Source organism: uncultured Veillonella sp., assembly GCF_963524655.1.
Taxonomy (GTDB): Bacteria; Bacillota; Negativicutes; order Veillonellales; family Veillonellaceae; genus Veillonella.
The window spans coordinates 57,672-98,693 of sequence record NZ_CAURHA010000002.1 but is presented as its reverse complement, the minus strand read 5'-3'; the positions used below and the strand labels follow the sequence as shown (position 1 = coordinate 98,693).

Annotated in this window: 43 protein-coding genes, 2 tRNA genes and 1 riboswitch (1 of these 46 cut by a window edge); of the genes, 43 read left to right on the top strand and 2 right to left on the bottom strand. The window is 37.5% G+C overall.

Annotated elements, in window-relative coordinates:
- Window positions 1-64: 64 nt before the first annotated feature.
- The 3 genes from RYM16_RS01190 to RYM16_RS01180 all read left to right on the top strand — a co-directional run bounded on the left by RYM16_RS01190 (window position 65) and on the right by RYM16_RS01180 (window position 756).
- A tRNA-Cys gene (locus RYM16_RS01190) sits at window positions 65-139 on the top strand.
- A 14-nt stretch (window positions 140-153) separates the two neighbouring features.
- A tRNA-Leu gene (locus RYM16_RS01185) sits at window positions 154-242 on the top strand.
- A 58-nt stretch (window positions 243-300) separates the two neighbouring features.
- The gene (locus RYM16_RS01180) at window positions 301-756 is read left to right on the top strand and encodes a DUF523 domain-containing protein (protein WP_314981842.1); all 456 of its coding nucleotides are present in this window, start codon (window positions 301-303) and stop codon (window positions 754-756) included.
- Between the two features lie 105 nt (window positions 757-861).
- Here RYM16_RS01180 and RYM16_RS01175 read toward each other — a convergent pair whose 3' ends face one another.
- Window positions 862-2,694, bottom strand: a complete 1,833-nt coding sequence (locus RYM16_RS01175) for a phosphoethanolamine transferase (RefSeq protein ID WP_009351468.1) — start codon at window positions 2,692-2,694, stop codon at window positions 862-864.
- Window positions 2,695-2,861: 167 nt separating this feature from the next.
- Between RYM16_RS01175 and RYM16_RS01170 the strand changes: the two genes are divergently transcribed.
- From RYM16_RS01170 to RYM16_RS01110, 13 genes are all read left to right on the top strand, one after another.
- Window positions 2,862-3,587, top strand: a complete 726-nt coding sequence (locus RYM16_RS01170; RefSeq protein ID WP_009351451.1) for a ScpA family protein — start codon at window positions 2,862-2,864, stop codon at window positions 3,585-3,587.
- A 12-nt stretch (window positions 3,588-3,599) separates the two neighbouring features.
- On the top strand, window positions 3,600-4,109 hold the full coding sequence (gene scpB / locus RYM16_RS01165; protein ID WP_009351503.1) for an SMC-Scp complex subunit ScpB: 510 nt from the start codon (window positions 3,600-3,602) through the stop codon (window positions 4,107-4,109).
- 1 nt (window position 4,110) lies between these two features.
- Window positions 4,111-4,839 carry a pseudouridine synthase gene (locus RYM16_RS01160; protein WP_009351499.1) on the top strand — a complete coding sequence of 243 codons (729 nt, stop codon included), beginning with the start codon at window positions 4,111-4,113 and terminating at the stop codon, window positions 4,837-4,839.
- The gene (locus RYM16_RS01155) at window positions 4,836-6,083 is read left to right on the top strand and encodes an NAD(P)/FAD-dependent oxidoreductase (protein WP_009351447.1); all 1,248 of its coding nucleotides are present in this window, start codon (window positions 4,836-4,838) and stop codon (window positions 6,081-6,083) included. The genes RYM16_RS01160 and RYM16_RS01155 overlap by 4 nt, the downstream gene beginning before the upstream one ends.
- Before the next feature lie 8 nt (window positions 6,084-6,091).
- Entirely contained in the window at window positions 6,092-6,775 is a 684-nt protein-coding gene (cmk, locus tag RYM16_RS01150; RefSeq protein WP_009351508.1) for a (d)CMP kinase, read from the top strand.
- Complete coding sequence (locus tag RYM16_RS01145; protein WP_009351454.1) at window positions 6,768-7,388, top strand: 1-acyl-sn-glycerol-3-phosphate acyltransferase; 621 nt, start codon at window positions 6,768-6,770, stop codon at window positions 7,386-7,388. Before cmk ends, RYM16_RS01145 begins: the two co-directional genes overlap by 8 nt.
- Complete coding sequence (locus RYM16_RS01140) at window positions 7,379-9,277, top strand: bifunctional 4-hydroxy-3-methylbut-2-enyl diphosphate reductase/30S ribosomal protein S1 (protein WP_009351485.1); 1,899 nt, start codon at window positions 7,379-7,381, stop codon at window positions 9,275-9,277. Before RYM16_RS01145 ends, RYM16_RS01140 begins: the two co-directional genes overlap by 10 nt.
- A 113-nt stretch (window positions 9,278-9,390) precedes the next feature.
- Window positions 9,391-10,725: a ribosome biogenesis GTPase Der gene (gene der, locus RYM16_RS01135; RefSeq protein WP_009351472.1), complete on the top strand. Its 1,335-nt coding sequence runs from the start codon at window positions 9,391-9,393 to the stop codon at window positions 10,723-10,725.
- Window positions 10,725-11,321, top strand: a complete 597-nt coding sequence (gene plsY / locus RYM16_RS01130) for a glycerol-3-phosphate 1-O-acyltransferase PlsY (protein WP_009351484.1) — start codon at window positions 10,725-10,727, stop codon at window positions 11,319-11,321. The genes der and plsY overlap by 1 nt, the downstream gene beginning before the upstream one ends.
- Before the next feature lie 3 nt (window positions 11,322-11,324).
- Complete coding sequence (locus tag RYM16_RS01125; RefSeq protein WP_009351455.1) at window positions 11,325-12,323, top strand: NAD(P)H-dependent glycerol-3-phosphate dehydrogenase; 999 nt, start codon at window positions 11,325-11,327, stop codon at window positions 12,321-12,323.
- A 67-nt stretch (window positions 12,324-12,390) separates the two neighbouring features.
- Entirely contained in the window at window positions 12,391-12,942 is a 552-nt protein-coding gene (gene rsmD, locus RYM16_RS01120; RefSeq protein ID WP_009351467.1) for a 16S rRNA (guanine(966)-N(2))-methyltransferase RsmD, read from the top strand.
- Between the two features lie 4 nt (window positions 12,943-12,946).
- A complete protein-coding gene (gene coaD, locus RYM16_RS01115; protein ID WP_009351506.1) occupies window positions 12,947-13,438 on the top strand; it encodes a pantetheine-phosphate adenylyltransferase in 492 nt (163 codons plus the stop codon).
- Window positions 13,439-13,449: 11 nt separating this feature from the next.
- On the top strand, window positions 13,450-13,917 hold the full coding sequence (locus RYM16_RS01110; RefSeq protein ID WP_005386756.1) for a hypothetical protein: 468 nt from the start codon (window positions 13,450-13,452) through the stop codon (window positions 13,915-13,917).
- Between the two features lie 42 nt (window positions 13,918-13,959).
- Here the strand turns inward: RYM16_RS01110 and RYM16_RS01105 are convergent, their stop codons facing one another.
- Window positions 13,960-15,675: an NFACT RNA binding domain-containing protein gene (locus RYM16_RS01105; RefSeq protein ID WP_314981840.1), complete on the bottom strand. Its 1,716-nt coding sequence runs from the start codon at window positions 15,673-15,675 to the stop codon at window positions 13,960-13,962.
- Between the two features lie 127 nt (window positions 15,676-15,802).
- Between RYM16_RS01105 and RYM16_RS01100 the strand changes: the two genes are divergently transcribed.
- The 27 genes from RYM16_RS01100 to ispG form a co-directional block, all read left to right on the top strand.
- The gene (locus RYM16_RS01100; protein ID WP_314981838.1) at window positions 15,803-16,684 is read left to right on the top strand and encodes a YicC/YloC family endoribonuclease; all 882 of its coding nucleotides are present in this window, start codon (window positions 15,803-15,805) and stop codon (window positions 16,682-16,684) included.
- Between the two features lie 14 nt (window positions 16,685-16,698).
- On the top strand, window positions 16,699-16,968 hold the full coding sequence (remA, locus tag RYM16_RS01095; RefSeq protein WP_314981836.1) for an extracellular matrix/biofilm regulator RemA: 270 nt from the start codon (window positions 16,699-16,701) through the stop codon (window positions 16,966-16,968).
- An 8-nt stretch (window positions 16,969-16,976) separates the two neighbouring features.
- Entirely contained in the window at window positions 16,977-17,606 is a 630-nt protein-coding gene (gmk, locus tag RYM16_RS01090; RefSeq protein ID WP_314981834.1) for a guanylate kinase, read from the top strand.
- A 4-nt stretch (window positions 17,607-17,610) separates the two neighbouring features.
- Window positions 17,611-17,826: a DNA-directed RNA polymerase subunit omega gene (gene rpoZ, locus RYM16_RS01085; RefSeq protein ID WP_004695660.1), complete on the top strand. Its 216-nt coding sequence runs from the start codon at window positions 17,611-17,613 to the stop codon at window positions 17,824-17,826.
- A 54-nt stretch (window positions 17,827-17,880) separates the two neighbouring features.
- A complete protein-coding gene (gene coaBC, locus RYM16_RS01080) occupies window positions 17,881-19,080 on the top strand; it encodes a bifunctional phosphopantothenoylcysteine decarboxylase/phosphopantothenate--cysteine ligase CoaBC (RefSeq protein WP_314981832.1) in 1,200 nt (399 codons plus the stop codon).
- Window positions 19,081-19,124: 44 nt separating this feature from the next.
- On the top strand, window positions 19,125-20,789 hold the full coding sequence (locus RYM16_RS01075; protein ID WP_314981830.1) for a SulP family inorganic anion transporter: 1,665 nt from the start codon (window positions 19,125-19,127) through the stop codon (window positions 20,787-20,789).
- Between the two features lie 44 nt (window positions 20,790-20,833).
- A riboswitch (SAM riboswitch) is annotated at window positions 20,834-20,934 on the top strand.
- A gap of 49 nt (window positions 20,935-20,983) precedes the next feature.
- The gene (metK, locus tag RYM16_RS01070; protein ID WP_009351502.1) at window positions 20,984-22,174 is read left to right on the top strand and encodes a methionine adenosyltransferase; all 1,191 of its coding nucleotides are present in this window, start codon (window positions 20,984-20,986) and stop codon (window positions 22,172-22,174) included.
- Between the two features lie 63 nt (window positions 22,175-22,237).
- Window positions 22,238-24,421: a primosomal protein N' gene (gene priA, locus RYM16_RS01065; protein ID WP_314981844.1), complete on the top strand. Its 2,184-nt coding sequence runs from the start codon at window positions 22,238-22,240 to the stop codon at window positions 24,419-24,421.
- Between the two features lie 13 nt (window positions 24,422-24,434).
- The gene (gene def, locus RYM16_RS01060) at window positions 24,435-24,923 is read left to right on the top strand and encodes a peptide deformylase (RefSeq protein WP_009351474.1); all 489 of its coding nucleotides are present in this window, start codon (window positions 24,435-24,437) and stop codon (window positions 24,921-24,923) included.
- A complete protein-coding gene (fmt, locus tag RYM16_RS01055; protein ID WP_105081125.1) occupies window positions 24,916-25,926 on the top strand; it encodes a methionyl-tRNA formyltransferase in 1,011 nt (336 codons plus the stop codon). The genes def and fmt overlap by 8 nt, the downstream gene beginning before the upstream one ends.
- Window positions 25,910-26,704: a DUF116 domain-containing protein gene (locus tag RYM16_RS01050; RefSeq protein ID WP_105081126.1), complete on the top strand. Its 795-nt coding sequence runs from the start codon at window positions 25,910-25,912 to the stop codon at window positions 26,702-26,704. The genes fmt and RYM16_RS01050 overlap by 17 nt, the downstream gene beginning before the upstream one ends.
- Window positions 26,685-28,040, top strand: coding sequence for a 16S rRNA (cytosine(967)-C(5))-methyltransferase RsmB (gene rsmB, locus RYM16_RS01045; RefSeq protein ID WP_314981828.1), 1,356 nt, complete (start codon window positions 26,685-26,687; stop codon window positions 28,038-28,040). The genes RYM16_RS01050 and rsmB overlap by 20 nt, the downstream gene beginning before the upstream one ends.
- Window positions 28,041-28,058: 18 nt before the next feature.
- Window positions 28,059-29,105 (top strand): 23S rRNA (adenine(2503)-C(2))-methyltransferase RlmN, encoded by a 1,047-nt coding sequence (gene rlmN, locus RYM16_RS01040; RefSeq protein WP_314981826.1) that lies wholly within the window; start codon window positions 28,059-28,061, stop codon window positions 29,103-29,105.
- Window positions 29,098-29,799 carry a Stp1/IreP family PP2C-type Ser/Thr phosphatase gene (locus RYM16_RS01035; protein WP_009351475.1) on the top strand — a complete coding sequence of 234 codons (702 nt, stop codon included), beginning with the start codon at window positions 29,098-29,100 and terminating at the stop codon, window positions 29,797-29,799. The genes rlmN and RYM16_RS01035 overlap by 8 nt, the downstream gene beginning before the upstream one ends.
- A gap of 27 nt (window positions 29,800-29,826) precedes the next feature.
- Complete coding sequence (pknB, locus tag RYM16_RS01030; protein WP_167386465.1) at window positions 29,827-31,752, top strand: Stk1 family PASTA domain-containing Ser/Thr kinase; 1,926 nt, start codon at window positions 29,827-29,829, stop codon at window positions 31,750-31,752.
- Window positions 31,753-31,760: 8 nt separating this feature from the next.
- Window positions 31,761-32,624, top strand: coding sequence for a ribosome small subunit-dependent GTPase A (gene rsgA, locus RYM16_RS01025; RefSeq protein WP_009351481.1), 864 nt, complete (start codon window positions 31,761-31,763; stop codon window positions 32,622-32,624).
- A gap of 1 nt (window position 32,625) precedes the next feature.
- The gene (gene rpe, locus RYM16_RS01020; protein WP_314981824.1) at window positions 32,626-33,276 is read left to right on the top strand and encodes a ribulose-phosphate 3-epimerase; all 651 of its coding nucleotides are present in this window, start codon (window positions 32,626-32,628) and stop codon (window positions 33,274-33,276) included.
- Between the two features lie 248 nt (window positions 33,277-33,524).
- Window positions 33,525-34,244, top strand: a complete 720-nt coding sequence (gene rpsB, locus RYM16_RS01015) for a 30S ribosomal protein S2 (RefSeq protein ID WP_009351446.1) — start codon at window positions 33,525-33,527, stop codon at window positions 34,242-34,244.
- A 115-nt stretch (window positions 34,245-34,359) separates the two neighbouring features.
- Window positions 34,360-35,040 (top strand): translation elongation factor Ts, encoded by a 681-nt coding sequence (tsf, locus tag RYM16_RS01010; RefSeq protein WP_265137275.1) that lies wholly within the window; start codon window positions 34,360-34,362, stop codon window positions 35,038-35,040.
- A 62-nt stretch (window positions 35,041-35,102) separates the two neighbouring features.
- Window positions 35,103-35,828: a UMP kinase gene (pyrH, locus tag RYM16_RS01005; RefSeq protein ID WP_009351482.1), complete on the top strand. Its 726-nt coding sequence runs from the start codon at window positions 35,103-35,105 to the stop codon at window positions 35,826-35,828.
- A gap of 5 nt (window positions 35,829-35,833) precedes the next feature.
- On the top strand, window positions 35,834-36,394 hold the full coding sequence (gene frr / locus RYM16_RS01000; RefSeq protein ID WP_009351464.1) for a ribosome recycling factor: 561 nt from the start codon (window positions 35,834-35,836) through the stop codon (window positions 36,392-36,394).
- Window positions 36,394-36,645: a hypothetical protein gene (locus tag RYM16_RS00995; RefSeq protein WP_009351441.1), complete on the top strand. Its 252-nt coding sequence runs from the start codon at window positions 36,394-36,396 to the stop codon at window positions 36,643-36,645. Before frr ends, RYM16_RS00995 begins: the two co-directional genes overlap by 1 nt.
- Window positions 36,626-37,390: an isoprenyl transferase gene (locus tag RYM16_RS00990; RefSeq protein ID WP_314981822.1), complete on the top strand. Its 765-nt coding sequence runs from the start codon at window positions 36,626-36,628 to the stop codon at window positions 37,388-37,390. The genes RYM16_RS00995 and RYM16_RS00990 overlap by 20 nt, the downstream gene beginning before the upstream one ends.
- A 3-nt stretch (window positions 37,391-37,393) precedes the next feature.
- Window positions 37,394-38,215: a phosphatidate cytidylyltransferase gene (locus RYM16_RS00985; protein WP_314981821.1), complete on the top strand. Its 822-nt coding sequence runs from the start codon at window positions 37,394-37,396 to the stop codon at window positions 38,213-38,215.
- A 21-nt stretch (window positions 38,216-38,236) separates the two neighbouring features.
- Window positions 38,237-39,382 (top strand): 1-deoxy-D-xylulose-5-phosphate reductoisomerase, encoded by a 1,146-nt coding sequence (locus RYM16_RS00980; RefSeq protein ID WP_314981819.1) that lies wholly within the window; start codon window positions 38,237-38,239, stop codon window positions 39,380-39,382.
- Window positions 39,383-39,390: 8 nt separating this feature from the next.
- Complete coding sequence (gene rseP / locus RYM16_RS00975) at window positions 39,391-40,407, top strand: RIP metalloprotease RseP (protein ID WP_314981817.1); 1,017 nt, start codon at window positions 39,391-39,393, stop codon at window positions 40,405-40,407.
- Window positions 40,408-40,425: 18 nt separating this feature from the next.
- A protein-coding gene (gene ispG, locus RYM16_RS00970) for a flavodoxin-dependent (E)-4-hydroxy-3-methylbut-2-enyl-diphosphate synthase (protein ID WP_314981815.1) crosses the window boundary here: on the top strand, window positions 40,426-41,022 show its 5' portion. It continues 489 nt past the right edge of the window; the window shows 597 of its 1,086 coding nt (coding positions 1-597); it begins with the start codon at window positions 40,426-40,428; its stop codon lies off the right edge, out of view.

The window sequence follows — 41,022 nt, the reverse complement described above, 5'->3', positions numbered from 1 at the left end:
GAGCACCGCCTTGCCAAGGCGGGGGTCGCGAGTTCGAATCTCGTTTCCCGCTCCAACTTTATATGGCGGCATAGCCAAGCGGTAAGGCAGAGGTCTGCAAAACCTTTATTCCCCAGTTCGATTCTGGGTGCCGCCTCCACAATCGTTACCCATGCCGGGGTGGCGGAACAGGCAGACGCAACGGACTTAAAATCCGTCGGTTGGAGACAACCGTACCGGTTCGATTCCGGTCCTCGGCACCAATTAAGACTAACTTCGGTTAGTCTTTTTTTCTTATCTGAATTAATAAAAAGTATTGCTATGAATAATAAACCTAAACTATTGATTAGTGAATGCTTATGTGGTGTTCCTTGTCGCTATGATGGAAAAGATAATTATATAGAAGCACTTGACCTTCTGAATGAGTATTATGAATTAGTACCTGTATGTCCAGAGGTGTTGGGTGGGCTATGCACACCGAGAGATCCTGCTGAGCGTCAAGGAAATCGTATATGCACTGCTGATGGGACAGATGTGACAACACAGTTTATTCGAGGTGCAGAGCTTACAGTTCGTATAGCTATTGAATATAAATGTGAACAAGCTCTATTGAAGGCCAAAAGTCCTAGTTGTGGTTATAAACGCATTTATGATGGTTCCTTTACGAGAACCTTAAAAGATGGTCATGGATGTACTGTAGAGGCTTTATTAGCGGAAAATATTAGAATTTATACGGAACATGATATAGATCTTTTGTTGGCACAAAAAAAGAGATGAGTTTAACTCATCTCTTTTTCTTTTATTAAGTTAACGTTTATTGTTAATACATAGTGTGTTATAGGGCATTATTTTTGACATATTAACTATAGGTATGTACTTCTGTTATTTACCAGCATTAACAGGATCATTAACTAATGGCTGTTCACCAAGTAATGTAGTTAAGTTATGTAAATTGAATCGATATTGAGCATTACTGAAGTCTCGCGTAGCATCGTAACGATAGTTAGGTGCCTGCATGAGACCTACTAATGTGTCATATAGCAGATCATTCGTAAAGAATTGATGCTCGTGTTTAGTTAGCACATCTGCCGTTTGTGGATAGGCTGTACGATATTGTGGAGATAGGTATACCCAGAATGGAATATGTGTCATAACAAAGTCGAATGTATCAGGATTGTGAGACTTATCTAAACTTTCACCGTGATCGGAGAAGTATACCATAGCTTGTAAATTCAATTTATCTTTACCATAGGTGTAAATTTGTTGTAATAACCAGTCTGTATATAACTGACTATTTGCATATGCTTCTTGGCCGTCAGGATACGGACCTTGTTTCCACTTACTAAATTCATGAGGGTAACGGTCATTGTAATAAATATGACTACCCATAATATGAATAACAATAAAGTTATTTTTAGTAGGGTCTACAGTTTCTAATAATGGCAATAGTGCTTCGTCATAGCGATCGGAGAACGCATAAGACTCATGAGACCATTTTGTAGTGTCTGCAGTTTTAGCCATCAACGAAATAGCTGTATCATATTCTCCGAATACACCTTGGTTGCTAAACCAAGAAGTTGTGTATCCCGCTTTTTTGGCTACGTCTAAGATGTTTGCTGAATCAAGGAATGGTCTATCGTCGTACTGGTTTCGTTCAGATAGAGCACGCTCTAAAGTTGGTACTGTTTGTACATAAGAGGAATAGGCGTTATCAAAGAATATAAAATCTTTATTGTCTGCACGCATATTTCCTTGCCATGGTGTATCATCATAAGGGAAGTTCGGATTATATACTTTCATATAATCACGAGAGCTAGATTCACCGATGACGAGAATAATAGTTCCCGGTGCTTTCTGGGCGGCTGTTTCTTTAGTATCTAAGTTAAAGGAATCAAATACTATATGATGGTTATCATTATATTGCTGCATTTGTTTTACATAATCACCGGCAGCAATCCAGTTGGCTACGATACATGTTTGAGGGAATAAGAAGAACGGTACATATACAAGAAAGGTTACGATAGAAGCGATGAGCATAGCAGAACGCATAGGGCGTGTAGTATTTAAATTAACTACCGCTTTCATACCTAAATTAGACCAGTATAATAAATATGTCCACAATACAAGACCGATGCCGACTGCAATTAGACCAGGAATACCAGCTGCATTTTTTAAGAAACCAAATGCTTCTTCTGGATTAGTCATATAGACTGCTAATAGACTAGCTGGTGTTAAACAGTGCCATGTAGTCATGTAATAGCCAATTTGTAAGAATGGGATGAGGCTAAGAATCATGGAAATGATAGCCATGATTAAGGATGTTGTTTTATGGAAGCGATTCGTTTGATTGAGTAAAAACTGAATGCCCGATAAACCCATAAAAATCAATAAACCAAATAAGAAATCATTGGCAAATTCATAGAAGTACAATGGTTTTACATAAGACCAGTGAAATAGAAGTGGGAAGGTAAGAGCCCATAAAATACCTACCAATCCATATCCTAAAAATGGTCTATGGAAAACGGTGCAGCCCATAAAATATTGAAACAAGAATGTACCAACAATGGTGGGCACCGCTAAAATTGTAATATCCTCTACATCTAAGCCTAGTGTAATGGGTTCGTAAATTAAAAATAGAATGATATATAAAACAATACCTATAATACCAAAGCGAAAAATGGGGTTACGCCCAATTTGCTTTAAACTAGATGACATAATAAAGCCTCTCTTAAAGGAACACACAATAATATATCTTTATAATATATAATAATTATATTATTAAAGATAGCAGATGAGTGTAAAAAAAACAATTATTTGAAAGTACTACTATAAATGCTTTATAATTATATAGTTAAAGTATATCTTTCTAAGGATTGGGGTTTATGGGAGATTATAATTACAAGTTGGACGTCTTTGAAGGTCCCCTTGATTTGCTGCTGCATCTCATTGAAAAACATAAAATAGAAATCACCGATATTCCTATCGTTGAGATAACGAGTCAATACTTGGAGTATCTAGATAACTGGAACCATTTTGATATTCACTATAGTAGTGAATTTCTTGTTATGGCTTCCACATTATTACAAATCAAATCGCGTATGTTATTGCCTAAGGCTGAACCTGAGCCAGAGGATGCTGAAGATCCACGGGATGAGTTAGTAGCTAAATTAGTTGAGTTTAAAAAGATTAAAGATTTTACATCTCTATTGATGGAGCGAACAGCCGTATCAGCAAATATTTTTAGTCGTCCTGAAGAAACTAGTGTTCTCGGTTTAGATAATGTATATAATCTAAAACTTTCACAGTTATATCAAATCTTTTACCAAACATTACAACGGGCTAAAGAAATACCTGAAGAGGAGCCTATTCGAGAGGTTAAGGTAGAAAAAGATACGTATAGTTTAGAGGATATGATTCTATCGTTGTCGAGTCGTATACGTCGTGGTGAAAGTTTACACTTTAGGGAATTATTAGTAGCTATAGAAACTAAAAGTGGTATGGTAACAATCTTTATGGCTGTTCTTGAATTGTTAAAGCAGCAAGTAATGGAAATGCGCTACGAAGATGATGATATTATATTCACTGCTGCTTTAGATGGAGCCGTGTAGAAAGGGGACTATATGAGCTTACCAACAATGCATTTAGAGGCTGTTTTGTTTGCAGCGGCAAAACCTATATCAATCGATATGTTAGAAGAGGTATTCGGTCTTTCACGAGACGACATACAAGCCTATATAAATGAATTAAAACGGGAGTTAGAAGATCAACATCGAGGTATTCGACTTCGTATGTCTGGGGCTGGTGTTGAATTAGTTAGTGCTATAGAAAGTGCTGAGTATGTAGGTCATATCCGCAAGCGAGAAGATAAACTGTCTAATGCGGCTATGGAAACACTGGCAGTTATTGCTTATAAGCAACCAATTACTAAAGCTGAAATTGAAGAAGTACGCGGTGTAAATAGTGATAAAATCATAAAACAATTGCTTACTAGATCTCTTATAGCTGAGTTAGGCCATAAAGATACTGTAGGCAGACCTATTCTATATGGTACGACTGATGAATTTTTAAGAAGTGCTGGTGTAGAATCGATAGAAGCTTTACATCAAGAAGTTTCGGAAGCAGAAGGATAATATGGAACGATTACAAAAATATATTGCTAGTTGTGGTATTGCATCACGACGTAAAGCAGAAGAACTAATTACAGAGGGTAAGGTGCAGGTAAATGGCCGAAAGGTTACAGAGCTTGGCGTTAAAATAAACCCTCAAAAAGATAAAGTTAAGGTTAATGGCCAATTATTAGCTCAGGAAAAGCCTGTATATTATTTATTAAATAAACCAAAAGGTGTCATTACATCTGTATCTGACCCTCAAGGTCGAGAAACTGTTTTAGATTATATTAAAAATGAATCTAAACGCATTTATCCTGTGGGCCGTCTCGACTTGTATACAGAAGGTTTATTACTACTTACTAATGATGGTGAGTTAGCACAAAACTTAACACATCCCTCTAAAGGTGTGGAAAAAACTTATGAAGTGCGCATCAAAGGTCGCGTTCGCGATGAAGACTTACAAGTTATAGCTAATGGTGTGAAACTTGAAGACGGTATGACTGCACCTGCTACAATTGTAGATTTAGGTTTTGATGATCATAACGGTGTACATGAAGTAGAGATTACTATTCATGAAGGTCGTAATCGACAAGTTCGCCGTATGTTTGAACACTTTGGGTACCGCATTCATAATTTAAAACGTATTGCCTATGCTGGTCTCACCTTGGGCGGTGTTAAACGTGGTGCTTCTCGTCAGCTTACAATTCGTGAAGTGAAAGCTCTAAAAGCGTTAGAAACAGGTAAGAAATGAAACAAATCATAGTCATTGGTGGTGGTGCGGCAGGCTTAATGGCATCTGTTATAGCTGGCCGTGAAGGAGCTCGTGTCATCTTATTAGAAAAAATGAATATGGTTGGTAAGAAAATGGGCATTACCGGTAAAGGTCGCTGTAATATCACAAATAGTGCAGATATGGCTGAGTTTATTAAAAATACACCTGGTAATGGCAAGTTCTTATATGGTGCCTATGAACGTTTCAGCAATGAGGACCTTTTAGATTTACTGCATAGTTGGGGATTAAAAACCAAGGTTGAACGAGGGGGCCGTGTGTTCCCAGAATCCGACTCAGCTTTAGAGGTTCGCAATACGTTCATGAAAATCCTTAAAAAGTATAATGTTCAAGTTCATTTGAATGAACCTGTTACATCTATTACGGTAAAGGATAATCGCGTAGTAGGCGTTACAACAGATAAGGAACAATATGCTTGTGATGCTGCCATCATTTGTACAGGCGGTGCATCATATCCATTAACAGGTTCAACTGGTGATGGTTATGTTTTAGCTGAAAAAGTGGGACATACGATCACTGATATTCGTCCATCTTTGGTACCTATCGTTACAAACGAAGCATGGGTAAAAGACATTATGGGGCTTAGTCTTCGTAATGTTGAAGTGTCTGTAGTTTCTAAGAATAAAGTACAGGCTAAACAATTTGGGGAAATGATGTTTACTCATTTTGGCATTACGGGCCCTACGATTTTGTCGTTAAGTCATACGGTAGGTAAGTTGCTACGTAAGAAGAACCCTCAAATTACAATTGAAATCAATCTTAAGCCTGCTTTGACTGCTGAGGTATTGGATAAACGCTTACAAAAGGACTTTGATTTATATTCTAAAAAACAATTAGCTAATGGTATGAAAGACTTACTTCCGGTAAATCTCATTCCCATAGTTATTAAGCTTGCTGAATTAGATCCAGCTAAACCGATTAATCAGATTACGAAGGAAGAGCGTTTACGTTTGTGTCATGTGTTACAACATATGACGTTAACTGTTAAGGAATTGCGACCTGTAGCAGAAGCCATCGTTACAGCAGGTGGTATTTCTTTAAAAGAATTTAATCCTAAAACTATGGAATCCAAGTTGATTAGTGGTTTATATGGCGTTGGTGAAGTATTGGATATCGATGCTTTTACAGGAGGCTATAATCTACAAGCTGCCTTTTCCACAGGCTATGTGGCGGCTATGCATGCCGTACACGGTGATGAAGAATAGAGGTTATTATGAGCACTAAAAAAATTGCCATTGCTATCGATGGCCCTGCAGGGGCTGGTAAAAGTAGTATTTCTAAAGTAGTGGCTAATGAATTAGGGTATTTATATATTGATACAGGTGCCATGTACCGTGGTGTAACATGGGCCGTTCTAGATAGTCATATCGATGTTAATGACCAAGAAGCGGTAGAAGCTTTATTGCCATCATTAAATTTAACATTAGAGCCTACTGCATCAGCATGTAAAGTTTTTGTTAAAGGTAAAGATGTAACATCATTAATACGACAACAACAAATCAATGAAAATGTATCTACCATTGCTTCTTATAAAGGGGTTCGACAATATTTGGTAGAACGTCAACAAGCCATGGCCGCTGTTGGTGGTGTTATTTTGGACGGTAGAGATATCGGCTCTGTTGTATTGCCTGATGCAGAGTTAAAAATATATTTAACTGCTTCTGTGGATGCTCGTGCTAAACGAAGATGGCTAGAAGTACAAGGTACACCAAATGAGCAGACTTTAGATGAAATTAAAAAGAATGTTGAAAGTCGCGATGAAATGGATAAGAATCGAGAGGAATCTCCTCTAGTATGCGTGGATGATGCAGTAGTTGTAGATTCTAGCGATATGGATTTCGATGAAACTGTTTCATATATGTTAAAACTGATACAGGAGACAATTAATCATGAATAAATTTTCTACCTGGTTATGGCGCACTGCTTTCTGGCTCCGCTATAAGGTTGGGTATGGATTGAAAGTATATGGACGGGATAATTTTCCTATGGAAGGTCCTGTTATCGTAGTACCAAATCACTTAAGTAATAATGATCCACCTATCTGTGGCTATGCCTTACCTAGACATGTACATTTCATGGCAAAACAAGAATTGTTTGTGAATCCTATTTCTCGTTTTATTTGTACTTGGCTTGGTGCATTCCCATTAAATCGAGGCGCTATTGATAAAGTTGCTATTCGCCATGCTATGGGGCTGCTCAAAGATAATAAGGTATTAGGTATCTTTGCGGAAGGTAATCGTCAAAAAAGTGGTAAACTTGGTAAATTCCACGATGGAGCAGCATCAATTGCGCTAAGGACAGGAGTTAGCATTGTACCTGTCGCTATTATTGGCTCTTATAATATGGAGCGTGATAAGGTAGCGTGTATTATTGGAAAACCTATACCTGTAGAAAAGGAAAAGGCTACCCCAGAAGCAATCAAAAAAGTAAATGATCAAGTTAAAGGTGAAATCCAACGAATGATTGATTCTTATCATGAAAATCGTGTAGAGGAGACTTTATGGAAATAATTTTGGCTGAAAACCATGGTTTTTGCTATGGTGTAAAAAGAGCCGTTGAAATGGCGAATGAAGCCGCGAGCAGTGATGGCAAAAGCTATACATTGGGTCCTATTATTCATAATCCGCAAGTTGTAGGTCGTCTTGAAGATAAAGGGGTTAGTCCTGTTCAAGAAGTATCTGACATTGAAGAGGGGACAATGATTATACGATCTCATGGTGTTGGTCCTGCTATTTATGAAGAGGCTGAACAAAAGGGATTAAACATTGTAGATGCTACATGTCCTCATGTTAAAAAGGCACAACAAGATGCGAAGTCTGTCATTGAAGATGGAATGACTTTGGTGATTTTGGGCGAAAAAAACCATCCTGAGGTCAAAAGTATTAATTTATGGGCTAATAACGAAGGCATAATCATCGAAGATGAAGAATCCGCCGAAAAACTACAAATTGTGGAAAAAATGGGCGTTGTTGTACAAACAACCTTTTCACAATTCAAATTTAACAGTATAATAGACATATTAGAGAAAAAATCTAAGAATCTTAAGGTTTTCAAAACGATATGCAATGCAACGCAAGAACGACAGAACTCTGCCGTTGAATTAGCACGTAATGTAGATCTTATGATTGTGGTAGGCGGTAAGAACAGCGGCAATACAAACCGATTGGCAGAGGTTTGTCGTGACGTTGGATGTACAACATATCACATTGAAACTTCTACTGAATTACAACTGGAATGGTTTAACCGAGTACAGACGGTAGGAGTAACAGCAGGAGCATCGACTCCCGACTGGATTATTAAGGAGGTCATTGAGACAATGAAAGATTTTGCAGAATTATTAGCAGCCGAAGGTCAAGAAGAATTTAAGAAAGGGAACGTTGTAGAAGGTACAGTAGTTCAAGTTGAAGATGAACGCGCTTATGTATCTTTTGGCTACAAAACTGAAGCCATTTTGAACAGAACTGAAATTTCTTATCCAGCACCAGAATCTGCCAAAGATGTGTTAAAAAATGGTGATGAAATTAAAGCAGTTATCATGAATCACATCAAAGAAGATAATCCTATTTATCTTTCCATGACTCGCTTGGCTAAAGATGAAGATTGGCAATATGTTATCGAAGCACAAGAAAAAGATGAAGCTATCGTATGTAAAGGTATTGATGCTATCCCAGCAGGTTTGGTAGTAACAGTTAAATCCCTTCGTGGTTTCATTCCATTGTCCCAAGGTGATGTTCACTTCGTGAAATCCTTGGACAACTTGGTTGGTACAGAATTCGAAGCTAAAGTACTTGAAATCGATGAAAAGAAAAACCGTTTGGTTCTTTCCCGTCGTGCAGTATTAGAAGTTGAACGTCAAGCTAAATTAGCTGAAGCATTGAAAAACATCAACGTTGGCGAAAACTATAAAGGTATCGTTCGTAAAATCATGCCTTATGGTGCTTTCGTAGATATCGGCGGTATTGAAGGTTTACTTCACATTTCCGACATTTCTTGGCAAAAAATCAAAAAAGTGGAAGATGTTCTTTCCGTTGGTCAAGAAATCGAAGTTAAATTACAATCCTTCGACGCTGAAAGCAACAAATTATCCTTGTCCTTGAAAGCTTTGTCTAAGAGCCCATGGGACGTAGCTGAAGAAACATTGCATGTTGGCGATGTTATCAACGGTAAAGTTGTTCGTTTGGTAGCTTACGGCGCATTCGTAGCTGTTAACGACGACATTCAAGGCTTACTTCACATTTCCCAAATTACAAAACAACGTAATGCGAAAGTTGAAGATTACTTGAACCGCGGTCAAGAAGTTGAAGTTAAAATTATTTCTCTTAACAAAGATGAAAAGAAATTGGGTTTGGCTTTAACTGAAATGATGGAATCCAAAGAAACTGCAGAAGACGCTGAATAATTCATTGTCTAATATAAGGCTAACCAAGGTTTACTTGGTTAGCCTTTTTGCGTACTATACGTAGAATATGATAAAATATAGTAATGTATTAGATTAGATAATGAGGTGAAACTATGGCAAAACCATTAGTGGCCGTTGTAGGCCGTCCAAATGTAGGTAAATCTACACTTTTTAATGCCATTGTTAATAAACGTATCTCTATAGTCGAAGATATTCCCGGTGTTACACGGGACCGTATTTACTTCGATGCAGAGTGGTTAAATCGTGAATTTACAATGATCGATACAGGTGGTATCGAATTCATCACTGAAAATAGCCATGTTATTCCAAAAATGATGCGATTACAAGCTGAATTGGCTATCGAAGAAGCGGATGTAATCTTATTTGTCGTTGATGGTAAACAAGGTATTGTACCAGCTGATGAAGAGGTTGGAAATATTTTGCGTGCCAGTGGTAAACCTGTAGTTCTTGTAGTTAACAAGATTGATAGTGTAAATCAAGAGCCTAATATTTATGAATTTTACAATCTTGGCTTAGGTGATCCTATTGGTATTTCTGCAAAAAACCTAATGAACTTAGGTGATTTACTTGATGACACTGTGAAACATTTCCCTCCTGTAGGTACTAATGTGGATGACGAAGATACAATTCATGTTGCTATTATTGGTCGTCCAAATGTTGGTAAATCTTCTTTGACGAATGCATTATTGGGTCAAGATCGTGTTATCGTATCTGATGTAGCAGGTACTACTCGTGATTCTATCGATACATATTGGACTCATGGGGATCAAAAATTTGTATTGATCGATACAGCTGGTATGCGTCGCAAATCTAAAATTGATGAAGCTGTAGAACGATATAGTATTGTACGCTCTTTGCGATCCGTAGACCGTTCTGATATTGTTGTTCTTGTGCTAGATGCACAGGATGGTGTTACCGAACAAGACAAGAAGATTGCAGGTTATGCTTATGAAGCAGGTAAGGGTGTAGTCATTGTTGTTAATAAATGGGATCTTGTTGAAAAAGACGATAAAACTACATTGCGTTTTACTGAAGATATTTATGAAGAGTTAGGCTTCTTGCAATTTGCACCGATTCTTTTTGCATCTGCTTTAACTAAGCAACGTATACATCGATTAGCAGATATGTTGAAATTCGTCTCTGAACAACAATATCGTCGTGTATCTACTGGTACGTTGAATCAATTGTTACAAGATGCGCAAACGGTAAATCCAGTACCATCTCGCAATGGTAGAATTCCTAAGATTTACTACATGACACAAGCAAGTGTCAAGCCACCGACATTTATTTTGTTTGTAAATGAACCTGAGTTAATTCACTTCTCTTATATGCGTTTCTTAGAGAATCGATTGCGCGAATCCTTCGGCTTTGAAGGTACTCCAATTCGCTTAGTATTACGTGGCAAGAAACGGGATGATGAAGACTAATGGATATTATGATTATCGTTTATGCTGTATTAGCGTATTTTATTGGTTCAATTCCTAGTGGCTTAATTATTGGCAAAACATTCTTTAATACAGACGTACGCCAATATGGATCGAAGAATATAGGGGCTACTAATACATATCGTGTTATCGGTCTCAAAGCTGCATTACCAGTATTTTTATGTGATGCTTTAAAAGGTGCTGCTGGGGTAGTATTATTATCCTCTTATGGACCTATGTATATGATTTTAGGTGGTATCCTTGCTATGATGGGCCATAACTGGTCTATCTTCTTAGGGTTCAAAGGTGGTCGTGGCGTTGCTACCGGATTAGGTGTTCTCATTGCTCTTTCTCCTTTAGTAGCATTGCTTTGCTTCCTTGTGTGGGGCATCATCGTATATTTCACCAAGCTTGTATCATTAGGTTCTATTGTAGCTGCTGCATTAGTACCTGTATTGATGTACGTTACAGGTGAATCTTATTGGTTTGTTGGCTTTGGTGGATTGGCTGCGTTATTTGTTATAGTTCGTCACTGGGATAATATTAAACGTCTACTTGCAGGTAATGAGTTAAAAGTAGAACGTATTAAAAAGGATTAATGTATGAATGTTGTTGTTATAGGCTCTGGTAGTTGGGGCACAGCCCTTGCTATTAAATCCGTTTTAGCTGGAAATACTACAACTTTATATTGTCGTCGCCCAGAATTTGCTGACCAATTGGCTAAAGATTTAGAAAATAAAGATTACTTGCCAGGTGTAGAGCTACCTAAAGAGTTACTATATAGCTCTGATTTAGAGACTTCTATTCGGAATGCAGAAGTTGTTTTAATGGTTACACCTTCTGTACATGTCCGTACTAGCTTGGAGTCTATAATGCCTTATGCGCATAAAAATCAATCTTATATTCTTTGTTCAAAAGGGGTTGAACGAACTACAGGTAAATTATTAACCACTGTTATGAAAGAGGTTCTAGGTCCAGTTGGTTGTCACTTGGCTGTTCTTTCTGGTCCAAATCACGCAGAAGAGATTGGGCGTAATTTACCGGCTGCTTCTGTATTAAGTACAGAGGATTTAGAGGTGGCTACTACACTTCAAAAAGCATTATGTAGCCAAAATTTTAGAATTTATGCCAATACTGATATCATAGGTGTTGAACTTGCTGGTGCTACAAAGAATATTATCGCTTTAGCTGCTGGTATCGTTGATGGCCTTAAACTTGGCGACAATTGCAAGGCTTTATTATTAACGAGAGGCCTACATGAGATGACTCGCTTTGGGGTTGCCTTAGGTGCCCAGAAAGAAACTTACGCTGGTCTAGCCGGTATGGGCGATTTAATTGCTACTTGTATGAGTCCTCATGGTCGTAACCGTGCGGCTGGTCAAAAGCTTGCAGATGGTAAGACGATGGACTATATTATTAATCATACAAATATGGTGGTGGAAGGTTTTTTTGCCACCGATATTGTATATAAAATGGCTTGTGAACATCAAATTGAAATGCCTATAACTAAAGCTTTGTATGAAGTTTTATATGAGGAAAAGTCTCCTGCTTTAGCCTTGGCTGAGTTAATGGGGCGCGATATTAAAATTGAAGTATCGTAAATAAAAGATACTTTTAATTTGGTTATTTATATACTATAATTAATGAGTATAATCTTGTGAGGGTTGTATGCGAATTATTGGCGGAACTGCGAAGGGGCATGCTATAAAAGCACCTAAAGGGGTTGATACTAGACCTACACTTGATCGTGTTCGGGAAAGTGTATTCAATGTATTAGCTAATAGAGGCATATTTGGTACAGACGTATTAGATATATTTTCTGGCACTGGTGCAGTAGCAATTGAAGCCTTAAGTCGCGGTGCAGCACATGCAGTAGCGGTAGACTTTAAAACGGGAAAATTAATTTTAGAGAATGCTAAACATTGTCGTGTGGATGATCGGTTAGAAATTATTCCGAGGAAACTTTCACAATTAAAAAATTATATAGTGGGACGACAGTTCGATTATATTTTTTCTGATCCGCCATATGAGAATGGATTTATACAAGATACCATAGATTTGGTTGTGACCTATGATTTATTAAAACCTGAAGGTGTTTTATTACTAGAACATCATAAGAATGAAGTTTTTAGTTTACCTGAATCATGGGAGTGTATAAAAGAACAGAAATTTGGTTATACGATGGTTTCCTATTTTGTAAACACAGCTGAAAGGAGCTAATCCTGTGCGTATAGGTGTATGTCCGGGTAGTTTTGACCCAGTTACAAATGGACATGTTGATATTTTCGAAAGAGGCAGCCGATTAGTTGATAAATTAATCATTGCTGTTAGCTCGAATCCGAATAAAAATTCCTTGTTTACCATGGAAGAACGGGTTGCGATGATTCGAAATTCTGTCAAACATATTCCTAATGTTGAAATTGATTGTACAGGTGGTTTGCTTAACGAATATGTTAAATCAAAGAATGCTACTATTATCATTCGTGGTTTACGTGCATTGAGCGACTTTGAATATGAATTTCAGCGTGCTTTGTTTGCGAAATATTTGGATGATGACATTGAAACAGTATTTATTATGACAAATAACAAATACTCTTTTGTCAGCTCCACAGGTATTCGAGAACTGGCTAAATTTGGTGGCAAATTAGATGGTCTTGTTCCGGATGATGTTAAGGAAAAACTTGAAGAACGCTTTAATACGGTCCATAATAAATAGGGGTGAATTGTATGAAAACAGAAAAATTATTAGAAGATTTAGAGGTTCTTATTGAATCTAGCAGCCGTATTCCTATGACTACAAAACGTATGGTTGAGGAAGACGAAATTATGCGTATTATTGATTCTATTCAAGAGTCCTTACCATTGGAACTTGAAGAGTCTCGTCGTATTGTAGCTGATAAAGATAAAGTATTAGCTGATGCTCAACGTCAAGCTGAAACTTTGATTGATCAAGCTAAAGACTACATTGCTAAATTAACAGCGGAAAGTGAACTTGTTAAACAAGCGCAAGAGCAAGCTAATCAAATTATCAATGCTGCGAACCAATCCTCTGAAGAATTGAAATCCAGCTCCATTCAATATGCTGGCGACGTTCTTAAATACGTAGAAAATAACTTAGAGAAAACATTGGAAAGCTTACGTCAAAATCGTGAAAGTTTAAAACAGACTGAACAACGTACAGAAGAAAACCAATAATATAAATAAACGGCTAGATATATTATATCTAGCCGTTTTCTTTTATTCATTATAATTGTCAGGTTTTTTAGGTTCTACAATCATAGTTTGATGTGTATTAAAAATAACAAAACCTAAAGGGGATCCAGGCGGTTTTTTGATATTTTTAATGTATGTATAGTCTACAGGAACTTTACTAGTTTCTCGTGCCTTACTAAAGTAGGCTGCATATTGTGCTACTTTAGATAAAATCATGTCATCTGGTTCAACATTAAGTCTAAGAATAAGGTGAGAGCCTTGAATGTCTTGCGTGTGGAACCAAATGTCCGTTGGTTTAGCAAAACGATGCGTTAAATATTCATTTTGCTGATTGTTACGACCGATAAACATTTCACCTTCGTCAATTGTTAAGTGAATGTAGTTAGATTTACCTAGTTTGTAGGATAGTGGCTTTTTCGATTTTTTTATAATGCCCGCATCCATACATTCTTTGCGGATTTCCTCTAAACTTTCACGAGTGGTAGCAAGCGATATACTATACAAAATTGACTTTAAGTATTCAAGTTTTGTAGTACTTGCGTTAAGTTGGTACTCACCGCTGACCATACGGTTCTTCAGTTTAGTGTAAAGTTTGTAATACCATTGTGCATTTTCTACAATCGTTAGATTTGGCTTTAATGGTATTGTTAGCATTTCTCCTTCATCAGAAAGAAGATTTTGTAATTCAATGGAAGGTTCGTATTGCACTTGAAGGTGTGCATTAATCATTAATAGATCACCATATAATTTATAGGTATCCATTTTATTCGTATCTTCTAATTCCTCTTTGATTTTTTGGTGACGACCTTCTTCTTTTTTGATGGCCGCTGTCAAAATCTTTTCTAGCTCTTTATCCGCTGTGTGGATTGCTTTTGTACTGTGAATTGTTTCTTCTAAAGCTTCAGAAATAGTTTCGTATGTTTTTACAATATTATAGTTGTGTAAGATAAAGGTAGAATATGCTTTTTTATGGTTATCATTTACTAAGGAGAGTAATCCATTGCCGTTTTGAAGCATCATTTTTAAATCGTACAAAGCATTTGCTAACTTGTCGACTTGTGGTGCCTCTAAATCAGTTATAATTTCATCACCATTTAAATTAGCGTTATATAAAACCTCATCAAGTAAAGGTTTACCAAAGCCGTTAAAAATAGCGCGAATAGATTGTTGAACGCTGCCATTACCAAAGGAGACTAGTAGATTTCTAATCTCATTATAATCAAAGTCCATTAGACTAACGCGATTAGCATTTGGTGGTAACTCGTATTGAAGTTTAGGGCTAATAGAACGCTCACGGTTCATCAGTGGAGAAACATGAATTAAAGATTCTAAGATAACTCCATCTTGTACAAAGATACAGTTAGAATATTTGCCCATTAATTCAACATAAATAAGTGTACTTGTAATGGAACCATCCATTTCTAGTTTATCCGTTTGGATACACATAATACGGTCCCCATTGATTTGCTCAACTTTTACAATGCGGCTACCTTCGATATGTTTACGTAAGAACATACAAAGTGAGCTAGGCTCTTTTGGTAAATCTTGCAGTGGCTTGCTAAGATACATGGCTGGGGTAGCACCTACGGTGATGATCAAGTTTTGATCTTCATTAAGGGCTCGAATTTTAAATAATAGTGTAGTTTTATCTATTTGATATAGTTTTTGTATTTGGCCAGTTTGTAATCGCTCATTTAGCTCTTTAGCGAGTACAGACATGGTAAGACCGTCTAAATTCATAGTACTCCTTTCAAATTTATTTAGAAGTATAGTTTAGTATACCATAGTGTAAATATAATTCTTAGTATTTAAACACGGATTGTGTAATTCGTGGTACAATAATAAAAACTACTAAGGAGGATATCTTATGAAAAGTATGACCGGTTTTGGTTCTGGTACAGCAACCAAAGATGGCATTACCTGTACGGTAGAAATTAAGTCCGTCAATGCACGTTTCTTGGATTTATTTATACGTTGTCCAAAACAAATGAATCCTTTTGAAAGTATCATTCGTGGGATGGTACAAGATTGTATAAATCGCGGTAAGGTAGAGGTATCGGTTTCTATTCAAGATGCAGGTGAGAGACCTAAAACTTTTACTATAAATAGTGTATTAAGAAAACAAATTCAAGAATTGCTAGTTCAAGAAGAATTTTATGATGATCCTAAAAAGGTACCATTACAAGCTGTAAATTCAATTTCTAATGATTGGATTCAACAACAAGATACTCCCATTGCAGAAGAGGTACTTTCAGATATATTGAAAGAATCTACAGGTTTTGCATTAGATGCTTTGATTGCTATGCGAACTGTGGAAGGTGAACATATTCAACAAGATTTAGTGAGCCGTATCGCCACACTAGAAAATATTATTTCTCATATTGATACTAATAAATCTGGTGCTGTAGAAGCGTATCGTGAACATATTAGAAGTAAAATTCAAGAGTATTTAGTTTCTTTAGAAGCAAGTATCAGCGAAGAGCGTTTTCTGCAGGAAATTGCTATATTAGCTGATAAGACTGATATTACGGAAGAGATTGTCCGATTCAGCTCACATGTGGTACAATTAAAAAACACACTTACAGATGAAAATCCAATCGGTCGAAAGGTCGATTTTATTTTGCAAGAAATGAATCGTGAAGTAAATACAATTGGATCCAAGGCTATGGATTCTAGTATTACAGAGTTTGTGGTTCAACTTAAATGTGAGTTAGAGAAAATTAGAGAACAAGTACAGAATGTAGAGTAATAGGAGGTCCATGAATGAGTATTCAATTGCTGAATATAGGCTTTGGTAATATGGTATCTGCTAACCGTGTTATGGCTATCATTAGTCCTGAATCTGCACCGATTAAGCGAATGGTTCAAGATGCTAGAGATAAGGGCCTGCTCATTGATGCTACATATGGTCGTAAGACTCGTGCTGTATTAGTTATGGATAGTGGTCAAATTGTATTATCTGCAATTCAAACAGAAACCGTAGCACATCGACTTGTGCAACATGATGTAGATGTAGATACAGTGGAATCATAGGAGTACATATGTCAGACAGAGGATTATTAATCGTTATATCCGGGCCATCTGGCGCAGGTAAAGGTACGATTTGTGCGAATATTCGTAAAGAAATGCCTAATTTAGTTTATTCCGTTTCTATGACCACACGTGCACCGCGTGTTGGTGAAGAGGAAGGGGTTAACTATTTCTTCCGCTCCAAGGAGGAATTTGAGACTTTACTCAGTGAAGATGCATTCTTGGAGTATGCAAGGGTATATGATAATTACTATGGTACGCCTAAACAACATGTAATGGATTTATTAGATGATGGTAAAAGTGTACTATTAGAAATTGATATTCAAGGTGCTATGCAAGTTAAGGAACGCTTTAGTGATGCCGTATTTATTTATATTGTACCGCCATCCTTAACTGAATTATCTGAACGATTACATAATCGTGGTACTGATGCAAAAGAGGTTATTGATAAACGATTGTCATTAGCTTGTTCTGAATTGGCATTAGCTCATCGATATGACTATATAGTTGTAAATGATGATCTTGCAGATGCGTCAGAGAAGGTTGCATCTATTTTACGGGCTGAATCCTGTAAGATTAGTCGCAATAAAGAGCAAATTCAATTTATTTATAAACAATATAAAGAGTCTAAGGAGAAGTGATAGTATGATGGTAAAACCTCCATTGAAAAAATTGGAAAGTCAAGTAGATAGCAAATACACTTTGGTAACATTGGCAGCTAAACGAGCTCGTGAACTAACAGATGGTGAACCATGCTTAGCTGAATCTACACATGCAACTGACAAGCCTGTTTCCTTGGCATTCTATGAAATTGCCGAAGGTGAAGTGACGTATAAACGTACTAAAGAAGGCATTAAATAAGATAAATCAATTCCTTGTATCCTTGATACAAGGAATTTTTAAAAGGAGAAGAACATGCGCGGAAAACATATCATTGTCGCAGTCTCTGCTGGTATTGCAGCATATAAGGCAATTGAAGTGGTTAGTCGTCTTCGTAAAAAAGGGGCAGAGGTCAAGGTTGTGATGACTCGTAATGCTACGAATATTGCATCACCATTGACCTTTGGTGAGATTAGTGGTCACCCTGTAGCATTAGACATGTTTGAACAAGTGCATCAATGGGATGTGGAGCATATTGCATTGGCTACATGGGCTGATGCGTATGTAGTAGTACCAGCTACGGCTAATGTAATTGGTAAAATCTATGCTGGTATTGCAGATGATATGTTGACTACTACTATTATGGCAACTACAGCACCTAAATATATTTGCCCTGCTATGAATACAGAAATGTATAACAATCCAATTACGCAACGCAACCTAGAAGGTCTACGTTCCTTGGGTTATCATATTATGGAACCAGCTGAAGGTTGGCTTGCTTGTGGCGTTACAGGTGTTGGTCGCTTACCAGAGCCTGTAGCTATTGTAGAATGGCTTGAAGCCCATCTGTGTAAAACTTCTGAACTTGAAGGTACTACAGTGCTTGTCACTGCTGGTGGTACTCAGGAGAACATAGATCCAGTTCGTTATATTGGAAATCGTTCAAGCGGTAAAATGGGATATGCTATTGCTGAACAAGCTGTACGAATGGGTGCGAATGTTATTTTAGTGAGTGCCCCTACATCTTTATCAGTACCAAGTGGTGTTGAATTTGTTCCAGTAGATTCCGCACTTTCCATGCAAGAAGCTGTTGAATCTAGATATAAAAATGTAGATGTTGTGGTTATGGCGGCAGCGGTTTCCGATTTTAGAGTGCTTCATAAAGCGGAGCAAAAGATTAAGAAAATGGAATCTATGATGCTGGAGCTTGTAAAAAATCCAGATATCTTACAAGGTTTAGGCTCTCATAAAGAACATCAAATCCTTGTTGGTTTTGCGGCAGAAACAGAGCATGTAATTAAGTATGGTCAAGATAAAGTAGCAAGAAAAAACTTAGATATGCTTGTAGCGAACGATGTAAGCAAATCTAATGCTGGATTTAACGTAGATACAAACGAAGGTTATTTTTTATATCCTGATAAAGAGCCTAAAGAAATGGCTAATATGAAGAAATCTGAATTAGCTCAATATATTATGAAAGAAGTAGTTGAGTTAGTAGCAAATAAACACCCCTAATATCATATTTTTTGTATGTAGTTTGAGAAAGTTGTGTTGTTTATATGTTTGCTATTCAAAAAGCATATTTAAATGGGTCCTTAAGTAAAGATAAATGGAGTAATAATATTATTGCTGGCTTAGTGGTAGGAGTAGTAGCATTACCTTTAGCTATGGCCTTTGCTATCGCTAGTGGTGTTACACCTCAAGCTGGTATTTATACGGCTATCATTGCCGGTATCTTTGTATCTTTGTTTGGCGGCTCACCCGTACAAATAGCAGGGCCTACAGGAGCCTTTATTGTCTTATTGAGCAGTATCGTTGTTAATTATGGTTTTGATGGCTTGCAAATTGCAACCATGATGGCTGGCGTTATGCTTATTTTAATGAGTATAGCCAAATTAGGTACTGTTATTAGATTTATACCAACGCCGGTTATTATGGGCTTTACTGCGGGTATCGGTGTTACTATTTGGGTAGGTCAATGGCCATACTTCTTTGGATTCCCTCAGTTACCGTATATACCTCATTTCCATGAAAAATTATGGGCTATGATTCAATCATTGCCGTATTCTGATATACCAACCTTAGGGATTGCTTTACTGAGTTTAATCATTTTATTAGTTTTGCCGAAAATTCCTTATATTAATAAAGTTCCAGCTCCCATTGTAGCCATGATGGTCGCTACAGTCATACAAGCTGTTTATCAGTTTCCTACCGTTTTGACTATAGGTAGTGCTTTTGGTGGTATTCCACAAGGTTTACCTGCATTTTCCGTGCCACACTTTGATGTTGATAAAATCTTAACATTAATTGGTCCAGCTTTTACAATTGCCATGCTGGGTGCTATTGAGTCCTTATTGTCTGCAGTAGTGGCAGATGGTATGAGTGGTACTAAGCATGAGTCTAATACTGAGCTATTTGGACAAGGGTTAGCCAATATTTTTGCACCTTTGTTCGGCGGTATTGCATCTACAGGTGCAATTGCTCGAACGGCTACCAATATTCGGCAAGGCGGTAATTCTCCAATAGCAGGTATTGCTCACGCTATTACATTAGGGGCTATTTTATTATTTTTAGCTCCTTATGCTGTCTATATTCCATTAGCATCTATGGCAGCAATATTGTTTGTAGTATCTTATAATATGAGTGATGCACCGCGTTTTATACGAATGCTCATCTTAGCACCAAGACCAGATCAGATAATCTTATTGCTCACCTTTTTCTTAACGATTTTTACCGATTTGGTAGTTGCTGTAAACGTTGGTGTGGTCCTTGCAGTCTTACAGTTTATGCGTAAAATGGTTAATACTATCGATGTCCATGAAGCGAGTTGTGCTGAATTATCTGAACAAATTAAGCACGAAATAACACTTCATCCTGACATTATGGTATATACCGTGGAAGGACCTTTATTCTTTGGTGCCATCAGCGCTTTTGATAGAGCCTTAAGTTCTATACATAAAGATCCAAAATATTTAATTATTCGTTTTGTAAAGGTGCCGTTTGTAGATTTGACGGGATTACGTATTCTGCGAGGCATCATAGAAGAACTTCAAAAGAGAGACATTGAAGTTTTACTTAGCGATGTGAGTTACGATATTCGTAGAGAAATGTATAAATCTGACTTTTTAGATGTTCTAGGACGTCATCATATGTATCGACTGTTCGACAGTGCTCTTCATAAAGCTGAACATGATTTAGCCTTGAAAGATGGTAAAGAAGTATAATAATGACTTGCTTTCTCACTGTAAATACACTATAATATTTCTGTAACTCATCAAGAGTAGCGGAGGGATAGGCCCTGTGAAGCTACAGCAACCATTCCAAGGGGAAAAGGTGCTAATTCCTATGACAAATGTCGTTAGATGGGAGGGTCTCTCATGAGTACATGAGAGGCTTTTTTTCGTATTAGGAGGATAAAATGGCTGAAAAACATATGTTTTTTACTTCTGAATCTGTTACTGAAGGCCATCCAGATAAAATAGCTGACCAAATTTCTGATGCTGTTTTGGATGCGATTATTGAAAAGGATCCAACTGCTCGTGTAGCTTGTGAAACTTTAGTTACTACTGGTCTAGTACATGTAGTAGGTGAAATTTCTACTCACACTTATGTAGATATCCCTCGCATCGTACGTGATACAGTTCGTGAAATCGGTTATACACGTGCAAAATTCGGTTTTGACTGTGATACTTGTGGTGTCCTTGTATCCATTGATGAACAGTCTGCTGATATCGCTATGGGCGTTGATGAAGCACTTGAATCCAAAGAAGGTAATGGTGAAGCACTTGATAAAATCGGTGCTGGTGACCAAGGTATGATGTTTGGTTATGCATCTAATGAAACACCTGAACTCATGCCTTTACCAATTTCTTTGGCACACCGCTTGTCCCGTCGTCTTGCGGAAGTTCGTAAAGATGGCACTTTAACATATCTTCGTCCAGATGGTAAAACTCAAGTTACTGTTGAATATGTTGATGGTAAACCTAAACGTATTGATACAATTGTTATCTCCACACAACATAGCCCTGAAGTAACTCAAGAACAAATTAAAACTGATTTGAAACGCTATGTTATCGATGCGGCTTTACCTGCAGAATTTGTTGATGAAAATACTAAATACTTCATCAATCCAACTGGTCGTTTCGTAATCGGTGGCCCTCATGGTGATGCTGGTTTAACTGGCCGTAAAATTATCGTAGATACTTACGGTGGTATGGCTCGTCATGGTGGTGGTGCTTTCTCTGGTAAGGATCCATCTAAAGTAGACCGTTCTGCAGCATATGCAGCTCGTTATGTAGCTAAAAACGTTGTAGCAGCAGGTCTTGCTGATAAATGTGAAGTACAAGTTGCTTACGCTATTGGCGTTGCACATCCTGTATCTGTATTGGTAGATACGTTTGGTACAGCTCGCATTGAGGAAACCAAAATTCAAGAACTCGTTAAGAAACATTTCGACCTTCGTCCAGCAGGTATCATCGAAATGCTTGATTTGTTAAAACCTCATTATCGCAAAACTGCAGCATATGGTCACTTTGGTAGAACTGATGTAGATTTACCTTGGGAGCGTACAGACAAAGCAGCAATTTTAAAAGCTGAAGCTGGCTTATAATACAAAAGGTCTTAGTAGAATTTCTACTGAGACCTTTTATAGTAAATGAAAGGATATGAGTCTATGCGTGTAGCACAAGTTATTATTAACAGACCTGCCAAACAACTTCATAAACCATTGAGCTATCTAATGCCTGAAAAGTTTGGTAACGTCCTACCTGGTACTCGCGTACTCATTCCTTTAGGTCATAGTCGTGAAGAAGGGATCCTCATTGGTTATGAAGAATTAGTTGAGCCACCTGAGTTCACGTTGCGAAATATAGTGCAAGTATTAGATAGTGAGCCTTGGTTTACACCAGAAATGATGGATACGGCACGACGTTTAAATGAGTATTATCTTTTTTCTTATGGTGATGCACTACGTTTATTTACAGTAAATAAAACATTGAAATCCTATGAGGCACCCAAAGAAGAATGGCTTGTAGTTATGCCTGATTTTTCAATAGATCAATTTAGTGAACGAAAAAAGAAACAACGTGAATTAGCACAATACTTACTTGAAGTCGGTGGTGCGTCCAAGGCATTATTATTAGCTAAAGGCTTTTCTCGCATGGTCATAAAGCAAGTAAGTGAAGCTAAAGGGATTACTATTGAATCACGTTTTAAAGCCACAAAAACGACCTTTACGGAGCTTTTAACGGAAGAGGTTAATATTCCTCTTACTCAAGCTCAACAAGCCGTATATGAGCCTATACAAGAGGCTATGAATAGTCATGAGCATAAAACCTTCTTACTTCATGGTGTAACTGGTAGTGGTAAAACTCAATTATATTTACGAGCTACAGCGAAATGTATTAGTCAAGATAAGACTGCTATTATCTTGGTGCCTGAAATTATATTGACCGATCAAATTGTGCGACGATTTGTGGAAACCTTTGGCGATGAAGTTGTCGTATTCCATAGTAAATTGACAGTACAACAACGCAATAATAATTGGGAACGGTTGCGTCGTAAGGATAGTCATATCATTATTGGTGCCCGTTCGGCTGTGTTTGCTCCTGCTGAGAATATCGGTCTTATTGTTGTGGATGAAGAACATGATACATCTTATAAACAAGAAGATATGGTTCGATACCATGCCCGTAATGTTGCCTTATGGCGTGGTGAAGCACATGATTGTCCTGTGATTTTAGGTTCTGCTACACCAGCTATTACTTCTTACTATAAAGCCAAGCAAGGAGAGTATCATTTACTCGAGTTACCTCATCGTATTTTTGAACAACCCATGCCAAAGGTAACTATTGTTGATATGAAGGAAGAAATCCTCCATGGCAATTATTCTGTTTTTTCTGACGCTATGAGTCGGTTGATTCAGAAAACATTACATGAACATAATCAAATGATTATTCTATTAAACAGACGTGGTTATAGTACCTTTGTAATGTGTCGCGATTGTGGGGAAACTATTATGTGCCCTCATTGTGATGTAGCTATGGTCTATCATCAAGCAGGTGAGGAATTGCGCTGTCACTATTGTGAACATCACGAACCGATTCCTACGGTTTGTCCAAAGTGTAATAGTAAACGCATTAAATTCTTTGGCTCAGGTACACAAAAGGTAGAGGAAGAGTTGCGACGTCATTTTAAATCGGCCCGCATTGCCCGCCTTGATCAAGACGTAACTAAAAACAAACAATTAGCAGAAGATATTTTGCATGACTTCGGAGCTCATAAATACGATATTTTATTGGGAACTCAAATGGTATCTAAAGGGCATGACTTTAAAGATGTAACAGCGGTTGGTATTTTAACAGCTGATTCGGTTTTAAATATTCCTGTGTATACTGCTTCTGAAAGAACTTTTGATTTGCTTACCCAAACTTCTGGACGAGCTGGTCGAGGGGATAAAACCGGTAGTGTTGTAATACAAACATATAATCCGTTAAATTATGCTATAATAAAGAGTAAGGCTCATGATTATGTAGGCTTTTACCATGAAGAAATTCAAAATAGAAAAGCTTTAGGATATCCTCCATTTAGAGAAATGATTCACATGGTAGTGCGTCATCAAGATATGGAGACCTTAGAGTCCATTGCAAATCGAATTGTAGATGATTTGGAGGCTCATAAAGGGGATGAAGATATTCTTATTAATGGTCCTTACGAAGCAACTATAAAAAAGGTACGGGACATGTATCGCTTAGCGATTATGATCCGTGGTACTGATTTAACGAATTTGAAAGAATATATATATAACTCATGGATTTTCACGCAAGAAGGGCTTCTGATTGACGTGGATCCTGTGTAGTATAGGAGTATCAATGGCAGTATTAGATGTTGTAAAAGCAGGTCATCCCGTTTTGAAACAAGTAGCGGAACCTGTAGAACATGTTAATAAAAAACTTAGAGCCCTTATCGATGATATGGCTGAAACTATGTATAAAACTGAAGGTGTAGGTCTTGCCGCACCTCAAGTAGCTGTTTCTAAACGAATTATCGTAGTAGACGATCAAGTTGGTAGTGGCCTTATTGCATTAATTAATCCTGAAATTACACATGCTGAAGGCTCTCAAGTAGGCCCTGAAGGGTGTTTAAGTGTACCAGGCTATTATGGAGATGTAGAACGTTTTAATAAGATCACCGTTAAAGGTATTGATCCACATAACAAAAAGGTTACTATTAAAGCGGAAGGCTTCTTAGCTCGTATTTTCCAGCATGAAATCGATCATTTAGAGGGTCATTTATTTATAGAAAAAGCGACAAACTTACGATTGATTGCAGATCATCCAGAGGAGAAAGAAATTGTCTAATCATAATCCTTTACGTGTTGTCTTTATGGGAACGCCAGACTTTTCTGTTCCCACTTTAGAAGCGCTAATTCAAGCAGGACATACTATTGTTGGTGTGTACTGTCAGCCAGATAAACAAAAGGGTCGTGGCAAACAAGTTCAAATGCCACCGGTAAAGGTAGCTGCTTTAGAACATAACTTACCTGTTTATCAACCTGTTACTTTACGGGATGAGCAAGTGCAAGCAGAATTAGAAGCATTAAAACCTGATGTAGTAGTAGTTATTGCATATGGTAAAATCTTACCGCCATGGCTAATTCGATTACCTCAATATGGGTGTATCAATGTACATGCTTCTATTTTGCCTAACTATAGAGGGGCTGCGCCGATTCACTATGCCATTCTAAATGGGGACACTAAAACAGGTGTTACCATTATGCACATGGATGACGGACTTGATACCGGTGATATTATCGATATCGTGGAGACTGATATTTTACCTGGTGAAACGACAGGACAGTTATTTGAACGTATAGCGGTGCTTGGTGGTGAAACAATTGTTCCCGTATTAACTCGTTGGGTTAATGGGGAAATTGTGGCAACGCCACAAGATGATACAATGGCTACACATACTGCTAAGATTACAAAAGAAATGGGGCATATAGACTGGTCTAAGCCTGCTAATGAAATTTCAAATCTCATTAGAGGACTTAATCCAGCACCGGGATGTTATACTTACCTCGATGGAAAACGTTTAAAAATATGGTCTGGAGAAGTGGTTCCAAGTGATACGACTCACTGTTTGATAGATATCCGTGGTAAACATGTACCAATTGCTATATCAGCCACAACTGTGCCTGGTACAATCGTATCTAAAATAGACGGTTTAGGTGTATTTTGTGGTGATGGAAATATAATTCTATTGACAGAAGTCCAACCAGAAAATAAGAAGCGTATTTCTGCTACAGATTTTATTAATGGACATCAGATAAAGGAAGGTATCGTTTTTGGGGACTCAAATTAAACAGTACGAAACGTATCCGTTATACCTGATATTATCAACTATTACATGTGCTTTGCTCACTGCAGTACTTGGTTTTCTAATGTATGTATTAGAACCTGGGCTATCACAATTACATTCTCTTGCATCTATTATGAGTAGTATAGTTCTTTCTATTCTGATAGGTATTATATGGTTATTGTGTTTATCCCTTATTGTTGCAAGTACAGGTATTATACGGTTACATCCTATTGTTTTAAGATTGGCCAATCAGTTTATATATGGATTATTTCCATTAACCTTGGCTATCGGTAAGGTGAGAGGGGTTACTAAGGATCAACTTCGTCAGTCTATGATTGATTTAATTAATCATCTTGTGATGCTTGATATGTATACGGTTGATCCAGAACGTATATTATTATTGACGCCACATTGTTTACAAGAAAGTTCATGTGTTCATAAGGTAACACATGATGTATACAATTGTAAGCAGTGTGGGCGGTGTCAAGTTGGTAGCTTATTACAAGTGGCTAAAGACTATGGATGTCAATTTATAGTTGTCACTGGAGGTACTTTAGCGCGAATGAAGGTAAAGGAAGCGCGGCCAAAAGCTATTGTAGCAATAGCTTGCGAACGAGATTTAGCAAGTGGCATGGCTGATGTATTTCCCATCCCAGTTATTGGCGTATTAAATGAACGTCCTAATGGGCCATGTTGTAATACAACCGTAGATCCTGAACGTGTTCGTGCAGTAGTAGAACAATTGATTGGTAGGAATAGTGATGTCAGAAGTAAAGAATAACCAACAACAGAATATTCGGTTGCTTGCTGTGAAAGCATTGAGCGATATTAATCGTAATGGTGCTTATGCAAATATTAAGTTGCAAGAGTATTTACAAAAATATCATTTATCCGATTTAGATCGACGGTTTTTTACAGAACTTGTATATGGTGTTATTCGTAGAAAAAATTATTTGGATGCCATAATTGTTCACTTTGCAAAACGACCTTTAAAGAAACTTTCTTCTATGGTTGTGGAAATCCTTAGACTTGGGATTTACCAAATTATCTACATGGATAAGGTTCCTGAAAGTGCGGCGGTCAATGAATCTGTCAAACTTGCTAAGAAGTTAACACGAGGATTATCTGGTTTTGTAAATGCTGTATTGCGATCCGTTTTGCGTGAATGCGATAGTATTTCTATTGGTGAACTTGCTAAGTCTGAAGCCGAAGAGATTTCTTTTATCTACAATCAACCGTTATGGCTTGTTACTTTGTGGATGAATGAAATGGGCAAAGATAAGACCGTAGATCTATGTGCTTGGTTCAATGAACAACCTCGTTTAACAGCACGTATTAATACGGTGAAAGTATCAATCGAGGATTGCTTAAAAGAATTACAAAATTTAGGGTGGACTGTTGAACAAGACAAAGATATTCCTGAAGTAGTGTATATTGATAGCCACCAAGGGCACTTAGAAAAAGCAAAACCAGTTATAGAAGGTCATATTACCTTTATGGATAAAGCGTCTATGCTCGTTGCTCATGTAGTAGATCCTCAACCAGGGGACCGTATCTTAGATTGCTGTGCCGCACCAGGTGGTAAGTCTATGCATATGGCAAGCCTTATGAATAATACGGGCGCTATTATGAGTTGTGACATTTATGACCATAAGTTAGATCTTATGAATCAGAATGCAGAACGATTAGGCGTATCTATTGTTTCTACTAAATTACAAGATGGTCGATATTTACCCGATAATTGGAAGGAACAATTTGATCGTGTCTTAGTTGATGCCCCATGTTCTGGCCTTGGCATATTACAAAAGAAATTAGATATGCGTTGGCGTAAAACAGAGGACTTGCTAAATGAATTACCTCCATTACAGCTTGAAATTTTAGAAAAAGCGTCTGAAATGGTTAAGGTTAATGGCTATTTAGTATATTCCACATGTACTATCAATAGTGGTGAAAATGAGGATGTATTGGAAAAATTCCTAGCAACTCATAAGAACTTTGTTATCGATTCTGTATCCTATAAAGGGTTACCACCGGCTACAGATGGTATGATTTCAACATATCCTCCGCGAGATTATATGGATGGATTCTTTATGGCTCGTATGAAACGCCTATCATAATATAAGAAATGGAGTACCATGATAGAATTATTGGGTAAGTCTTTAGAAGAATTACAATCTATCTTTAAGACCCATAATATACAAAAGTTTCGAGCGAAACAGTTAATCGACTATATCTATCATAGATATGTGTTCGATTTTCAAGAAATGACACAATTCCCAAAAGAATTGCGTCAATGGTTAAGTGATAATTGTGTTATCTCTTTACCTACATTAATTACAGAGTCTATATCTCCAGATGGAAAGACTAGAAAAATCCTATTGGAGATGACAGATCAAAGCCGAGTAGAAGCTGTTTTGATGGAGCAACACTATGGTTATTCCGTATGTGTTTCATCTCAAGTAGGCTGCGCTATGGGCTGTGTATTCTGCGCCTCTACGCAAGGTGGCTTATACCGCGATTTAACAGTGGCTGAAATTATAGGACAAGTTGTTATTTTTGGTGCTCTTACAAAAGAGCAAATCCACTCTGTTGTCGTTATGGGCGCAGGGGAGCCACTACAAAATTATGATAATGTATTACAAGCTCTACGATTGTTACATGATCCTATAGTTTGTAATATTAGTTATCGTAAAATGACGATTTCTACTTGTGGTTGGGTTCCTAATATTTATAAATTAGCTGATGAAGGTTTGCCTATAACGTTGGCCCTTTCATTACATGCTACAAATAATGAAGTACGTCGTAGTATCATGCCCGTTGGTGCCCGTTATGAATTGACGGAAGTCTTAGATGCGGTAAAATATTATTATGATACAACACAACGTCGTATCACCTTTGAGTATATCCTCATAGATTCTGTAAATGCATCTATGGAGGAGGCTCATGCATTGGGACAAATCTGTAAGGATTTTCCAAATTGTCATGTTAACTTAATTCCTGTTAATGGCAATGAACATATTGAATTATATAAACCATCTATTACGAATATGAATACATTTAAAGACATTGTTGGTTCCTATGGAGTATCTGTAACGGTACGAAAGGAAATGGGCGATGCAATCCAAGCCGCATGTGGACAGCTAAAAGCTGCTCATGGTCGGAAAAAGGAGAATCATGAATAATTTTGTTGGTTTAAGTAAAATTGGACTTGTGCGGCAGCGCAATGAAGACCGTTTCTTTATTGATGGTAACGTTTGCGCTGTCACTGATGGCATGGGTGGTTATAGCGGTGGTGAAATCGCTAGTACGTATGCTGTAGATGAAATAAGAGAATATTTGGCCTCCCTTGAAACGGTGGGTCAACAAGATTTATGCGACGCTATCATTCACGCTAATCAACGCATTGTTAATCGTGTGGCTAGTGAAGAACGCCTTGCTGGTATGGGGACTACCGCTGTAGTTACAGCAATAAAAGATAATCAGTTATATTGGGCAAGTGTTGGTGATAGTCGTTTGTATGTATATAGGGATGGTCTTTTAAGACAAATTACTACGGATCATTCTATGGTACAAGAATTATTAACTGCTGGAGAGATTACAAAGGATGAAATGCTAAGTCACCCTCAACGTAATTTATTGACACGCGCTGTCGGTGTCGATGAAGTATTAGAGGTTGATAGCGGCATTGAGTCGATTCTTCCCGGTGATCGTATTTTACTCTGTACTGATGGATTAAGTGGCTATGTAACAGATGATGTAATTGCCTCTGCATTGCAATCGTCTGATGATAACATGATGGTTGTTGAATCATTGATGGATACTGTTTATGAAGTCGGAGCAGGAGATAATGTGACCATTGTAGTGGGAACAATCTAATCTAGAAATGGAGAAATAATGAGTACTATGAATATAAAAGGTATACTTCTAGATAACCGCTACCGAATTGTTGATAAAATTGGCGTTGGTGGAATGGCTGACGTATACCTAGGAGAAGATACCTTATTAGGTAGACAAGTAGCAATTAAAGTATTGCATGCAAACTTTGCTAATGATGATGAATTCGTAACTCGCTTTAAGCGAGAAGCGCAAGCTGCAGGTAAATTAAATCATCCAAATATTGTAAATATGTATGATGTAGGATTTGATCAAGATTTACACTACATCATCATGGAATATGTAAACGGTGAAACGTTAAAAGAATATATTACTCGTCATGGCAGACTATCCATAGATGAGGCTGTTAAATTTACTATTGCCATAGCTGAAGGTCTAGAACACGCTCATACAATGGGCATTGTTCACTGTGATATAAAACCGCATAATGTAATTATTACTCAGACTGGTCGTGTGAAAGTAACTGACTTTGGTATCGCTCGTGCTATGAATGCTACTAATACAGTTATGTATACGAATTCAATTTTAGGCTCTGCTCACTATTTATCACCTGAGCAAGCCAGTGGAAAACCTGTAGATGGTAATACTGATATCTACTCTTTAGGCGTAGTTTTATATGAAATGCTTACAGGTAGAGTTCCTTTTGAAGGGGAGACTCCAATTGCAGTAGCATTAAAACATGTACGTGAAAAAGTAGCTCCTCCAACTCGATATAATCCTTCAATTCCACCGCTTCTAGAAGCTGTCGTAATGAAGGCATTATCTAAAAACCCTGCGGATCGTTTTGATTCTATTTCTGACATGATAAGTGATTTAAGATTATCTCAAGGCTTTACAATGGGTAAAACTCAACGTCATGAACCATATGATTTTGCAACTCAAATGATACCAGCTGTTGATCCTGAAGCACTTGAGGATTTCAGCACTATTCAAGAAGAACGTAAAGACGAGGGTCAAAAGAAGAGTATGTTAAGTAAAATTGCATCGATTCCACAAAAATATATCGTTCTAGGTGCTGCTGTCATTTTCTTGGTAGCATTTTTAGGAGCTTTCTTAAGCTATGGTAACTTCTGGAGTAATACAACGGTAGATGTACCTAATGTTGTAGGTAAACAAGTATCTGTGGCTAAAAATATTTTAGAAGATAAACATTTACGTGTATCTACAAGTGAGGTTACAAACCCAGATGTTCCAGCAGGTCAAGTCATTTCACAAACTCCTGGAGCTGGGGAAAAGGTTAAGGAGCAACGTACGATTCACCTTGTTGTTTCTAAAGGTGTAGGTGATATTACAGTACCAGATTTATCTGACTTAACTGTAGATCAAGCTCGCCAAAGACTTAAAGATGTTGGCTTAGTTGTAGGTAAGATAACACAACAATCTGTAGATGGTAAAAAAGATGGTGTAGTTATTGCTCAAAGTCCTTCTGGGGATTCTAAAGTTTCTAAAGGTACTACAATTGATCTTGTTGTAAATAAGGCAAAAGCTAAAAAAGTAAAAGTACCTAATCTTGTAGGTATGACATTAAAAGATGCTCGCGATACTTTGAGCAATGCTCATTTAGGTGTAAATCAAGTAGCGGGCTCTGTGGAGGAAAAAGCTGTAGTCATTGAGCAAAGTATTAAAGCTGGTGATGAGATTGATGAAGGATCCACATTAAACCTTACTACTGAATTCAAAGAGGATAAAAAGAAATCTGAGAAAAAAGAAGAAAGCAGTAGCAATAAAACAACTGGTACTGTAGATGTTACTGTACCATCAGGTTCTAAAAATCAAGAACTTAAAATCGTTGTGAAAGACGATGAAGGTTCGGCTGTAATTTATGATGATACCAATAAACCTGGTGATCGTATCGTTCGTAAAGTATCTGGCGTAGGTAATGTGCGTATTGAAGTATATCTCAATGGTGCATTAGTACAAGAGACTGCATTATAAGAGGTACTATGATTACAGGTATTGTTGTCAAAAATATGAATGGTTACTTTTATGTTCAAGATGATACGAGTACTATTCATGAATGCAAAGTTCGAGGTAGACTAAAGCAAGGTCGTTACAGTCTTCTTGTTGGTGACCGCGTTACGATTTCGGAGGATGGGTTCGTTGAATCCATCCACGAACGTCATAATGCTATGGTACGTCCTGCGGTAGCTAATATTGATCAAGTTGTATTAGTTGTAGCAGCTCATGAGCCAGATATTAATGAGCTTTTACTAAATAAAATGCTCGTTATGATTGAACATGCAGATATTCCTATCGTGCTATGTATCAATAAATGTGATTTGATGGATTCCGATACGGAAGCGATGGTTGAGCTTTATAAATCAATCGGCTACGACGTATTGATGACATCTACCTATGATATGACAGGCATTGAAGATTTACGTCATGTACTGCAACATAAGGTAACTGCCTTTGCAGGCCCATCTGGGGTTGGTAAAAGTAGTCTATTAAATGCGGTCGATCCTAAGTTTGCCTTTCAAACTGGTGAGGTAAGTGACAAAATAAAACGTGGTAAACATACTACCCGTCATGCTTCCCTATATAGTTTAGATGCAGATTCCTTCATTATGGATACACCTGGATTTAGTGCTATTGAGTTCAATGATGTATCTCTTGAGCGATTGCCTACATTATTCCCAGAATTTAGTCAATATGTGGATGTTTGTAAATTTAACCCATGTTATCATGAACATGAGCCAATTTGTGGCATTAAAGATGCTCTAGAAGCAGGTCATATTCATCAAGGACGATATGACGCTTATATGTCTATACGTAATGATATAGAAAGTCAACGAAAGAGGTTTTAATATGATTAAAATTGCACCATCAATGCTTTCCGCAAATTTTGCGACCTTAAGCGAAGAGTTACAATCTATTGAATCAGCGGGGGCTGACTTATTACATATCGACATTATGGATGGACATTTTGTGCCAAACTTAACCTTTGGTGCTCCTATTGTGAAAGCGATTCGTCCATATACAAAATTGCCTTTTGATGTGCATTTAATGGTTACAAACCCTGGTGACTATGTAGAAGAATATGCAAAAATCGGTGTAGAATATTTTACGTTCCATCAAGAAACCGTACCGCATATGCATCGTTTAATCCAACATATTAAGCAATGTGGTATGAAAGCTGGTGTTGCTTTAAATCCAAGCACACCAGTATCCGTGTTAGAAGATGTGGCTGCTGATTTAGATATGATTTTAATTATGTCTGTAAATCCGGGCTTTGGTGGACAATCTTTTATTAAAAATGCCATTAAAAAGGTTAAACAAGCTAAGATGTTGTTAGAGGAAGTAGATAATACTACGGCTGTAATTGAAGTAGATGGTGGTATCAACGATATTACATGTGTACCAATCAAAAGAGCGGGTGCTACAGTATTAGTAGCTGGCTCTGCTGTGTTTGGTGCTGAAGATCGTGCTCATATGATTGAAGCCATTCGTAATAACTAAATCTATATTAGTAATGGAGTTACCTATTATAGGCTTAAAAAGAATATAGTGATGATCTAAACTACGAATTAAGATAAGGAGTGAGGAATTCTTTAAGAAATCCTCACTCCTTGCTTGCTTTTACAATAATTATTTGTTAAAATTATTGGGTATGAAAAATATGCACGTCGGTGGACTTCGGTACTGTGCCTAATTTTGGGTGACCCGAAGGATGAAGCGGCGGAGGTTAATTAACAGGAGGTGCCACAATGGCAGTAGTATCAATGAAACAATTATTAGAGGCTGGTGTACACTTTGGTCATCAGACTAGAAGATGGAACCCTAAAATGGCGAAATTCATCTTCACTGAGCGCAATGGTATTTATATCATTGACTTGTCTAAAACAGTAAAAAAAGTAGAAGAAGCTTACTCTTTCTTGCGTGAAGTTGCTTCCCAAGGCGAAGTAATCTTGTTCGTAGGTACTAAAAAACAAGCTCAAGAAGCTATTAAAGAAGAAGCTATCCGTGCTAACATGTTCTTCGTTAACGAACGTTGGTTGGGCGGCATGTTGACAAACTTCAAAACAATTGAAACTCGTATTAAACGTTTAAAACAATTGGAAGCTATGGCAGAAGATGGTACTTTCGAAGTATTGCCTAAAAAAGAAGTTATCGGTCTTCGTCATGAAATGGAAAAATTGGAAAAATACCTTGGCGGTATCAAAGATATGCCTAAAATGCCAGGTGCTCTTTTCGTAGTTGATCCTAAAAAAGAAAAAATCGCTATTGCAGAAGCTAAAAAATTGGGTATTCCTGTAGTTGCAACAGTAGACACTAACTGCGACCCAGATGAAGTTGATTTCCCAATCCCAGCAAATGATGACGCTATCCGCGCTGTTAAATTGTTGGCTGGTAAAATGGCTGACGCTGTTCTTGAAGGTCGTCAAGGCGAATCCTTCGAAGAAGGCAATGCTGAAGCTGCAGAATAATTCTGCAAAGCTACTTAATCATTTCTGATTAGCATTTGAAAGATAAATCTATAACATATATAATTAGGGTAAGGACTATATCCTTACCTTAATTAATACTAGGAGGAACAAAATAATGGCAATTACTGCTGCTTTGGTAAAAGAATTGCGCGACATGACTGGCGCAGGTATGATGGACGCTAAAAAAGCATTGGTTGAAACTGACGGTAATATCGATAAAGCGGTTGACCTTCTTCGTGAAAAAGGTTTAGCTGCAGCAGCTAAAAAAGCTGGTCGTATTGCAGCTGAAGGTGTAGTACAATCCTACATCCACGCTGGTGGCCGTATCGGCGTTTTAGTTGAAGTTAACTGCGAAACTGACTTCGTTGCTAAAACTGACGACTTCCAAAACTTAGCACGCGATATCGCTATGCAAATCGCTGCTGTTAACCCTACATACTTGAACCGTGAAGAAGTTCCTGCTGACGTAATCGAACACGAAAAACAAGTATTGTTGGAACAAGCTAAAGTAGAAGCTGAAGAAGACGTAAAAGCTGGCCGTAAACCAAAACCTGAAGCTGTTTTGGAAAAAATGGTTGCTGGTCGTATTGAAAAATTCTATAAAGAAAACTGCCTATTAGAACAAGTATTCATTAAAGATGGTGACAAAACTGTTACTGATGTAATTAATGAAAGTATTGCAAAAATCGGTGAAAACATCAACGTACGTCGTTTTGTTCGCTACGGTTTAGGTGAAGGCATTGAAAAACGCCAAGATGACTTCGTAGCTGAAGTAATGGCATCTGTTGGTAAATAATTAAGAAACAATAAGAGAACACCGTACAGTGTTCTCTTATTTTGCAATAGAGGAGTAAAAACATGGCAAAGAGAAACTTTCAACGTATTGTTTTGAAGTTGAGTGGTGAAGCATTAGCAGGTGACCAAGGATTTGGTATTAACCCTGATGTTGTTGAAGAATTTGCGCAAGAGATTGCAGCTTTAGCAAAATCCACTGATTTAGAAATCGCAATTGTTGTTGGTGGCGGTAACCTATGGAGAGGGTTGGCTGGTAGTAATCAAGGTATGGATCGTGCTACTGCTGACTATATGGGTATGCTAGCAACAGTAATGAACTCCTTAGCATTGCAAGATGCATTAGAGCAAGCTGGCGTAGATACTCGCGTACAAACAGCTATCGAAATGCAAGAAATTGCAGAACCTTATATTCGTCGTCGCGCTATTCGTCACTTAGAGAAAAAACGTATCGTAATCTTCGGTGCTGGTCTAGGTAAACCTTACTTCTCTACAGATACAACAGCTGCATTACGGGCTGCTGAAATCGAAGCTGATGCAATTTTGATGGCGAAGAAATTTGCTGATGGTGTATATGATTCCGATCCTAAGACGAATCCTAATGCCATTAAGTTTGATGAGTTAACATATAACGATATCATCACAAAAGAATTAAAAGTTATGGATGCTACATCTACGACTTTATGTAAAGATAACAATATTCCTATTATTGTATTTAGCATGGACATTCCTGGTAACATTACAAAAGCCGCTAAGGGCGAAGAGATTGGTACCATTGTTCGAGGAGAATAATTCAAATGGAAATTAAAGAATTGTTACAACAAGCAGAAGAACGCATGAATAAGTCTATTGAGGCTTTAAAACATGAATTTGCATCTATTCGTACTGGTCGTGCTAGTGTAGCATTGCTTGATAAAGTAATGGTTGATTACTATGGCAGTCCATCTCCAATTAATCAAGTTGCGAATATCTCCGTGCCTGAGCCTCGTATGATCGTGATTGCTCCTTGGGATAAAACTATGATCGGTGCAATTGAAAAAGCGATTTTACAATCTGACCTTGGTTTAAATCCTGGTAATGATGGTGCTCAAATTCGCTTAACTATTCCTCAATTAACTGAGGAACGCCGTAAAGAAATCGTTAAAGTAGTTCACAAAAAAGCTGAAGATGCTAAAGTTGCAGTGCGTAACATTCGTCGTGACGTAAATGATGCATTGAAAAAAGAAGAAAAAGCTAAAACAATTACTGAAGATGATGCTAAAGACGGTTTAGATGAAATCCAAAAACTTACAGATGCTAAAGTTAAGCATATTGATGAGTTAAAAGCAGTAAAAGAAAAGGACGTATTAGAAGTATAATGTTAGATTCTAATAGCCTTATTGGAATGCCATGGCAGCTTGCAAAGTCTCGTTTGCAGGCTGCCCATATTCCTTTTAAGGTAATGATTGGGGCATCCTTTAACCGCTTTTTTGAGATTGCAGACGAAGGATTTTATGTAGCACGTATTACTAAGGTAGATGAGTGTTTACATATACTAGTATATAGACCAATGATTGCCAGCGACTTCGGACATTCTATCGAGGTAGACTATGCTAAAGAAATTATTTAACCGTAAACAATCGGATACGCCTGCTATTGATAGCAATGCTATTCCTAAACATGTTGCTATTATTATGGATGGTAATGGACGTTGGGCTAAACGTAGAGGAATGCCACGTTCCATGGGTCACCGTGCAGGGGCAGACGTATTAAAGCAGATCGTTATCGCTGCTGACGATATTGGAATTAGAGCTCTTACGGTATATGGTTTCTCCACAGAGAACTGGAAACGACCTGAACAGGAAGTTTCTTTACTTATGGCTCTCATCAAAGAATACTTAAACAATAATGTTAAGTATATGCATGAACATAATGTTCGCATTCGATTTATTGGATATATTGGCGCTCTTTCAGCGGAGTTACAACAAATCATTCGAGATGCAGAACTGTTAACTCAGAATAATACAGGTCTTACTTTACAGTTAGCTATTAACTATGGTGGACGTGATGAGATAGTAAGAACTATCCGCGATATTACAAGTTCTGTAAAAGCGGGTACTATTACAACGGACGATATTACTGAAGACTATGTAAGCTCTCAATTATTTACTAAAGAGTTTAGCGATGTAGACTTATTGATTCGTCCAAGTAGTGATTTTAGAATTAGTAACTTTTTGTTATGGCAACTAGCTTATGCTGAATTCTGGTTTACTGATTTACATTGGCCAGATTTTACAAAGGAAACTTTGTTAGAAGCTGTTGCGGCATATCAGAAACGAGAACGCCGATTTGGTGGCTTACGTGATGAGGAATAAAGAATGTTAAAAACACGTGTTATAACCGCTGTTATAGGTTTTATTATTGCCTTAGGGGCCATTACGTTAGGCGGACCAGTGTATGATGTTCTTATTACGCTGTTAGCCCTATTAGGGTGGCGTGAATTTGTTTTGCTCGGTAAGGCTAAACATGTACGTATGTCCATTATATGGGGGTACATCAGTATGTTATTATTGATGATTGCTTTCGCATGTCATCAATATATTCTAGCTATAGCTATTTTAGTATTAAGTTTATTTGCTAATTATATGTTATGTACGTTTGGCGAAAATAAATACTCTATGGCTAGCGTCTCCTTTAGCGTATTTGGTTTGCTATACGTTGGTATTGGCATGATTTCTTTGCTCATGATTCGTCATGACTCTATATATATGTCTTTAACAATGCCTTTTGAACTACATAACTGGGGAACAATTACACTTTGGTTATTATTGTTTACTACGTGGGCTAGTGATACCTTTGCTTACTTTGCAGGTCGTGCATTTGGTAAACGTAAGATTGTACCATCAATTAGTCCTAATAAAACATTAGAAGGTTTTATTGGTGGTTTTGTAGGCTGTATCATTACAGGCGCAGTATTTTCGTATATTGTTGGTATTCCTTGGTGGATGGGTATCCATGTAGGGATGATCAGTGGTATATTAGCACCATTAGGTGATTTATTTGAATCAAAGATTAAGCGATTATGTAATGTAAAAGATTCTGGTACTTTATTACCAGGTCATGGTGGTGTATTAGATCGCTTTGATAGCTTACTATTTGCTGCACCTATCACATTAGTCTATATATTGCTATTCGCGTAATAATCGAATAGAGGTAAACTTATGAAATACCTAAGTATTATTGGCAGTACTGGCTCAATCGGTACACAGACACTTGATGTAGTGTCTCAACATCCAGATCAATTCAAGGTGGTTGCCTTAGTGGCACATCATAATATTGACCTCTTAGAAAAACAAATTAAAGAATATCAGCCATTAGTAGCTGGTTTAGTTGATGAAAGTGCTTTTAAAAAGCTACAAGTACGTTATACAGGTCCTACAAAACTTGTAGGCGGCAAGGAAGCCCTCATAGCAGCTGCAACGATTCAAGAGGCCACTATGGTTGTCACTGCAATTGTTGGTGCCGCAGGTATTGAGCCAACGGTGGAGGCTATCAAAAAGGGTAAAACAATTGGCCTTGCTAATAAGGAAACCCTAGTTGCTGGCGGTCCGTTGATTACATCTTTAGCTAAAGAGTATGGCGTACAAATTTTACCTATCGATAGTGAACATAGTGCTATATTCCAGTGCTTAGAAGGTCAAAATCGCAAGAATGTTGATTCCTTGATCGTTACAGCTTCTGGTGGTCCTTTACGCACCTGGGATTCTGATAAAATTAAAACTGCTACAGCTGCAGACTGCTTACGACATCCAACTTGGAATATGGGTAATAAGATTACTATTGACTCTGCCTCTTTATTTAATAAAGGCTTAGAGGTAATTGAAGCTCATTGGCTATTTGGTTTTGATTTTGATCATATTGATGTAGTAGTTCATCCACAAAGTATTGTTCATTCTATGATCCGTATGAAGGATGGTGCTATTTTAGCGCAAATGGGTAATCCAGATATGCGCGAGCCTATTCAATATGCTTTGACATATCCAAAACGTGAAGTTTTAAGTATGAATCATCTTGATTTTACGAAATCCTTACAATTGGAATTTTTACCACCACGGTACGATGATTTTCCTGCACTTCGTTTAGCTTATGAAGTCGGTCGTGCCAGTGGTTTTAAGCCTGCTGTATTTAACGCAGCTAATGAAACTGCTGTTTATGCATTTTTAGAAGATAAAATCGCTTTTGGCGATATTTATAAAGTTGTAACTTCTGTTCTTGAATCTATGGGACCAGAAGATGACTTTACGTTAGATAATTTATTATCCATCGATAGATGGGCCCGTGAAAAGGCTACATCATTGATGTTATAGGAGAATATATGACAACGGCATTAGCCACAATATTTGTATTTGGTTTAATCGTGTTTATTCATGAATTAGGCCATTTTATTACAGCTAAGATGTCAGGTATGCAAGTTGACGAATTTGCTATAGGTTTTGGTCCTGCCATATTTAAGGTACAAAAAGGGGAGACATTATACTCTATTCGTATTATTCCTCTTGGTGGCTTCAATCGTATTGCAGGTATGAGTCCTGATGAGCCTCTTAATGAGCGCTCCTTTTATAATAAACCTGCGTGGAAGAAATTTATTGTTATTTCTGCAGGTGCTGTATTTAACTTTTTATTGGCCATTGTTATTTTCTTTGGCCTTAATGTGACTGTAGGTAACCTTACCTACACAAATGAACCTGTTATTGGCAATATCATTTCTGGTAGTGCTGCGGAACAGGCTCATTTAAAAGCTAATGATAGAATTATTACTATTGATGGCAAAAAAATTACTACTTGGGATGAAATTCGTCCTAGCATACAAGGTACAGCCAATCATCGAGTAACTGACTTTGTAGAACGAGATGGACCATCTGTTGAAACTACAGTAATACCTAAGTATGAACAAGATAGCGTTAAAATTGGTATTTATCCTAGTTTTACTCGTGAAACTTATAGTATTGGTGAATCATTAAGCCTTGCTGTTAGCCGTACAGGTCAAACTATTGTTGCGATGGTCAGTGGCCTATATGATATGCTTCGTGGTACTCAAGCCGCTGAATTGTCTGGACCAGTTGGGATTTCTCAAATGGCTGGCACCATTGCTCAATCTGGCTTTGCACCATTATTAAGCTTTGCTGCATTCCTTAGTATTAATTTAGGGGTTATTAATCTATTACCATTACCTGTATTAGATGGTGGTCATTTGATTATTATTTTAGCTGAAGCTATAACAGGCCGTAGATTACCTGCTAAAGCTCTCATGTATATTCAAATGGTTGGTGTTGCCTTAATGGTAGCATTGTTCTTATATGTAACGACTCAGGATATTTTCCGATTACTATAAGACAGATGGGAGATTACAATGATTGTACGTAAACCAACAAATGGTATCTATGTAGGTACAGTTAAAATTGGTGATTATGCACCGGTAAGTATTCAATCAATGATTACAACAGATCCGGTACATACGGAAAAGGCGATTGCTGAAATTAACCATTTAGCAGAGGCTGGTTGTGAACTAGTTCGTGTCGCTGTTCCAACAATAGAGTCTGCAAAGGCTTTAAAAGCCGTTAGAGCTGGTATTTCTATTCCACTGATTGCGGACATACATTTTGATTATAGATTAGCATTAGAGGCTATTGAAAATAATGTAGATGGCTTGCGCATTAATCCTGGTAATATTGGGGGCGAAGATAAGGTATTAGCTGTTATTGAAAAGGCTAAACCTAAACAAATCCCAATTCGTATAGGTGTTAATGCAGGTTCTTTACCAAAGCATATTCTCGATGCTCATGGAGGTCATCCTACAGCTGACGGAATGGTTGAAACCGCTTTAGAACACGTAAGAATTCTAGAAAAATTAGACTATCGTCAAATGAAATTATCTATCAAGGCTACTGAAGTACCTTTAATGGTTGAAGCTTATCGTAAATTATCCGATAAAATTCCTTATCCATTG

Coding starts and splice junctions, on each gene's coding strand:
- scpB (WP_009351503.1), top strand. CDS start 3,600: ATGAGCTTACCAACAATGCATTTAGAGGCTGTTTTGTTTGCAGCGGCA.
- rlmN (WP_314981826.1), top strand. CDS start 28,059: ATGATAGAATTATTGGGTAAGTCTTTAGAAGAATTACAATCTATCTTT.
- der (WP_009351472.1), top strand. CDS start 9,391: ATGGCAAAACCATTAGTGGCCGTTGTAGGCCGTCCAAATGTAGGTAAA.
- cmk (WP_009351508.1), top strand. CDS start 6,092: ATGAGCACTAAAAAAATTGCCATTGCTATCGATGGCCCTGCAGGGGCT.
- RYM16_RS01125 (WP_009351455.1), top strand. CDS start 11,325: ATGAATGTTGTTGTTATAGGCTCTGGTAGTTGGGGCACAGCCCTTGCT.
- coaBC (WP_314981832.1), top strand. CDS start 17,881: ATGCGCGGAAAACATATCATTGTCGCAGTCTCTGCTGGTATTGCAGCA.
- gmk (WP_314981834.1), top strand. CDS start 16,977: ATGTCAGACAGAGGATTATTAATCGTTATATCCGGGCCATCTGGCGCA.
- rsmB (WP_314981828.1), top strand. CDS start 26,685: ATGTCAGAAGTAAAGAATAACCAACAACAGAATATTCGGTTGCTTGCT.
- pyrH (WP_009351482.1), top strand. CDS start 35,103: ATGGCAAAGAGAAACTTTCAACGTATTGTTTTGAAGTTGAGTGGTGAA.
- RYM16_RS00980 (WP_314981819.1), top strand. CDS start 38,237: ATGAAATACCTAAGTATTATTGGCAGTACTGGCTCAATCGGTACACAG.
- RYM16_RS01160 (WP_009351499.1), top strand. CDS start 4,111: ATGGAACGATTACAAAAATATATTGCTAGTTGTGGTATTGCATCACGA.
- rpsB (WP_009351446.1), top strand. CDS start 33,525: ATGGCAGTAGTATCAATGAAACAATTATTAGAGGCTGGTGTACACTTT.
- RYM16_RS01105 (WP_314981840.1), bottom strand. CDS start 15,675: ATGAATTTAGACGGTCTTACCATGTCTGTACTCGCTAAAGAGCTAAAT.
- rseP (WP_314981817.1), top strand. CDS start 39,391: ATGACAACGGCATTAGCCACAATATTTGTATTTGGTTTAATCGTGTTT.
- frr (WP_009351464.1), top strand. CDS start 35,834: ATGGAAATTAAAGAATTGTTACAACAAGCAGAAGAACGCATGAATAAG.
- RYM16_RS01180 (WP_314981842.1), top strand. CDS start 301: ATGAATAATAAACCTAAACTATTGATTAGTGAATGCTTATGTGGTGTT.
- RYM16_RS01100 (WP_314981838.1), top strand. CDS start 15,803: ATGAAAAGTATGACCGGTTTTGGTTCTGGTACAGCAACCAAAGATGGC.
- rsgA (WP_009351481.1), top strand. CDS start 31,761: ATGATTACAGGTATTGTTGTCAAAAATATGAATGGTTACTTTTATGTT.
- rpe (WP_314981824.1), top strand. CDS start 32,626: ATGATTAAAATTGCACCATCAATGCTTTCCGCAAATTTTGCGACCTTA.
- RYM16_RS01110 (WP_005386756.1), top strand. CDS start 13,450: ATGAAAACAGAAAAATTATTAGAAGATTTAGAGGTTCTTATTGAATCT.
- RYM16_RS00985 (WP_314981821.1), top strand. CDS start 37,394: ATGTTAAAAACACGTGTTATAACCGCTGTTATAGGTTTTATTATTGCC.
- RYM16_RS01170 (WP_009351451.1), top strand. CDS start 2,862: ATGGGAGATTATAATTACAAGTTGGACGTCTTTGAAGGTCCCCTTGAT.
- metK (WP_009351502.1), top strand. CDS start 20,984: ATGGCTGAAAAACATATGTTTTTTACTTCTGAATCTGTTACTGAAGGC.
- RYM16_RS01075 (WP_314981830.1), top strand. CDS start 19,125: ATGTTTGCTATTCAAAAAGCATATTTAAATGGGTCCTTAAGTAAAGAT.
- priA (WP_314981844.1), top strand. CDS start 22,238: ATGCGTGTAGCACAAGTTATTATTAACAGACCTGCCAAACAACTTCAT.
- RYM16_RS01155 (WP_009351447.1), top strand. CDS start 4,836: ATGAAACAAATCATAGTCATTGGTGGTGGTGCGGCAGGCTTAATGGCA.
- RYM16_RS01035 (WP_009351475.1), top strand. CDS start 29,098: ATGAATAATTTTGTTGGTTTAAGTAAAATTGGACTTGTGCGGCAGCGC.
- rpoZ (WP_004695660.1), top strand. CDS start 17,611: ATGATGGTAAAACCTCCATTGAAAAAATTGGAAAGTCAAGTAGATAGC.
- RYM16_RS01145 (WP_009351454.1), top strand. CDS start 6,768: ATGAATAAATTTTCTACCTGGTTATGGCGCACTGCTTTCTGGCTCCGC.
- RYM16_RS01175 (WP_009351468.1), bottom strand. CDS start 2,694: ATGTCATCTAGTTTAAAGCAAATTGGGCGTAACCCCATTTTTCGCTTT.
- tsf (WP_265137275.1), top strand. CDS start 34,360: ATGGCAATTACTGCTGCTTTGGTAAAAGAATTGCGCGACATGACTGGC.
- rsmD (WP_009351467.1), top strand. CDS start 12,391: ATGCGAATTATTGGCGGAACTGCGAAGGGGCATGCTATAAAAGCACCT.
- def (WP_009351474.1), top strand. CDS start 24,435: ATGGCAGTATTAGATGTTGTAAAAGCAGGTCATCCCGTTTTGAAACAA.
- remA (WP_314981836.1), top strand. CDS start 16,699: ATGAGTATTCAATTGCTGAATATAGGCTTTGGTAATATGGTATCTGCT.
- pknB (WP_167386465.1), top strand. CDS start 29,827: ATGAATATAAAAGGTATACTTCTAGATAACCGCTACCGAATTGTTGAT.
- RYM16_RS01140 (WP_009351485.1), top strand. CDS start 7,379: ATGGAAATAATTTTGGCTGAAAACCATGGTTTTTGCTATGGTGTAAAA.
- RYM16_RS00995 (WP_009351441.1), top strand. CDS start 36,394: ATGTTAGATTCTAATAGCCTTATTGGAATGCCATGGCAGCTTGCAAAG.
- RYM16_RS00990 (WP_314981822.1), top strand. CDS start 36,626: ATGCTAAAGAAATTATTTAACCGTAAACAATCGGATACGCCTGCTATT.
- plsY (WP_009351484.1), top strand. CDS start 10,725: ATGGATATTATGATTATCGTTTATGCTGTATTAGCGTATTTTATTGGT.